Annotated in this window: 52 protein-coding genes and 2 tRNA genes; 14 read left to right on the forward strand and 40 right to left on the reverse strand. The window is 69.2% G+C overall.

Annotated features, from left to right (window positions below; genetic code table 11):
• Positions 1-151: 151 nt before the first annotated feature.
• The 7 genes from OXN85_10035 to OXN85_10065 form a co-directional block, all read right to left on the reverse strand.
• Positions 152-234 (reverse strand) — tRNA-Tyr (locus OXN85_10035).
• Between the two features lie 84 nt (positions 235-318).
• Positions 319-391: transfer RNA gene (locus OXN85_10040), tRNA-Thr, on the reverse strand.
• 102 nt (positions 392-493) lie between these two features.
• Positions 494-1,975, reverse strand: a complete 1,482-nt coding sequence (gene cysS, locus OXN85_10045) for a cysteine--tRNA ligase (protein MCY3600293.1) — start codon at positions 1,973-1,975, stop codon at positions 494-496.
• Complete coding sequence (locus tag OXN85_10050) at positions 1,972-2,643, reverse strand: hypothetical protein (protein MCY3600294.1); 672 nt, start codon at positions 2,641-2,643, stop codon at positions 1,972-1,974. Before OXN85_10050 ends, cysS begins: the two co-directional genes overlap by 4 nt.
• A 43-nt stretch (positions 2,644-2,686) precedes the next feature.
• Positions 2,687-3,160, reverse strand: coding sequence for a DUF1232 domain-containing protein (locus OXN85_10055; GenBank protein ID MCY3600295.1), 474 nt, complete (start codon positions 3,158-3,160; stop codon positions 2,687-2,689).
• Positions 3,161-3,316: 156 nt separating this feature from the next.
• Entirely contained in the window at positions 3,317-5,173 is a 1,857-nt protein-coding gene (gene glmS, locus OXN85_10060; GenBank protein MCY3600296.1) for a glutamine--fructose-6-phosphate transaminase (isomerizing), read from the reverse strand.
• A 7-nt stretch (positions 5,174-5,180) separates the two neighbouring features.
• Positions 5,181-6,557 carry a phosphoglucosamine mutase gene (locus tag OXN85_10065; protein ID MCY3600297.1) on the reverse strand — a complete coding sequence of 459 codons (1,377 nt, stop codon included), beginning with the start codon at positions 6,555-6,557 and terminating at the stop codon, positions 5,181-5,183.
• Between the two features lie 173 nt (positions 6,558-6,730).
• Here OXN85_10065 and OXN85_10070 point away from each other — a divergent pair, with 173 nt between their 5' ends.
• From OXN85_10070 to OXN85_10105, 8 genes are all read left to right on the forward strand, one after another.
• Positions 6,731-7,891: a cystathionine gamma-synthase gene (locus tag OXN85_10070; protein MCY3600298.1), complete on the forward strand. Its 1,161-nt coding sequence runs from the start codon at positions 6,731-6,733 to the stop codon at positions 7,889-7,891.
• 132 nt (positions 7,892-8,023) lie between these two features.
• Positions 8,024-9,013, forward strand: a complete 990-nt coding sequence (locus tag OXN85_10075) for a M48 family metallopeptidase (protein MCY3600299.1) — start codon at positions 8,024-8,026, stop codon at positions 9,011-9,013.
• A gap of 2 nt (positions 9,014-9,015) precedes the next feature.
• A complete protein-coding gene (gene purD / locus OXN85_10080; protein ID MCY3600300.1) occupies positions 9,016-10,344 on the forward strand; it encodes a phosphoribosylamine--glycine ligase in 1,329 nt (442 codons plus the stop codon).
• 4 nt (positions 10,345-10,348) lie between these two features.
• Positions 10,349-11,200 carry a bifunctional DNA-formamidopyrimidine glycosylase/DNA-(apurinic or apyrimidinic site) lyase gene (gene mutM, locus OXN85_10085; protein ID MCY3600301.1) on the forward strand — a complete coding sequence of 284 codons (852 nt, stop codon included), beginning with the start codon at positions 10,349-10,351 and terminating at the stop codon, positions 11,198-11,200.
• Between the two features lie 163 nt (positions 11,201-11,363).
• Positions 11,364-11,957, forward strand: coding sequence for a sigma-70 family RNA polymerase sigma factor (locus OXN85_10090; GenBank protein MCY3600302.1), 594 nt, complete (start codon positions 11,364-11,366; stop codon positions 11,955-11,957).
• A 59-nt stretch (positions 11,958-12,016) separates the two neighbouring features.
• Positions 12,017-12,802, forward strand: a complete 786-nt coding sequence (locus tag OXN85_10095) for a hypothetical protein (protein MCY3600303.1) — start codon at positions 12,017-12,019, stop codon at positions 12,800-12,802.
• Positions 12,799-14,397: a polymer-forming cytoskeletal protein gene (locus OXN85_10100; GenBank protein ID MCY3600304.1), complete on the forward strand. Its 1,599-nt coding sequence runs from the start codon at positions 12,799-12,801 to the stop codon at positions 14,395-14,397. The genes OXN85_10095 and OXN85_10100 overlap by 4 nt, the downstream gene beginning before the upstream one ends.
• Before the next feature lie 7 nt (positions 14,398-14,404).
• Positions 14,405-15,364: a hypothetical protein gene (locus OXN85_10105; GenBank protein ID MCY3600305.1), complete on the forward strand. Its 960-nt coding sequence runs from the start codon at positions 14,405-14,407 to the stop codon at positions 15,362-15,364.
• A 3-nt stretch (positions 15,365-15,367) separates the two neighbouring features.
• Here the strand turns inward: OXN85_10105 and OXN85_10110 are convergent, their stop codons facing one another.
• The 11 genes from OXN85_10110 to OXN85_10160 form a co-directional block, all read right to left on the reverse strand.
• The gene (locus OXN85_10110) at positions 15,368-16,156 is read right to left on the reverse strand and encodes an Mrp/NBP35 family ATP-binding protein (protein ID MCY3600306.1); all 789 of its coding nucleotides are present in this window, start codon (positions 16,154-16,156) and stop codon (positions 15,368-15,370) included.
• A 143-nt stretch (positions 16,157-16,299) separates the two neighbouring features.
• Positions 16,300-16,551: a NifU family protein gene (locus tag OXN85_10115; protein ID MCY3600307.1), complete on the reverse strand. Its 252-nt coding sequence runs from the start codon at positions 16,549-16,551 to the stop codon at positions 16,300-16,302.
• Between the two features lie 106 nt (positions 16,552-16,657).
• A complete protein-coding gene (locus OXN85_10120; protein MCY3600308.1) occupies positions 16,658-19,057 on the reverse strand; it encodes a penicillin acylase family protein in 2,400 nt (799 codons plus the stop codon).
• The gene (locus tag OXN85_10125; GenBank protein ID MCY3600309.1) at positions 19,054-19,629 is read right to left on the reverse strand and encodes a hypothetical protein; all 576 of its coding nucleotides are present in this window, start codon (positions 19,627-19,629) and stop codon (positions 19,054-19,056) included. The genes OXN85_10120 and OXN85_10125 overlap by 4 nt, the downstream gene beginning before the upstream one ends.
• Before the next feature lie 4 nt (positions 19,630-19,633).
• Positions 19,634-20,536: a hypothetical protein gene (locus OXN85_10130; protein ID MCY3600310.1), complete on the reverse strand. Its 903-nt coding sequence runs from the start codon at positions 20,534-20,536 to the stop codon at positions 19,634-19,636.
• The gene (locus tag OXN85_10135; GenBank protein MCY3600311.1) at positions 20,533-21,558 is read right to left on the reverse strand and encodes a carbohydrate kinase family protein; all 1,026 of its coding nucleotides are present in this window, start codon (positions 21,556-21,558) and stop codon (positions 20,533-20,535) included. The genes OXN85_10130 and OXN85_10135 overlap by 4 nt, the downstream gene beginning before the upstream one ends.
• Positions 21,559-21,565: 7 nt before the next feature.
• Complete coding sequence (locus tag OXN85_10140; protein ID MCY3600312.1) at positions 21,566-22,558, reverse strand: ROK family glucokinase; 993 nt, start codon at positions 22,556-22,558, stop codon at positions 21,566-21,568.
• 65 nt (positions 22,559-22,623) lie between these two features.
• Positions 22,624-24,438: a translation elongation factor 4 gene (gene lepA, locus OXN85_10145; GenBank protein MCY3600313.1), complete on the reverse strand. Its 1,815-nt coding sequence runs from the start codon at positions 24,436-24,438 to the stop codon at positions 22,624-22,626.
• Positions 24,435-25,208, reverse strand: a complete 774-nt coding sequence (locus OXN85_10150; GenBank protein MCY3600314.1) for an MBL fold metallo-hydrolase — start codon at positions 25,206-25,208, stop codon at positions 24,435-24,437. The genes lepA and OXN85_10150 overlap by 4 nt, the downstream gene beginning before the upstream one ends.
• Before the next feature lie 41 nt (positions 25,209-25,249).
• Positions 25,250-26,698: a pyruvate kinase gene (gene pyk / locus OXN85_10155; protein ID MCY3600315.1), complete on the reverse strand. Its 1,449-nt coding sequence runs from the start codon at positions 26,696-26,698 to the stop codon at positions 25,250-25,252.
• Positions 26,699-26,731: 33 nt separating this feature from the next.
• Positions 26,732-27,061: a hypothetical protein gene (locus OXN85_10160; GenBank protein MCY3600316.1), complete on the reverse strand. Its 330-nt coding sequence runs from the start codon at positions 27,059-27,061 to the stop codon at positions 26,732-26,734.
• 333 nt (positions 27,062-27,394) lie between these two features.
• On the opposite strand from OXN85_10160, the gene rpsU reads away from it, so the two are divergent.
• Entirely contained in the window at positions 27,395-27,595 is a 201-nt protein-coding gene (rpsU, locus tag OXN85_10165) for a 30S ribosomal protein S21 (GenBank protein ID MCY3600317.1), read from the forward strand.
• A 38-nt stretch (positions 27,596-27,633) separates the two neighbouring features.
• On the opposite strand, the gene ispG is transcribed toward rpsU, so the two are convergent.
• The 6 genes from ispG to murQ form a co-directional block, all read right to left on the reverse strand.
• The gene (gene ispG, locus OXN85_10170) at positions 27,634-28,851 is read right to left on the reverse strand and encodes a flavodoxin-dependent (E)-4-hydroxy-3-methylbut-2-enyl-diphosphate synthase (protein MCY3600318.1); all 1,218 of its coding nucleotides are present in this window, start codon (positions 28,849-28,851) and stop codon (positions 27,634-27,636) included.
• Positions 28,852-28,934: 83 nt separating this feature from the next.
• Positions 28,935-31,574 (reverse strand): vitamin B12-dependent ribonucleotide reductase, encoded by a 2,640-nt coding sequence (locus OXN85_10175; protein MCY3600319.1) that lies wholly within the window; start codon positions 31,572-31,574, stop codon positions 28,935-28,937.
• Positions 31,575-31,925: 351 nt separating this feature from the next.
• The gene (locus tag OXN85_10180; protein MCY3600320.1) at positions 31,926-33,659 is read right to left on the reverse strand and encodes a Na+:solute symporter; all 1,734 of its coding nucleotides are present in this window, start codon (positions 33,657-33,659) and stop codon (positions 31,926-31,928) included.
• On the reverse strand, positions 33,656-35,116 hold the full coding sequence (locus tag OXN85_10185) for a hypothetical protein (GenBank protein MCY3600321.1): 1,461 nt from the start codon (positions 35,114-35,116) through the stop codon (positions 33,656-33,658). The genes OXN85_10180 and OXN85_10185 overlap by 4 nt, the downstream gene beginning before the upstream one ends.
• Complete coding sequence (locus tag OXN85_10190; protein ID MCY3600322.1) at positions 35,113-36,240, reverse strand: anhydro-N-acetylmuramic acid kinase; 1,128 nt, start codon at positions 36,238-36,240, stop codon at positions 35,113-35,115. Before OXN85_10190 ends, OXN85_10185 begins: the two co-directional genes overlap by 4 nt.
• Positions 36,237-37,676, reverse strand: coding sequence for an N-acetylmuramic acid 6-phosphate etherase (gene murQ, locus OXN85_10195; protein ID MCY3600323.1), 1,440 nt, complete (start codon positions 37,674-37,676; stop codon positions 36,237-36,239). Before murQ ends, OXN85_10190 begins: the two co-directional genes overlap by 4 nt.
• A 153-nt stretch (positions 37,677-37,829) precedes the next feature.
• On the opposite strand from murQ, the gene OXN85_10200 reads away from it, so the two are divergent.
• Positions 37,830-38,552 (forward strand): endonuclease III, encoded by a 723-nt coding sequence (locus OXN85_10200; GenBank protein ID MCY3600324.1) that lies wholly within the window; start codon positions 37,830-37,832, stop codon positions 38,550-38,552.
• Positions 38,553-38,584: 32 nt separating this feature from the next.
• On the opposite strand, the gene OXN85_10205 is transcribed toward OXN85_10200, so the two are convergent.
• Positions 38,585-39,343, reverse strand: coding sequence for a hypothetical protein (locus OXN85_10205; GenBank protein MCY3600325.1), 759 nt, complete (start codon positions 39,341-39,343; stop codon positions 38,585-38,587).
• A 102-nt stretch (positions 39,344-39,445) separates the two neighbouring features.
• On the opposite strand from OXN85_10205, the gene OXN85_10210 reads away from it, so the two are divergent.
• The gene (locus tag OXN85_10210; protein MCY3600326.1) at positions 39,446-41,227 is read left to right on the forward strand and encodes an ABC transporter ATP-binding protein; all 1,782 of its coding nucleotides are present in this window, start codon (positions 39,446-39,448) and stop codon (positions 41,225-41,227) included.
• 26 nt (positions 41,228-41,253) lie between these two features.
• Here OXN85_10210 and speB read toward each other — a convergent pair whose 3' ends face one another.
• From speB to OXN85_10250, 8 genes are all read right to left on the reverse strand, one after another.
• Positions 41,254-42,117: an agmatinase gene (gene speB / locus OXN85_10215; GenBank protein MCY3600327.1), complete on the reverse strand. Its 864-nt coding sequence runs from the start codon at positions 42,115-42,117 to the stop codon at positions 41,254-41,256.
• A 77-nt stretch (positions 42,118-42,194) separates the two neighbouring features.
• A complete protein-coding gene (locus OXN85_10220) occupies positions 42,195-42,596 on the reverse strand; it encodes a transcriptional repressor (protein MCY3600328.1) in 402 nt (133 codons plus the stop codon).
• Positions 42,597-42,709: 113 nt separating this feature from the next.
• Positions 42,710-43,159: a hypothetical protein gene (locus OXN85_10225; GenBank protein MCY3600329.1), complete on the reverse strand. Its 450-nt coding sequence runs from the start codon at positions 43,157-43,159 to the stop codon at positions 42,710-42,712.
• A 136-nt stretch (positions 43,160-43,295) separates the two neighbouring features.
• On the reverse strand, positions 43,296-44,330 hold the full coding sequence (locus tag OXN85_10230) for a bifunctional oligoribonuclease/PAP phosphatase NrnA (protein MCY3600330.1): 1,035 nt from the start codon (positions 44,328-44,330) through the stop codon (positions 43,296-43,298).
• The gene (coaE, locus tag OXN85_10235) at positions 44,327-44,944 is read right to left on the reverse strand and encodes a dephospho-CoA kinase (protein MCY3600331.1); all 618 of its coding nucleotides are present in this window, start codon (positions 44,942-44,944) and stop codon (positions 44,327-44,329) included. Before coaE ends, OXN85_10230 begins: the two co-directional genes overlap by 4 nt.
• A 73-nt stretch (positions 44,945-45,017) precedes the next feature.
• A complete protein-coding gene (locus OXN85_10240) occupies positions 45,018-45,377 on the reverse strand; it encodes an iron-sulfur cluster assembly accessory protein (GenBank protein ID MCY3600332.1) in 360 nt (119 codons plus the stop codon).
• A 91-nt stretch (positions 45,378-45,468) separates the two neighbouring features.
• On the reverse strand, positions 45,469-46,380 hold the full coding sequence (locus tag OXN85_10245; protein MCY3600333.1) for a PHP domain-containing protein: 912 nt from the start codon (positions 46,378-46,380) through the stop codon (positions 45,469-45,471).
• Positions 46,377-46,625, reverse strand: a complete 249-nt coding sequence (locus tag OXN85_10250) for a hypothetical protein (protein ID MCY3600334.1) — start codon at positions 46,623-46,625, stop codon at positions 46,377-46,379. The genes OXN85_10245 and OXN85_10250 overlap by 4 nt, the downstream gene beginning before the upstream one ends.
• Positions 46,626-46,731: 106 nt before the next feature.
• On the opposite strand from OXN85_10250, the gene OXN85_10255 reads away from it, so the two are divergent.
• On the forward strand, positions 46,732-47,508 hold the full coding sequence (locus OXN85_10255) for an NAD-dependent deacylase (GenBank protein MCY3600335.1): 777 nt from the start codon (positions 46,732-46,734) through the stop codon (positions 47,506-47,508).
• Here OXN85_10255 and OXN85_10260 read toward each other — a convergent pair.
• From OXN85_10260 to OXN85_10275, 4 genes are all read right to left on the reverse strand, one after another.
• A complete protein-coding gene (locus OXN85_10260) occupies positions 47,505-48,173 on the reverse strand; it encodes a metal-dependent transcriptional regulator (GenBank protein MCY3600336.1) in 669 nt (222 codons plus the stop codon). The two genes, OXN85_10255 and OXN85_10260, sit on opposite strands and share 4 nt — an antisense overlap.
• Complete coding sequence (locus OXN85_10265) at positions 48,170-48,994, reverse strand: hypothetical protein (protein MCY3600337.1); 825 nt, start codon at positions 48,992-48,994, stop codon at positions 48,170-48,172. The genes OXN85_10260 and OXN85_10265 overlap by 4 nt, the downstream gene beginning before the upstream one ends.
• Positions 48,995-49,070: 76 nt before the next feature.
• Positions 49,071-50,876 (reverse strand): hypothetical protein, encoded by a 1,806-nt coding sequence (locus OXN85_10270; GenBank protein ID MCY3600338.1) that lies wholly within the window; start codon positions 50,874-50,876, stop codon positions 49,071-49,073.
• Positions 50,877-50,880: 4 nt separating this feature from the next.
• Positions 50,881-51,906, reverse strand: a complete 1,026-nt coding sequence (locus tag OXN85_10275) for an MBL fold metallo-hydrolase (protein ID MCY3600339.1) — start codon at positions 51,904-51,906, stop codon at positions 50,881-50,883.
• Positions 51,907-51,989: 83 nt separating this feature from the next.
• Between OXN85_10275 and OXN85_10280 the strand changes: the two genes are divergently transcribed.
• Both OXN85_10280 and OXN85_10285 read left to right on the forward strand, forming a co-directional pair.
• Positions 51,990-52,256 (forward strand): hypothetical protein, encoded by a 267-nt coding sequence (locus tag OXN85_10280; protein ID MCY3600340.1) that lies wholly within the window; start codon positions 51,990-51,992, stop codon positions 52,254-52,256.
• Complete coding sequence (locus OXN85_10285; protein MCY3600341.1) at positions 52,256-53,746, forward strand: sodium:solute symporter family protein; 1,491 nt, start codon at positions 52,256-52,258, stop codon at positions 53,744-53,746. The genes OXN85_10280 and OXN85_10285 overlap by 1 nt, the downstream gene beginning before the upstream one ends.
• Before the next feature lie 18 nt (positions 53,747-53,764).
• On the opposite strand, the gene OXN85_10290 is transcribed toward OXN85_10285, so the two are convergent.
• From OXN85_10290 to OXN85_10300, 3 genes are all read right to left on the reverse strand, one after another.
• Positions 53,765-54,982: a M20/M25/M40 family metallo-hydrolase gene (locus OXN85_10290; GenBank protein ID MCY3600342.1), complete on the reverse strand. Its 1,218-nt coding sequence runs from the start codon at positions 54,980-54,982 to the stop codon at positions 53,765-53,767.
• A gap of 93 nt (positions 54,983-55,075) precedes the next feature.
• Complete coding sequence (locus OXN85_10295; protein ID MCY3600343.1) at positions 55,076-56,485, reverse strand: amidase family protein; 1,410 nt, start codon at positions 56,483-56,485, stop codon at positions 55,076-55,078.
• A gap of 22 nt (positions 56,486-56,507) precedes the next feature.
• Complete coding sequence (locus OXN85_10300; protein MCY3600344.1) at positions 56,508-57,668, reverse strand: serine hydrolase; 1,161 nt, start codon at positions 57,666-57,668, stop codon at positions 56,508-56,510.
• Positions 57,669-57,671 lie beyond the last annotated feature (3 nt).

Below are 57,671 nucleotides of genomic sequence, written 5' to 3' on the forward strand. Positions count from 1 at the left end.
CACGTGCGGCTTCGTTCGCTCGAACTTTTCCTTCGCCATCGCCCCTCGTTCTCCTCTCGGACTGCGGGTTCGGCGGAGTGCCCCGCAACGGGTGCTCCATCCTGCTCGCGCGCGGGCTACGCCCCTTGTTTCGTCAGTGGTCTCGTGAAGGTGGTGGGGGGAGGATTCGAACCTCCGAAGGCATAAGCCAGCAGATTTACAGTCTGCCCCGTTTGGCCGCTTCGGTACCCCACCGCCGGTACCTGGCGCCCGATCGACGCCCGATCGATGAGTTCCAGGGTTCGCCGCTTCGGGGCGGCTGTTCGTCCGACTCGACCGAGCTGGCGGTGGGGCTCGAACCCACAACCTCCGGATTACAAATCCGACGCTCTACCGGTTGAGCTACGCCAGCGACCCTTCCGCACAATAGTCTTCTAACATAGGGGTAGGCACGGCCAACCGTCAAGGTGTTTTCGGGCGTTCGATTCGACCGCCGTTCGCGGGTGCCATCGCCTCATCTTGCCGTCCGAAGCGGACGCGGCACCTGGATCGTGCGCCCATCCACCCGAAGGCGGGTGAAGTCCGCCAGATCCTCCACGATCGCCCCACGGGCTTCGAGTTCGGCGCGAATCGCATCGGCGCGCGCGAAGTCCCGGCTCGCCCGGGCGCGCTCGCGTTCGCCGACGCGGGCCGTGGCCCAGGCGACCAGCTCGTCATCTCCACCGGATGACTCGCGGTCCCTCACGGCCAGTACCCCAAAGACACGGTCGAACGCGTCGATCACGGCGAGGGCGGCGTCGGTGCCCGAGGGGGCCCGGGGATGGGCAGCGTCAAGCAGGTGATTCGCTTCCCGGACGAGCCCGAACACGGCTGAAAGCGCTTCGCTCACGTTCAGGTCGTCGTCCATCGCCGCTTCGAACGCGGCGCCTGCTCGCGTCGCGGCTTCTTCGATGTCCCTCGATGCATCGGTCTCCGCATCGCCGGCCTCGCGCGCGCGGTTCCTGAACTCGTGCAGGCGGGTCACGGCCTTGGTTGCCGCCTTAAGGCCGTCGAAGGTGAAGTTCAGCTGGGTCCGATAGTGTCCGCTGAGCAGCAGGTACCGGATCGCGGAGGGCGCGTATCCGCGTTCGACGAGTTCGGGGATCGTGAAGCAGTTTCCGAGCGACTTCGACATCTTCCGGCCTTCCACCAGAAGGTGCTCGGCATGGAGCCAGAAGTTCGAGAACGTCTTCCCGGTCACCCCTTCCGACTGAGCGATCTCGTTCGTGTGATGCGGGAAGAGGTTGTCGACCCCTCCGGTATGGATATCCAGCGTTTCGCCAAGGTGGTGCATCGCCATCGCCGAGCACTCGAGATGCCAGCCGGGCCGGCCGGGCCCCCACGGAGAATCCCACACGGCTGCGGCGCCATCGGCCTCCGCGCCGCGGTCGCCGCCCTTCCAGAGGACGAAGTCTCTCGGATCATCCTTGTCGTACTCCTCATCTCCCGTGGCCCTGCCGGTCGCCGCGAGGCCACCGCAGTCGATCCCGGCCAGCCGCCCGTACCCGGGGGAACGCCCGATCGCGAAGTACACGGAACCTTCGCTCTCGTAGGTGAGTCCCCGTTCGGAGAGGGCCTCGATCAGCCGGATCATCCCCTCGACGAAGCGGGTCGCCCGCGGCCGATGCTCGGGTTCCTCGAGCCCCAGCGTGTCCCAGTCCTCGAGGAACATCTCGATCACGGGATCGGTGACCTCGGCCAGTGGCACGCCCCGGCCGGAGGCCGCCGCGATCGTCCGATCATCGACATCGGTCAGGTTCATGACCTGGCAGACTTCGTATCCCTTGAACCGGAGGTAGCGACGCAGCAGATCTTCCCACGCAAAGGCGCGGAAGTTCCCGATATGCGCGCGGTCGTACACCGTGGGCCCGCAGGTGTACATCCGCACCCGGCCCGGTTCGACGGTCTTGAACGGGCGGAGCTGTCGCGCGAGGGAGTCGTAGAGGCGGAGACTCATCGCCCGCCCGGGGGGAGGTAGCGTTCCGTTCGCCAAGCGCGATACGCGGCGATCTCTCCGGCCCGACGTTCGCGGGAAATCTGCAGACAACCACCCAGCTGGCGATCCGACCGGTCGAGGATGAGTCCCGCGAGGACGCCGGCCTCGCGCGCGAATGCGAGTTCGTCCAGCGGCTCGTACGCGGGCCCGCCGAACAGGAGTCGAGCCACGATCCAGCCGTCGATGAAGCCGTCGACGGCCTCGACTTCCCGTGAGACGAGCAACTCGCAGGCCACGTCCGGATCCTGGCGCACGGCGTGCATGCGCAGGACCGCGTAGCTCTCGTACGCCCGGCCGGCCTCCCGCAGATTCCCCGGCATCACGAGCGCAGCGCTCGAATCCGTCACGACTTCGACCGCGTTCCATGGCCACGCGTCCCGCGCCTCGGATTCGTCCAGGTCTCGTCCGAACGACCGGAAGTAGAGAACGAGAGGGTCCTCCACGAGATCGGTCACAAGGGAATCGGAACGATCCCGGAAGCGGAGGAGGAGATCGGCCTCGAACTCCACGACGCTGCCCGAAGGGGCCGTGAGGCGATACTGGGCCTCAACCGACCCCGCGCCAGCGAGCCCCGCGAGCAGGACGAGGGCCGCCGCGATCCGCGGCCGGCTGCCGGCAGCCCATGGCACAACCCCGCTGCGTTCGAGCGGCGCTGCATCTCGCCACGGGCTGCTAGGGTGCGGCCGCCGTGAGGACGAGTTGGGGGCGTTCCGCTTCAGAGTCCGACCGCCGGTCGAGGAGCCCCGCGAACTCGAGAACGTCATCACCGGCCCCGCCGAGCAGTTCCCGCTCGCGGGCGAGCAGATTGTTCGACACCTCGAGCGCCGAGCGCTCGCCGGTCCAGTGCTCCTCCACCACATCCCAGCCAAGCTCCTCTCCGATCCGGTGCGTCACGTACGCACAACAGAAAACATCATCCAGAAAACCGTACGGCCCGACTTCATCTTCCGGTATCACGTCATCCGGACTCACGAGGTAGGCGATGGCCGCATCCACCAGAATCCGCTGCTGACGGGTCAGGCGCGGATCCTTCATAAGGGTGAACATCAACAAACCGTAGACGGGCGCGAGGATGACGACGTCACGCAGCGTGCCTGCGTATCGTGCGACCTGATCCTTCATCCCCTGGAGGTAGGCGCTCGGCATCCCCTTCCAATCCCGCACCCGGTGGACCACGCGACCGGGCCGCTGGCCGGATGAGTACGGCTCGGCGGCGGACGCGACGCCCAAACATACAACCGGCTCTTTCCCCCTGTAACCCCTCCACTCCGTGCGGTGGCGGGGTCGCCGGCTTCCGGCGAACTACTCCACCGTCACGGTCTTCGCGAGGTTCCGGGGACGATCCACGTCGCAGCCCCGCAGGACGGCGATATGGTAGGCGAGAAGCTGTAGCGGAACGACGTTGACGATCGGTTGCAGCAGGGGCAGCGTCGCGGGCACCGGGATCAGGTGATCCACCTTTCGGGCGAGGTCAGTCTCGCGGCGGTTCACGAGCGCGATCACGCGGCCGCCGCGCGCTTTCACCTCCTCGATGTTCACGAGCACCTTCGAGTAGACGGCGCCGCGCGGAGCCATGAAAACGACGGGCATGTCTTCGTCGATGAGCGCGATCGGGCCGTGCTTCATCTCGGCCGCCGGGTATCCCTCGGCATGGATGTAGGAGATCTCCTTCAGCTTGAGCGCCCCCTCGAGGGCGATCGGAAAGTTCGGCCCCCGCCCCAGATAGAGGAAGTTGCGCGCGGGGGCGAACTCCTCCGCCACCCGCCGGATGTGGTCTTCCGTTGCCAGAACCTCCTCGATCAGGGCGGGAAGTCCGTCGAGGGCGCGCACGAAGACGCGGCCTTCCTCGCGGCTCATCCCGCGCCGCCTCGCAATCATGAGGCCGAGGAGCGCGAGAGAAACGACCTGCGCTACGAAAGCCTTCGTGGACGCGACGCCGATCTCCGGACCGGCGTGCGTGTAGATTCCGGCGCGCGTCTCCCGTGCGATCGTCGAGCCCACCACGTTCACGACTCCGAACGTGGGGGCCCCGAGCCGTCCGGCCTCGCGCACGGCCGCGAGCGTGTCCGCGGTCTCCCCCGACTGGGAGATGCCGCCCACCGCGGTCCCCGGAGCGAGGATCGGATTCCGGTACCGAAACTCGGAGGCGTACTCCACCTCCACGGGCAGGCGCGCCAGCGCCTCGATGAGGTATTCTCCGACCAGCGCCGCATGCCAACTCGTCCCGCACCCCGTGAGGACGATGCGCTCGGCAGCATCGATGTCCGGGCGGAATTCATCGAGCCCGCCGAGCCGTGCCGTGCCTTCCTCCGCCAGCAGCCGGCCCCGCATCGCATCGCGTACGGTGTTGGGCTGCTCGTGAATCTCGCGGAGCATGAAGTGGGGGTAACCCGCCTTTTCGATCTTCTCCAGATCCCAATCGACGCGGCGGACCTCCTTTGGGACGGGCTCCCAGCCGCTGTGGCCGCGGTCCCTCCCGAGATCGACGATCCGGTGCCCCGAAGAGGTGAGGACGGCCATTTCGTCGTCTTCCAGATACACGATGTCGCGGGTGTGTTCGAGGACCGCCGCCACATCCGAAGCCACCCAGGTCGCTTCTTCGTCCGTCTCGCCGATCCCGAGCAGCAGGGGCGCGCCGCGGCGGGCGACAACGATCCGTGCCGGGTCGTGCACGCTCATGACGGCAAGCCCCAGCGTGCCCTCCACCTGGGTCAGCGAGGCGGCGACGGCGCGCTCGAGGTTCCCGTCGAACGCTTCCTCGATCAGGTGGGCGACGACCTCGGTATCGGTCTCCGACGTGAAGCGGTGGCCGAGTTCGGAGAGCTTCGTTCGCAGTGCGTCGCAGTTCTCGATCACGCCGTTGTGGACCAGCGCCACCTCGCCTCGGTCGCCCGTCAGCGGGTGGGCATTGGCGCGGGTGGGTGCACCGTGTGTCGCCCAGCGAGTGTGAGCGATTCCGACCGTTCCCGAAAGCGGGGCCTCGGCGAGCCGGTCCGCCAGGTCGTCGACGCGGCCCGCGCACTTGAGGAGGCCGAGCCCCGAACCGGAGTGCACGGCGAGGCCCGCAGAGTCGTACCCTCGGTATTCGAGGCGGCGGAGCCCGTTCAGCAGGAGGGGGGCCGCCTCCTCCGTCCCGACGTAGCCGACGATCCCGCACATCCGTCGCTCAGACCGCGCGCCGCACGAGGACGTCGACCCAGTCCGCGCGCTCGTCCGCCAGTGCTTCGCCGGTCGCCTCCGCCATGATGCGGAAGATCGGCTCGGTCCCGGAGGGTCTGGCGTGTATCCACGACCCATCCGGCCACTCGAGCCGGACCCCGTCCTGCCGGTCCACCGCCGCTGCGGACGGTGCCGCGTCCGCGATCGCGGCGAGCGCCTCCTCGATGCTCAGGCCTTCCCGGGAGATCGTCCGCTTCACGATCCGGTACGAAGGCCGCTCGTCGACCACCGCGCCGAGGGTGGATCCGCTCTCCGCGAGAAACTGCAGGATCAGGGCTGCGGCCAGCGGGGCGTCCCGCGTGAGGTGCAGCCCCGCGTAGATCACGCCGCCGTTCCCCTCTCCCCCGATCGCACTCCCCGCCTCGAGCATGCGGGCGACGACGTTGGCCTCCGCCACCGGCGTGCGGATCAGCGGTACGCCGACGCGATCCGCCGCGTCCTGCATCAGGCGGCTCGCGGAGAGGTTCGTCACGACGGGCGCGGGCTCGCGGGCCGCGACGAGTTCGACGGCCAGCGCGAGGGTCCAGTCCTCGCCCACGGGACGCCCGTTCTCGTCCACCAGGGCAAGGCGGTCGACATCGGGGTCCACGGCGAAACCGATGTCCGCGCGCGCCTCCGTGACGCAGGCGGCGAGCCTTCCGAGGTTCTCGACCAGGGGCTCTGGAGGCCGGGGGAAACGGCCGTCGGGTTCGAGATCGAACCCGCTCACCCGGCAGCCGAGACGCTCGAGCAGCGGGAGCATGATCGGCCCTCCGGCGCCGCGCACGCAGTCGAGTGCGACGTGGAACACCTTCGACGCGATGAGTTCGCGATCGATGATCGGCAGCGACAGAATCCGCTCGACGTGGGCGCGGCCGGCGCCCTCCCGCGCGCTTCTTTCTCCCATGCGCGCGGAATCCACGTACTCGATCTCGCCCTCGAACGCTCGCTGGACGTCCCTTCCGGCAGCCGGCGAGAGGAACCGCCCTTCGCGCGCGACCAGCTTGAGACCGTTCCATGGCGCCGGGTTGTGAGAGGCGGTAACGAGAAGTCCGCCGATCGCGGCCTCGTCTTCCCCCACGGCGAGGAGACCCGTGGGCGTCGCCACGATCCCGAGGTCGCACACGTCCAGCCCGGCGGCCCGGACCCCCGCAGAGACGGCGTCGAGCAGCGCAGGCCCGGAGACGCGGCTGTCGCGGCCGATCAGCACATGCCCCCGGCCGGGAGCCGCAGCGGAGATGTGGGTGGCGAAGGCGGCACCGTAGCGGGCCGCGACGTCGGGCGTGAGCCCCCGTCCGACGATGCCACGAATGCCCGAAGCAGAAATGATGAGTGACCTTGACACGTTGTTCTCCACCGACCGTGAGATGGACGCGGGATCTTAATGGTTGGGCGTCGGCGCGGCTTGCGGCCGTCTCTCCGGTCGCCGTCCCCGCACGGCGGGAATATCTTGCGCGCTCGACCCGCGATGCGTCGTGCCACGCGTCGTTTGCCTCTACCCGAGCCGGAGATGAAGACGTGGACCCAGCCGCCCATCGGTTCGGAACCCGGGCCATCCACGCCGGGCAGCGCCCCGATCCTACGACCGGGGCGATCATGATGCCGATCTTCCAGACATCGACCTACGTACAGGACGCCGTCGGCTCGCCGCGCGGAGGTTACGACTACGCGCGGGTCAAGAACCCCACGCGCGAAGCCCTTCAGGCGAATCTGGCCGCTCTCGAGAACGGGCGGTACGGCGCGGCGTTCTCCTCGGGTCTCGCCGCCACGGAAGCGATCGTCAAAACGGTGCTCAACGCGGGCGACCACATCATCTGCGGCGCGGACGTCTATGGGGGCGTCGACCGCATGTTGCGCCACGTATGGGAGCGGTTCGGTGTCGACTTCGATTTCGTGAACACGGGAGATCTCGATCAGGTTCGCGCCGCGATCCGCCCGCAGACGCGCCTCATCCACGTCGAAACGCCGAGCAACCCGACGATGACGATCACGGATATCGCGGCCTGCGCCGCGATCGCTCGCGAGGCGGGGGCCGTGTTGTCCGTCGACAACACGTTTGCGACACCTTTTCTTCAGCGGCCGCTCGACGATGGGGCGGATGTCGTGATGCACTCGACGACCAAGTTCCTCAACGGCCACAGCGACATGATCGGTGGCGCCCTGCTCACGAACTCCGGCGAACTTGCCGAGGGGTTTCACTTCCAGCAGAAGACGAGCGGGGCCATCCCGGGCCCCTTCGACTGCTGGCTCGTGCTCCGCGGCACGAAGACGCTGCACCTCAGGATGCCGGCCCACTGCCGGAACGCGCGGCAGGTCGTCGATGTCCTCCGGGGGCACGACGACGTTGAGTCCGTTCGCTACCCCGGCCTCGAGGACCATCCGCAGCACGCTCTGGCCCGACGTCAGATGCGCGACTTCGGCTCCATGGTGAGCTTCGACCTTGGTACGGAAGACAGGGCCAACCGCTTCGCCGGGTCGACGCGGGTGTTCCAGTTGGCCGAGAGTCTCGGCGGGGTAGAGAGTCTCGTGTGCGTTCCCTTTACGATGACCCACGCCTCGGTACCCGACCGAAAGAAGCGGGAGATCGGACTGGGGCCGGGACTCGTCCGGCTGTCGGTGGGCGTGGAGGACGGTGAGGACCTTGCGGAGGACATCGAGCAGGCCCTGGCCCGTCTCTGAACGGCGGGGCGGCGGCGGCCCCGAAGGTTGAAACAGGTAATCCGGGCCGGACGTAAAGCCGGGAGCGCGGAATCCGGCCCCGCGAACCGGCCGGCTCACATGAGCGCGACTTGACGCGCAGGGGGGTGATTGATGGCGGCAGGCGACGAACACCAGAGGCGAATCCTCACGCAGATCGCCGCGGTCTCGTGGGAACACCCGGCGGACCGGGCGGCGCTGAATACGCTGCGCAAGATCCCCGGGTTCGATCTCCTCCTCCGCAAGCTCTTCGCGCTGTTCGGCGAGCGCGCGATCCGGCTCGCCTTCAAGGCCAACGCCGTGCGCACCTCCGAGCGGCAGTACGCGTGGGTTCACGCACGCCTGGCGCGTGTGTGCGAGGTACTCGACGTGGAGAAGCCCCCGGAATGCTATATCTCGCAGACGCACCTGGTGAACGCGGGAGCGGTGGGCTTCGGCGAGCCGTTCATCGTCCTCAATTCCTCGATGCTCGAGATCCTTTCCGAGGACGAGGTCGAGGCCGTCCTCGGCCACGAGGTCGGACACATCATATCCGGGCATGTGCTCTACCGGACCATGCTGATCCTGGTGCTCAACCTGGTCGTTCTCCGCTATTCGTTCGCCGGCCTCGCACTTCTGCCGATCTACATGGGCCTCATGGAGTGGTACCGGAAGAGCGAACTCTCATCGGACCGCGCCGGGCTCCTCGCGGTCCAGAATCCCGAGGTCGCGATGTCCGCGCTGATGCAGCTTGCGGGCGGCGGGCGGGGCGTCTCTCTCGACCTCGACGAGTTCATCGCGCAGTCCGACGAGTACCGGGCCGGCGGCGATCTCCTCGACGCCGTCTACAAGGTGCTCAACGTGCTCGGCCAGACCCATCCGTTCGCCGTCATCCGGGTAGCGGAACTGCGCGACTGGATCGAGAGCGGCGCGTACGACCGTGTCCTGGCGGGCGAATACCAGCACCGGCACGAGGAGGACGACCGCCCGTACCGCGAGGATCTTCGCGAGGCAGCGAAGGGTTATCAGGAGGGCGCGCGCGAACTCTTCGACGAGGTCGACGCGGCGGTGGATCGATTGCGGGACCGGCTGACCGGTGCCTTCAGAGGCCGCACGGACGACTAGTTGTGAACCTCCTCATCATCGGAAGCGGCGGTCGTGAGCACGCCTTTGCGGACTGCCTCCGCCGCGACGCGCCGGACGCTGCCATCTACGCGGCCCCCGGCAACCCGGGCATGCTCGGCACCGCGGAACTCGTCGACATCCGCGCCGAGGACACGGGAGGCCTGCTCGACTTTGCCGCGGCGCGGCGCATCGACCTCACGGTGGTCGGTCCGGAAGCGCCTCTCGCGGCGGGCATCGCCGACCGCTTCGCCGAGGCCGGTCTGCCCGTTTTCGGGCCCGACCGGGCGGGAGCCCGTCTCGAAGCCTCGAAGGCGTTCGCCAAACGACTGATGCGCGACCGCGGCGTGCCCACGGCGGATCACGAGACGTTCGACGACGCCGCGGCTGCGCTGGACTATGTCGCGGGCCACGAAGAGCCGCTCGTCGTAAAGGCTTCCGGGCTGGCGGCCGGCAAGGGAGCCATCGTCTGCGAAACGCGTGGGGAAGCCCGGACGGCGATCCAGGGGATGATGGTCGACCGCCAGTTCGGGGACGCGGGCGGGCGCGTCGTGATCGAGGAGTTCATGCGCGGCGTGGAGTTGTCCGTGTTCTTCGTGGCGGACGGCGAGCGCGCCGTCCCGCTGCTTACATCCCGGGACTACAAGCGCGTCGGGGAGGGAGATCGCGGCCTGAACACGGGCGGCATGGGGGCGTACTCCCCCGCGGCTCCGGCGGATCCGGACTTCATCGACCAGGTGCGGCGCGAGATCGCTCAACCCGTGCTCGACGCGATGGCGGAGTCCGGCGCCCCCTACCGCGGTTTTCTGTACGCGGGACTCATGCTGACCGCCACGGGGCCGCGCGTCGTCGAGTTCAACTGTCGAATGGGAGATCCGGAGACGCAGGTCGTGCTCCCGCTCACGAGCTCGAACCTGCTCGAACCGATGCTGCGGGTCGCGCACGGCGACTCGCTGGCCGGCTGGCGCCCCGAGGCCGCTCCCGGTTACGCGCTCGTCACCGTCATGGCGAGCGCCGGATACCCGGAAAGCTCGGACTCCGGGCGGCCGATCGAGATCCCGGCCCTCGACCCCGGTCAGGTGAGGGTGTTTCACGCCGGGACCGCGATGAAGGAGGGGCGGCTGGTCACGGCCGGAGGGCGGGTGCTCGGGGTCACCGGGTTCGGCGGGACGCTTGAAGAAGCGGCGCGGCGCAGCCGTACTGCCGCGGCACGGATCCGCTTCGATGGCGCCCATTCGCGATCGGATATCGGCTGGCACGAACTGGATCCCGGCCGGCTCCGGCTGGACGAGCGGGCGCGAATCCATCCCTCTGGCACGAGCCCGGGCGGCTAGTGTCGTGCCGGAACTGCCCGAGGTCGAGACAATGCGCCGGGACCTCGCCCCGCTCCTCCGAGGCCGACGGATCCGACGCACCCGGGTCCATCACGACGACCTGATCCTCGGAGGGCCTTCGGCGCGATCGTTTTCCCGCGCCGTGCTCGGGCGCACCTTCGGAGACGCGGATCGCCGGGCCAAGTACCTGCTCTTCCCGCTCCACGCGGCGGACGGCATCGACGGTCCCGTGGAGCGGTTGATGCGCGTGCAGGTCCGCATGACCGGCCGGTTCGCACTCGCCCCGCAACGACCGGACTCGGCGGAGTTCAGGCATCCGGGCGTCGACTTCGAACTCGACGACGGCCGGACGCTCTTCTACGACGATGTCCGCCGCCTCGGCGGCTTCGACCTGCTGACGCCCGAGGCGTGGAAGATCCGGGAGGCCGCGCTCGGACCGGAGCCCCTCGGCCGAAGGTTCACCGCCGCCCGTCTGGCTCACATCTTCGCGCCGCTGCGGGCGCCGATCAAGAATGCGCTGCTGGATCAGCGGCGCGTCGCGGGTGTGGGGAACATCTACGCCAGCGAGGCGTTGTACCGCGCGAGGATCGACCCGCGGCGACCGGCGGGCTCGCTCGACGCGGAGGAGGTGCGCCGACTGCATCGGGCGGTGCGGGCGGTCCTGCGCGAGGCGCTCGAGAGCGCGGGAACGACGCTGCGGGATTACCGGGCCGTCAACGGCCGCTCGGGCTCCTTTCAGACACGGCTGGACGTTTACCAGCGCGAAGGCGTCGCGTGCCCGGCCTGCGCCCGACCGATCCGCCGGATCGTGCAGGCCGGACGGAGTTCGTTCTTCTGTGCCGGCTGCCAGAGCTAGCGCCGCTCGTCCCCGGACGAGGCGGGTGCATGCCGGCGAGGGCCTTCGGCGCGCATATTGGTCGCGGAGCCGTGTAGGGTGGGCCGGAACCCGGCGTGCCGCGTCGGCGGCGGCGAACCGGCCGCCTCCGGCCCGCCGCCGCGACCCGGAGGGGCAGGATCGAGTGAGCTACTCGGATCACAGCGAGCAGACGCTGGTGGAGATGTGCCTCCGCGGCGATGAACGCGCCGCACGGGAGATCGTGCTCCGCTTCGAACGTCCGGTCTTCTCCCTCATCTTCCGGATGGTGCGGGACCGTGAACTGGCGGAGGACCTGGCCCAGGAAACGTTCGTCCGCACGCTGAACAATCTCCGCCGGTACGATCCCTCCTACAAGTTCTCCTCCTGGCTCTTCAAGATCGGCTACAACCTGACGATAGATCACCTGCGCAAGAAGGAACTCGATGTCGTTTCCATGCACGGGGCGCCGGACGCCGTGACCCCGGATCGCCAGGCCGCGACGGAGATCACGCTGGTCTCGGGTGACGAACGACCCGATGAACTCCTCGAGGCCCGCGAACTCGGATCCGAGATCGAAGCGGCCATCGGACAACTCCGACCCGAATACCGAACCGCGATCCTCCTGCGGCACATCGAGGGTTACGCGTACGATGAAATCGCGCAGGTGATGGAGATCCCGCTCGGGACGGTGAAAACCTATATCCACCGGGCGAGAAACGAATTGAAGGCCGCTCTCGTACATCTGACAGAGCCGTAGGAGTCCGCAGCCGCTCTTCGCAGGGTTGCCGACGCCTTCACGGGAGAACAGGAGTGAACTTGCCGCACCTTACACCTGAGGAAATCGAGCGAATCGCCAGACGGATGTCGGCGCCCCCCGCGCGCGGGAGGACGGCCGACCACCTGGCCGGGTGCGCCCGTTGCCGGAAGGAAGTGGATGCGCTGCGGGACGTCATCGCCTTTCTCGAGGGTCTCGCCCCGCATCGGCCGTCCGACGGATTTGCGGAGGGCGTCGCACAGCGGGTCGATGTCGCGGGTGCCGCGCTCGATCACAGGTTGGCAGAGTTGCCCGGGTGGTCCCCCGCGCCTTCCTTCGCGAATGATGTCCTGGCGCAGGTCGACCTGCCTCACCCCGCGCTCGACCGCGCTCTCTCGAGGCTCCGCACCTGGTCTCCCGCCCCGGCGTTCGCTTCGGCCGTGATGGCGCGCGTGCGATTGCCGGTCCCGTGGCCCGAGCGCCTCCTCCGCTTCGCGCGGCGGCGCCGGGCGGCGCTGGCCACGGCGGGCGCAGCCATGCTGACCGTGTCGGGAGGCGCCGCGGCCTGGCTGTTCGGCGCTCAGGGCCTGGCGCCCGGTCAGCTTCTCGCCGTTGCGTTCAGCGGCGCGCGAACCGTTCTGGTCGACACCATGCTCGCGGCGGGCCGCCTGGCGTACCGTATCGGACTCGTGGACGCGGGCGGATCGATCGTCGAGCGGATCAGTCCCGCCGCCGCTCTCGGCAGCCTGGCGCTGTCGAGTCTCGTCGGGCTCGCCTCTCTCTGGTTCATGGCCAGGCTGTTCCGGCAGCCGCTCCCGCAACGCGTTCGCATCGAGAGGGCCGCATGACCCGGGCACTGGCATTCCTCGCCTGTCTCGCCGCCGCGGTTCCCGTCGGCGCGCAGGAGGTCGGCATCGTCGACGCCGCAATCACGCTCTCCGCCGGCGGGCGCGCGGAGTTGTGGTTTGAACTGGAGGGCGGGACCGAGCATCGGCTTCGTTTCGAGGGCGAGGCCGTCGAGGTGGACGGAATCGGGATTGGATCCTACGCCGAGCGGGGAGGCCTGGAGAGCGCCTGGCGCGATTTCCTCCGCGAACACGCGGGAGAGGATGCTTCCGCGGTGCGGGGCGGTCTGGTCGGATTCCGTCGGTTCCTGCAGGAGTGGAACGCATCGGGGGAGAGCGCCGACCGGGATGCGGCCCGGGCCCTTGCCGGTCGGATCGACGTGATTCTCGGGCTCGCCATGCCGTCGCCGGTCGACGCGGCGGCCATCCCGGCGGGCGAACCGGCGCCGGCGATCTCCGGTCAGCCGCGACCCATGCAGATCGTCCCCGGCGGACTCGGCTTCGATGTCACCGGCGAACTGGATCGGCTGCGCGACGCGCTCGGCCGGCTCGGCGACTCCGGCGACTTCATCGAGGATCGGCTGGCGATGATCGTCCACGGCGACTACGAGGTCCTCGCCGAGGCCACGGTCCCGGGAGATGTCGCCATTCTCGACGGTACGCTGAGACTCGCCGGGGACGTCGATGGCAACATCCTCGTGCTGGACGGTGCGCTCGTACTGGACGGCGGCGCGCGGGTGCGAGGAGATGTGCTTCAGGTAGGAGGCGAGGTCGACTTCGGTGATGATGCGCCGGGGGTCGAAGGGGAAGTCCTCTCCGACATCCGGCTGGCGCCTTCGGAATCCTCCGCGCGGACGGCGACGGACGCTCCCTCCGTTCAGCGGGTCGAGTCGTTCGAAGCCCCGATGCGGATGCGGTCCGCACAGCCGAGCCTCGGGTCGCGTCTCGCGCGCAACTTCGGGCGGGCTGCCGAGGGCGTGATCGCCGCGGGTTGCGCGTTCACGGTCCTCGCCGCCCTCGGCTTGCTGCTCGTGTATTTTGGCCGCCGCCGGCTGGAAACCGTCTCGGATACGGTTCGGCTGGAGTTCGCCCGCTCGTTTGCGATGGGCGTTGCCGGGGAGGTGCTGTTCCTTCCGGTGCTTCTCGTCCTCGCCGTGCTGGTCATCACGTGGCTGGTCATACCCTTCTTTCTGCTCGCCGCAGGGCTCGCCGGAGTCTTCGGATATCTCGCGGCGGCGCACGCTGCCGGCGAGATCTTTGCCCGCCGCCGCTTCCGCTCCGAATGGCTGGAGAGACTCCGTCGCTCCAACTCCTACTACTACGTCGTCAGCGGACTCGCGATTCTGATGCTCCCCTTCGCCGCCGGTGCCGCCCTGTGGGTGTTCGGTGGCGCGGCGGATTTCGTACGCGGCCTGATCCTCTTCGTGGCCGGAGTCGGCACATGGGTCATCGTCACGGCCGGCTTCGGGGGCGTCCTGCTCACGCGGGCCGGCGGACGGAGCGTCGTGATCGACTGGTCCGCCGACAACGCCGCCGGCGAGGGCGCGTCGCCGGGAGCCGGAACCGATCCGCCCTCGGCGCCCTCGGACGATGCCTGATGCCCGAATGGCCCCGGCAGCCCGTGGCAAGGCTCTGCTGAGTTCGAGCGGCCGTGCGTTTCGCCTTAAATACCTCCGCGCTGCGTTGCTCCTTTCCCTGTTGCTCGGCGTCGGGCCGGCGCCGGCCGCGGCACAGGAGTGGCGGGACTTCCGCACGGCGCGGCAACTCGGCGACCTGGAAGCGCTTGAAATCGAACTGATGTACGCGGGCGGGCGGCTCGACGTATCCGCCTCGGAGACGCAACTGCTCTACGACGTGCGGCTCCGTTACGATGCCGAACGTTCCCTGCCCCTCCGCGAATGGCGCCGGACCGGCCGAACGGGACACCTCCGGCTGACCACCTCTTCGTCTCCGGAGGACGGGCGCGATGCCGACGATGCGACGCGGTTTGGCGACCCGGTACTCGAGCTCGAGGATCTTCCTCGCGATGCGGACGCGGCCGGGAGGCTGGATCTGTCCCTGAATTCCTCGGTGCCCACGAATCTGCGGCTGGGGATCGGCGCTGGACGAGCGCGTCTCGACCTCGGCGGCGCCCACCTTACAGCGCTTGAACTCATCACCGGCGCCGGCGACGTGGAGGTCGGTTTCGCCCGCGAGAACCGCGCGGCGCTGGAGCTGTTGTCCATCAAGTCAGGCGCCGCGGCCTTCATGGCCGAGAATCTCGGCAATGCGCGCTTCCGCCGCCTTGAGTTCTACGGCTTCGTAGGCGACGTCGTCCTGGACTTCTCTGGATCCTGGCGATCGAGCGCCGAGGCCGAGATCAGGATGGGGCTGGGCGAACTCCTGATGCGGGTGCCTGCGCACATCGGCGTCCGTGTTCGGCGCAGCGGACTTGCCTCCCTGAGCGCGGCGAACTTCGAGAAGGTGGGAGACTACTGGTTGAGCCCGAACTGGGAGACGGCACGCGTGCGGCTGGAGGTCACGCTGGTCGCCGGGCTCGGTTCCGTCATCGTGGAGCACGGCTAGCTGCTAGCCGCCCGCAGCCTCCTCGCGTGCGGCTTCCACCGCCGCGAGTCGGGTGACGGCCGCGGACGCGATGCGTGCGAAAGCCCGGGCTTCGGGAGCGGCCGGTCTTCCGATCGAGGTCGGGACCCCTCGATCGCTCTCCTCGCGAACGGCCACGCCGAGCGGCACGGCGCCCAGGAAGGGCAGGTCGATCGAGCCGGCGAGCCGTTCGCCGCCCCCAGCGCCGAAGATGTCGTGCGTCTCGCCACACCCGGGACATGCGAAGCCGCGCATGTTCTCGACGATGCCGAGGACCGGCACCTCGAGCTTCTCGAACATCCGGATCCCGCGCAGCACGCCGCCGACCGCCACGTCCTGGGGCGTGGTCACCATGACCGCTCCGTCCACCCGTACGAGCTGACACAGCGACAACTGCGCGTCGCCCGTGCCCGGCGGCAGGTCGATGACGAGGTAGTCGAGTTCCCCCCATGCGACCTGCTGCAGGAACTGGCGGATGACTCCCATGATGATCGGCCCGCGCCAGATCGCAGGGGCGTCCTCCTCGATGAGAAAACCGATGCTCATGAGCTTCACGCCGTGCGCTACCAGGGGCACGACCTCTTCGCGGTCGATCCGGGGCTTCTCCTGGATGCCGAACATCGTCGGAATATCCGGGCCGTAGATGTCGGCGTCGAGCAGTCCGACGCGATGGCCCTCGCGGGTCCAGGTTGCGGCGAGGTTGGTCGAGATTGTGGACTTTCCGACGCCGCCCTTACCTGAACTCACCGCGACGACGCGACCCACCCCCGGCATGGGCGGCGCCTTCGAGGGATGGCGTCTCGCCGCCTCCCTGTCGTCCCCCCTGGGTGGCGGGCCGGGACGCTTGGGCGCGGGGTCCATGATCGGAAGCGGCCGGGGGCCGGGGGTCGGTGTATCGGACACGGGTTTGCGCTCGACTACGCGACGGCCTCGACGGAATGGACCGTGGGGAGCGCATGACACAGGTGCTGTTCGATCCCGGCGCGAAGCGTGGCGGTCGACATGGGACAGTCGTAGCAGGCGCCTACGAGCCGGACAGCAACGCGTCCACTCTCCGGATCGAACGAAACGAGTTGAATGTCCCCTCCATCCGAGCGCACCGCGGGACGGATGTCGTCGAGGACTCTCTCGATCTCATCGAGCGTATTCGCAACCGTGGCGGTGCTCAAGTCGTCTGGATCCTGGCGCGGGTCGGGAGCGCTTCCGTGCACTTCGGACGCCTCGAAGTCGGCGTTCCGGAGTGGTTGAGAAAGGTAGGATTCGACCGTCCGGCGGTCAACGAGAGCCGGGCGAAAAAAGGAGCTCGCTCTCCACCGATTCGGACGGACGGCCCGGGCGGAGTTCGATGAGCGGGCTCCCGGTCCACACGGCACCCATGTCTCGATAGTGCGGATCGAGCGGGTTCCCGGCCTGGCCCGTGGGCAGCAGGAAGTAGCCCGCCATGTCGGAGGGCGCGGCGCGAGCGACGAATCTCGCGCTGGGGCCGTATTCGCTCACGACCGGAAACTTCCACGCGGTGGAGTCGAAGCTCGATCTCAGCGACGGAGCATCCGGACGAACCGTGTAGGGTCCGCCACGCGACGGATACGGACCGACATGGAGACCGAACAGGCGGTCGAGCCACGCCACGGTTCCGAGCAGGTGGGCCGACCGCTCGCGATGGACTTCTCCCCACGGGCTTCCGGACACGACGGCCGCCGTGCGAGCCGCCTCCTCTTCCAGCGTCTCGAGACGCTCGACCTCCGGCGTGCGCGCATCGTCGATCCAGGCGCTATCCGCGGTTTCGACGATCTCCATGAACGCGAGATCGGGGAACCACCCGTCGCCATCATCGAACTCGTCGGCGACGATGAGGTCGCGCAGGCGGTAGAGCCAGGTGAAGAAGGGCGCGGCGCCCCGGGACTCCGTTTCGGTTCGCAGATCCCAGCGCTCGAGCAGGAGCGCGAGTGAATCGAGGCCCGCCCGGCGAGCGGCCCGGACTGCGCGCGGCCGATAGCGCTCGGCCCACAGGCTGTGGCTGTCCAGCTGCGCTTCGCGCATATCCTCCACCGTCCAGTCCGACGCGCGAGACACGAGGTCATCGATGCGCCGGGCCCGGAACGGCGGCCGATAGTAGACGCCCACACGTCCGAACAGGGGCCACGCCTGGAGGTTGTTCGCGCTGACGAGATACCCGCGCTCCGGATCTCGCAGTGCCGGCATCGCTTCCGGCGCCCAGAAGCCCGGCCAGCCCGCGGGCAGGCGCTCGAACGAGATCGGAGAGGCGCCCTCTCCGGGCGGACGCTGGGGCACGGACCCCGCCAGGCGATAGCCGATCTCTCCGCTCGACGCCGCATAGACCACGTTCTGGTGAGGCGAACGAAAGTGTGCCACCGCCGCCACGAAGGCGTCCGCGTCGGAGGCCCGGTTCATCTTGAGCAGAGCCGCAACGGGACCCCCGGGTTCGAGTCCCGTCCATAGCAGCGACAGCGTAAGTCCCCCGGCCGGCACGACGTCCGTGATCACCGGGCCGCGCACCGTCGAACGTACGACCCAGGTCTCCGGCTCGCTGCGCCCCCGTACAAGAATCTCCTCTGCCCGGGTGTCGAAGGGTCTCCACTCATCGGAGTCGCGATACATCGACCCGTCGAGGTTGATGCCTTCGACGACGAAGTCCGCGTCATCCACCTCCGCGTTCGTGAATGACCATGCAACGCCCCGGTTGAGTCCGACGATGACGCCGGGGGTTCCCGGGATCGAGAGGCCCGCGACGGCCAGGTCCGAATCCTCGGCCGCGATGGAGTTCAGGTACCAGGTCGAAGGCGCCCGGAGCGCGAGATGCATGTCGTTCGCGAGCAGCGGAGCGCCATCCGCGGTGCGCGAGCCCGCCAGCGCCCACGAGTTCGAGGCGTGGAAGCCGAAGCGGGAGAGATAGATCAGTGGGTCGGGGGAAGACGCCGGAATCCTCGGACCTGCGGGAATCGGAGTCTCCGCGGAGGCGAGGCGAGGCGGCGGAGTGCCGGAGGGGAGTGTGTCCTGGAGGATGGTGGGCCCCCAGGCGGGGTATCCGGCCCCCAGCGCCCGTCGGTGATCCGCGTCGAGCGTCGCGAGCGCGGTCATTCGATCCATTTCCCCGCGCCAGTTGGAGAGATCCAGCGACATTATGCGGCCGATCGAGACGGACGCGCGCGGGCTCCACGGCTGCGGCTCGATGCCGAGGATGAGGAATTCGATGGGCCAGGGTCCCCGCCAGCTTGCGATGCGGGCGTTGACACCCTCCGCATATGCCTCGAGTAGAGCCCGGTCCGTCTCCGACACATCGTCGAGTTCGCGGCCCGCCGCCGACCAGAGGTCCAGCGTGCGCATGAGGCGATCCGCGTCGAGGGCGGCCGGACCGAATAGTTCGGCCAGGCGCCCGCGCGCGACTCGCTGGAAGAGCTCCATCTGCCACAACCGGTCGGAGGCGTGCATGAACCCCTGGACGCGCGCGACGTCGAGTTCGGTCTCGGCGGAGATCGAGGGAATCGCCCACCTGTCGAACGTCACCGCGACGGGCGCTGCCAGGCCCGGGAGGACATGCCGGCCGGATCTCGGCCGCACGGATCGTTGCAGGTGGAACCACGCAAACGTGGTGAGAAGCCCCACGATCACCAGGCCCGCCGCCAGTACGATCCCCGCGCGGCGCCGCAGGCTCATGGGTCCGGGCCGTCCGCGGGAGCGGCAGATGGCGGTCCCGCATCGAGCAGGGCGTGGCGAAGCGAGACGTAGCGCTCGCCGTCACGAATCACGAGCGCTCTGGCGACAAGGTCATCGAGCAGCCCGCGTACCCGGTCGAGAGGGAGTTCGAGCCGGTCGGCGAGCGGAGAGGCTCCCGTGCGGCCGAGGGTCCAGACCTCGCGCCACACCGCGGTGGCGCCGGGATCGAGCGCGCCCATCAGCAGCGGTTCCCCATCGGCACTCTCGGCGGCGGCCGCGAGCCCCCGGTTCCGGAGGACCGAGTCGATGGGTCCGACGTGGTGCTCCGCGATCCCGCGAAAGAGGATGAAGGACTGGCGCTTGGAGGCATCGGATGCGAGCAGGACGAGCTTCGCGACGATCTCGTCCGCGCAGGAAAAATCGATCACGGGGACGTGGCGCAGGTCGAGTACGGCGAGGACCGTGCGGCCCGCGTCGGCGATCTGGCGTTCGACCGTCGCCCGCACCGTTCGCCCGGTGGGACGCGTCACGAGGTAGCTGAACAGCGTCGTATGAGCAACCGCCGGTCTCACGCGATCACGTCCCTTCCCGCTCGTCCCGCTCGGGCAGGACGATCAGCACCTGAGCGCCCGGAAAACGGGGCAGATCCGTGCTGAGCGGCTCGCCTTCGTCCCAGTCCGGCACCCGCGCGATACTCGCATCGCCGCTTCGGATGCGGATGGCGCCGTTCCACTTGATGATCTGGCTTCGGATCGCCTGCAGACCCTGGCCGCGACCGGGATCCGGGAAGCGCGACTCGCCGTGCAGAAAAGCCGCCTTCAGCGCCGCGGCCGCCGACCACCGCTCCCCATACCGGCGCGCATGCTCGGCGCCGAGGGAGCCCTCGAAGCCGACGCCCACATCCATCACGGCGAGCACGACGACGTCGCGGCCGAGGCGCCGTCGCCACCGGTACCGCTGCGCGCACACCCAGCCGATCGAATCGGCGTGTTCGAGGATGTTCTGGCACACTTCGGACAGCATCACGGAGAAGTGGATCACGGCCGGCCGGGGATAGCCGAGCCGGTCGTGCAGGATGCGCTGGGCACGGTCCCGCACACCCTCCACGACCGAATGGACATCCTCGTGCGACCGGATCGTCGTGACTTCGATGAGAGCGTCGGAGATCTCGAGAGACGGCTTCGGCAGCCGCGGCAGGTCGAACACCTGGGCAGCCGCGGGCCAGAAGCGCATGCGGTTGATATAGGAGCGGACCTCGGAATCGCGTGGAGGCTCGATCAGCGGAGGCAGCCCCGTACGCAGGCGCGCTTCCTGACCGATCGCCAGCAGGCCGATGAGCCCGTACGGCGAAACCCAGCCGATCGAGCGGGCATCGAGCAGGAGGCGCGCCTGCGGATTGCCCTCCGAGCGGACCCGCCGGACCAGTGTCTCGAAGGAGGACTCGTCCAGGCGTTCAGGGACGCGGACGACCCGGCTCACGCGGAACCTCGCGCGCGACTCCCCGGCCTGCCGGTCAGAACGCCGGTCTCGGAGCGCAGGTATTCTCCGAGCCCGGATGCGCCGCGGAATCCGGCGTTCCGTTGCGCCGCCCGCGTCGCCGCCCTGATGGATGACTCAAGATCCTCGCCGCTCAGCATCGTCACGAAGCAGGTCGCCCCCCACACGTCGCCGCAGCCGGTCGGGTCGCCCCCCGAAACCGGGACTTCGGGCTCCACCTTCCCGCTCACGAGCGCTTCCGCGGGCGCCACGGCGCCGGACGGCGGGCGCGGCTCGGTGGGCGCCTTCCAGAAACTGCGGGTCGTGACCCAGGCGGCGCCCCGCTCCCCGAGCGTGACGAGGAGGCCGCGCGTGACCGGACCCACGACGTCGGCCGCGAGCGCCCAGGGGTCTTCCCAGCCCGCCGCCAGCGTGCCGAGTTCCTCCTCGTTCAGCTGCACGACATCGAAACAGGAAAGCCATGAGCGCCAGTCTTCGAGCGGACGTGGGGAGCGCACGCCGTCCGTCCCCACACCGAGCATCAACGAGTGCAGATCCGCATAGACCGGACCCTCTGCCACCGTCCGGAGGGCCGCCGCTGCGGGGAGATCCACCTCCCAGCCCGCGATAAAATTCACGTAGATCGCGTCGCACGAGCGTGCGAGGGGCACGAGTTCGTCGCGGGTCCAGCCCGGCACTCCGCCGGTGAGCTTCTCGGAGCGCCGCGCGTCGTCGAGGTAAACGAGTTCGACCCGGTTGTTCGGTTCCGTCACGGTCCACACGCCATCGAAGGAATCGACTCGCTCGAGCCCCCCGAGGAAGAGATCCGCCGCCTCGCGCATGTCCTTTCCGACCTTGAGAATCGGAAACAGGGTCCAGTCTCCTCCCGACGCCTCCGCGGCGGCGTCGGCCGCAGCCAGCGCATAGGCGATCCCACCCCATTCCTCCACCGGCTCCTCCCGGCCAATGTCCCGTGCGCGAATCGTATCCCACACCATCGTCCCCACGACTCCGAGCCGCGGCATCGGTGACTCAGAGGGGTCCGAGCCGCGCGACGCGGAACACGGCGGCGGCACCGATCACTCCCGCGAGGCCACCGAGTTCGGTGCGCACGATCCGGCACGCCTCGGCCGCCGGCTGCAACGCCCGCTTCCTGACCTCACGCCGCAGGGGATCGAAGAGGTGCTTGCCTGCGCGCGTCACGCCCCCGGAAACCACAATCATCTCCGGGTTGAGAATATTGATGAGGTTCGCGAGGCCGGTCCCGAGATACCCCGCCGTCTCGCGCATCACGTCGGCGGCATATTGGTCGCCCGCCACGATGGCATCGGATACGGCTTCGGCCGTAACCGCGCGCAGGTCGCCGTCCACGAGATCCAGAAGCATGCTCTCGGCGCCCGCCTTCAGTCCTTCCACCGCGCGGGCCGCGATCGCGGGCCCGGAGGCGTAGGCTTCGAGGCAACCGTAGCTGCCGCACGCACACTTCCGGCCCGTGGAGTCGATCGTCATGTGTCCGATCTCCGCGGCCGCGTCCGAGGCCCCGTGGTAGAGTTCGCCGTCGAGTACGATGCCGCCTCCGATCCCCGTCCCCAGGGTGATGCCCACGAGGTTGTCGACCCCGCGCCCCGCGCCCCGCCACCACTCGCCGAGCGTGGCGGCGTTCGCGTCGTTGTCGAGTTCAGCCTCGAGTCCGGTTCCCTTCGCGATCAGGTCGCGGAGCGGAAAGTTGCGCCACCCGAGATTCGGCGTCTCGATCACGGTCCCCGTCTCGCGGTCCAGCGGCCCGGGCGCCCCCATCCCGACCCCGACGATCGCGTCCTCCCCGAATCCGCCCTCGCGCGCGGCATCGCGCGCGACCTCGCGGATCATCGACACGATCCGGTCCACGACGAATTTCGCGCCGATGTGGGCGTCCGTGGGCAGGGTACGCACGCCGAGCACGGTGCCGCCGTCCACCGGGACGGCGCCGACGTTGATCGTGGTCCCACCCAGATCGACACCGATGATGTGCTTTCGTCCGCTCACATTCCCTGCCCGCTCCGAGCTGGTGGCACTACCCACCGCCGACCGCGCCCAGGAGAATCATAGCACTAGTCGCTTTCGACCTGCAGGACGGCGAGAAAGGCCTCCTGGGGGATCTCGACGCTCCCCACCTGCTTCATGCGCCGCTTCCCCTCCCTCTGTTTCTCGAGGAGCTTCCGCTTTCGCGTGATGTCGCCTCCGTAGCACTTGGCGGTCACGTTCTTGCGCAGCGCCTTCACCGTAGTCCTCGCGATCACGTCCCGCCCGATCGCGGCCTGGATCGCCACGTCAAAGAGTTGCCGCGGGATGAGTTCCTTGAGCTTGCGGGCCATTTTCTGCCCGAAGTCGTAGGCCCGGCTCCGGTGCACGATGACGCTCAGCGCGTCCACCGGCGCCCCGTTGAGGAGGATATCCAGCTTCACCAGGTCCGAGCGCTCGTGGCCCGTCACTTCGTAGTCGAGCGAAGCGTATCCGCGAGAGACGGACTTCAGCTTGTCGTAGAAATCGAGCACGATCTCGCCCAGGGGCATCGAGTACGAGATCTCGACCCGGGTGGGATCCAGGTACTGAAGGTCGACGTACCGCCCGCGCCGGTCGTGGCAGATCTTCTGGATCGCGCCGATGTAGTCCGCCGGCGACACGACGCGAACCCGGACGAAGGGCTCCCGCACCTCGCTGATGTGGACGCGGTCCGGCATCTTCGACGGGTTTTCGAGCTGGATCTCGTCGTCGTTCGTGAGCGTCACCTGGTACTCCACGCTGGGCAGCGTCGTGATGAGGTCGACGCCGAACTCGCGGTCCAGCCGCTCCTGGACGATCTCCAGGTGGAGGAGGCCCAGGAAGCCGCACCGGAACCCGAAGCCGAGCGCGCCCGATGTCTCCGGCTCGTAGTGAAGGCTGGCGTCGTTCAACTGGAGCTTTTCGAGCGCCTCGCGAAGTTCCTCGAACTGGTCGGAGTCCGTCGGATAGAGGCCGGCGAAGACCATCGGCTTCGCTTCCCGGTAGCCGGGGAGGACCTCGGCGGCGCGGTCTCCGGCGTCCAGCACCGTGTCGCCGACGCGCGTATGGCCCACGTTCTTGATCTGGGCGGTAAGGTACCCGACCTCCCCGCAACGGAGGGCGCCGGTGCGCTCGAACCCGAGACGCATGAAACCGACCTCGTCGACCTCGTAGACCGCTTCGTGGCGTCCGAACCCGATGCGCATGCCTTCGCGCAGTTCGCCGTCCATTACGCGCAGCATGGGCATCGCGCCACGGTAGCGGTCGTACTGGGAGTCGAAGATCAGCGCCCGCAGCGGCGCCCCGGGGTCTCCGCGCGGGGGCGGGACGCGCTCGATGATGGCGTCGAGAACCGCGTCGACCCCCGCCCCCTCCTTCGCGGAGGTATGGATCGTCGAGGCCGGGTCCACGCCGAGCAACTCCGATATCTCCACCGCCACGCGCTCCGGGTCGGCCGCCGGGAGGTCGATCTTGTTGATGACGGGGACGACCTCGAGGTCCGCCTCCAGCGCGAGGTAGAGGTTCGCAAGGGTCTGCGCCTCGATGCCCTGAGTGGCGTCGACGACGAGGAGGGCGCCCTCGCAGGCGGCAAGACTGCGGCTCACCTCGTAGGCGAAATCGACGTGACCCGGAGTGTCGATGAGGTTGAGCTGATACTCGACGCCGTCCCGGTAGCCGTAGGCCATGCGAATCGCGTTGAGCTTGATCGTGATCCCACGCTCCCGCTCGAGTTCCATCGAGTCGAGGACCTGCTTCCGCATCCGGCGCGCGTCCACCGCGCCGGTACGCTCGAGCAGCCGGTCGGCAAGCGTCGACTTCCCGTGGTCGATGTGCGCGATGATGGAGAAGTTCCGGATGCGCTCCGTGCTCGGGGGCGGGGTCACAGCTCCACCACCAGTCCGTCGTACGCGGGCGCCACGCCGGCCGGGAGGCGCCGCTCGATCTCCTCGTGTCTCGTCCTGTGGGCGATGTGCGTGATGTACGTGCGGCCCGCCCCGAGTCGACGTGCCGTCGCCACCGCTTCCTCCATGGAGAAGTGTCCGGGGTGCGGGTCGCCGAACCAGAGCGCGTTCGTGACGAGAACGTCGACGCCGGCGAATACCTCCATCGCGTCCTCGGGCACGGACTTCGCGTCGATCAGGACCCCGAGCCCGCCGAGGCGGAACCCGTAGCTGCGGTACGCGCCGTGCGGAAGTGCAACGACCTGGAGCGGGAGCCCGCCGGGCTCGATGACGTCGCGGTCGTCGAAGAGCGTCAGATCGAGTCGGGGCACCGCGGACCCGGGCTGGGGACGGGCGTCGCCCCAGATATAGGAGAAGCGACTCCGGATCCCGGCGTCGAACTCGCGCGCCACGTACAACGGGATGGGTCGGCGCTGCCGCAGCGAAAAGATCCGCAGATCGTCGATGCCGTGCGTATGGTCCGCGTGCTCGTGCGACAGGAAGACGGCGTCCAGCCGCTCGACACCCGCCCGCAGCAGCTGAAGCCGGAGTTCAGGCGGCGTGTCCACGAGGAGACGGGTCCCGCCCGTCTCGATGAGGAGTCCGTGGCGCGTGCGTCGGTCCCTGGGGTCCGGCGAGCGGCAGGTCTCACAGTCGCAGCCGATTACCGGAACCCCGAAGGAAGTGCCGGTGCCGAGAAAACGGACTCTCACGGGCCGGGCGTCAGTGGCGGATCAGTGGCGGAAGCGCCGGATCACAACTCTTCGACGCGCATCATGTTGGTCGTGCCGGGGACGTGGAAGGGGACTCCAGCCGTCACCACGAAACGCTGCCCCTCCTCGCCCATGCCCAGTTCGAGTGCCACATCCCGGGCCTTGTCGAGCATGCTCGAATAGCTGATGCCGCCGTGGAAGAGGATCGGCTGCACACCCCACACGAGCGCCAACTGGCTGTACGTCCTCCACTGGTCCGTGATCGCCAGGATCGGTACGGAGGGACGCTGCGCCGACACGATGCGGGCCGTATAGCCGCTCTGCGTGAACGTCACGATGAACGGCGCGCCCACGCGCTCGACCGCGATGAGCGACGACGCCGCGATCGCTCCCGACGTGGTCTGCTGGATCTTCGAGAAGCCCTCCACCTGCTTGCCCGCCCGCCCGGTCCGTCCCAGCCTCTCGTGCTCGATACGACGGATGATCCGGTCCATCGTGCGGACGGCCTGCACCGGATACCCGCCCGCGGCGGTCTCGGCCGAGAGCATCACCGCGTCGGTGCCGTCGAGCAATGCGTTCGCGACGTCCGACACCTCCGCCCGCGTCGGCTGCGGGCTCTCGATCATCGACTCGAGCATCTGCGTGGCCGTGATCACCGGACGCGCCCGTTCCTGCGCCAGGCCAATGATCCGCTTCTGGATCATCGGCACTTCCTCGTAGGGCAGCTCCACGCCGAGGTCGCCCCGCGCAACCATGACGGCGTCGCTCAGAGGCAGGATCTCCCCCAGGTTCTCCAGCGCCTGCGATTTCTCGATCTTCGCGATGAGCAGGCACCCTCGGTCCATCTTCTGGCGGGTCGTCTCGAGGTCGGAAGGCTGCCGCACGAAGCTCAGCGCGAGGTAGTCGATGACCTGTTCGACGGAGAACTCGATGTCCGCGATGTCCTTCTCGGTCAGCGCCGGCGCCCCGACCCGCACGCCCGGGAGGTTGATCCCCTTCTGCGACCTGAGTACCCCGGCACTGAAAGCCACGGCCGAGACCCAGGGCGGGTCATCGGAGACTTCCCGGACCGCGAACTCGAAGTGGCCATCGTCCAGCAGGATCCGGTTGCCGGGCGCGACCTCCTCGGCCAGCTCCGGGTAGGTGGTCGGAATCTGTCGGCGCGGGGAGCTGCCGGCGGGGGCGTCGTCGCCTTCGGGGAAGAACCAGTATGTCCCTTCGGGCTCGATCTCGAGCTGGTCGCCGGGCAGATCGCCGACCCGGATCTTCGGTCCCCCGAGATCTCCGATGATCGCCACCGGCCGGCCGACATCCCGGGCCACATCCGAGATCCTCCGTACCAGGCCGGCGGCGCGGTCGGTCGGGGTATGCGTGAAGTTGATGCGGGCTGCGTCGGTGCCGGCTTCAATCAAGTCGTGGAGCACGTCCGGATCCCAGGAGGCGGGTCCGATCGTACTGACGATCTTCGCTCTGCGGAAACCTGCGCTCATCCGTGGCCCAAACGGCGTGGGAGGCCACGGTTCCTATCCAGGCAGCCGGCCGGCCTCCGAGAGATCGGGTCGGTGGGCTACGATCCACTCGTGCATGTGCTGCAGCTGGCCGAGCGGGAGCCCCTCGAGGGATTTCACCTGCAAGCCCGGGATGATACAGGCGGCGGCACGGCGGAGAAAGTAAGCGCGCTGGCGGCGGCGCTGTTCCGGGTTGAGGCTCGTTCCGCCGGGGATGTCCGGTATCGGCTCCATGAGGCGGCGGTAACTGTAGACTTCGCGGGCGGAGAACTCGGCGGGGATCAGATAGGCGTGACCTTCGAGTTCGAGGGTGCCGTCGGATGAGATGGCGACGGGACCTGCCATGTTCAGCCTCCTTACGTCTTACGTAGCAGCCAGAGACGCAAAAGACCGTGCCGCCGGAAGGTCGGACAATCTCCACGATTCCCCTTCATCCCAGCCGCACGGTCCTCGGGCTTCCAGAACCTACTATAGGCTTGAACGTGCCTTCGATGCAAACACTCCGCCCCGGTCTCCGCGTCCGTTGCGACCCCCTGACGCCACCCGGGAGAGGACCGGGCCCCCGACCGGGCGCGGGCGGGACAGGCGGGATATTTGACGCGCCGCCGCGAGAGCCGCTAAACTTCGGCCCCGTTGTGTCTACGGGCCGTCAGAGTTGCCCTGTCAGGAGGCTTACACTTGCAGTACACGCTACGCGACAACGAGGAACTCGATCGCGCGCTACGGAAATTCCGCCGCAAGGTTCAGCGAGCCGGGATCTTCCGTGATATCAAGAAGCACCGGTTCTACGAGAAGCCGAGCGAGGCGCGTCGTCGCAAGATGAAGGCGGCGGAACGCCGTCGGCGTCGGCGCCGGCGTCGCCAGAAGGCCCGCCGCTAGCCCGACGCACGCCGCCGGTCGCCGGTCCTCCCGCGGTCTCAGGAAAAGCGGCGTTCGACGTACCCGTCGAGAATCTGCAGGAACTCCTCCACAATCCCATCGCCGCGCAGCGTCGAATGGTGCTTGCCATCGACGTAGACGGGCGCCGTCGGCGCCTCGGCCACCCCCGGCAGCGAAATGCCTAGGTCCGCGTGCTTCGACTCGCCGGGCCCGTTGACCACGCACCCCATCACGGCCACCGAAAGGTCCTCGACGCCGGGGTAGCGCTCCCGCCAGGCCGCAAGACGATCCGCAATGTGGCCTTCGACATCGAGCGCCAACTGCTGGAAGAAGGTGCTCGTCGTCCGTCCGCAGCCGGGACAGGCCGTCACCTGAGGCTTGAAGCTCCTCAACTCGAGCGACTGCAGAAGCTGCTGCGCGATCCGAACCTCTTCGGTCCGGTCGGCGCCGGGTTCGGGCGTCAGCGACACGCGGATCGTATCGCCGATCCCCTCGGAGAGCAGGATGGCGAGGGCGGCCGACGACGCGACCGTGCCCTTCCGCCCCATCCCCGCCTCCGTGAGTCCGAGGTGCAGCGGATAGAGACACTGGGATGCGAGGTCGCGGTACACGGTCACGAGATCCGGCACGCGCGACACCTTCGCGCTGAGCACGATCCGGTCGGGCGCGAGACCGAGGCTTTCCGCGGCTTCGGCGGACGCCAGCGCGCTCTCCACGATCGCGTCGAGCATCACCTGGTGCGCATCCAGCGGTTCCGTGCGGCGCGCGTTCTCATCCATGAGCCGGGTCAGGAGTATCTGGTCCAGCGAGCCCCAGTTGACCCCGATGCGGACCGGCTTGTCGTGCTCGATCGCGCAGCGGACGATCGTCGCGAACTGCTCATCGCGCCGCTTTCGGCCGACGTTTCCCGGGTTGATGCGAAACTTGGCCAGGGCGGCGGCACAGTCGGGATGGCCGGACAGGAGAATGTGGCCGTTGAAGTGGAAGTCTCCGACGAGCGGGACTTCGATGCCCTGGCCGGAAAGCTGTTCCGCGATCCGCGGCACCGCCCGGGCGGCACGCGGCGTATTCACCGTGATGCGGACGATTTCCGAACCGGCCTCGTGGAGTGCCCGAACCTGATCCGCGGTGGCCGCCACATCCGCCGTATCGGTGTTCGTCATCGACTGGACGACGATGGGATGGGCACTGCCCACCCGGACGCCTCCGATATCGACGGATTTCGTCCAGCGACGCGAAGAAGACGGAGTGTTCAAGGGCTTCCCCCGGCGGTTCGGTGCGCGGGCGGCCAAGCGCCGATCCAACCCCCGAATCTACTGCCGCGGGCGAACCTGTGGCGTCAGCCGCACTCGCTGTAGCCGCAAGCGTAGCACTTTGCACAGCCTTCCTCAAAAGCGAGACTGCTGCCGCACTCCGAGCACGTTCCGAGGAAGAGCCGGGCCGCCGACTCCTGGTAACGCTCGATCACCGGGCGTTGCGCCGACCGCGCGCCCCCGTTCGTGTTCTTTTTCCGGGCGGTCTCGACGTCCTCGATGGGGAGCGTCTGCTGAATCCCTTCCTTCTCCTCGAGGTAGCGTTCGATGACCTGAGCGATCGCGTCGGGGCCGGAGAGCACCTTGCTCGCCCCGAGTCCGACGGCCCGGTCGGAGGAGATCCCGCGCAACTGCTTGTGCACATCGCGTAATGAAATCCCCGAGCGCAGGGCGAGCGAACACAGCCGTCCGATGGCTTCCGCATCCGCCATCGCCGCCCCTCCCGTCTTGCCGAGGGCGACGAAGACCTCGAACGGGCGCCCCTGATCGTCCTCGTTGATCGTCACGTACATCGTACCCAGCGGCGATTCGATCTGCCGGGTGTGACCCCGCAGGACGGCAGGCCGTTGCCGCCTCTCGACGCGGCGCATTCTCGAACCTTCGAGTTCGGTGATCCGCCGCTCCTTCTGCTCGACCGCATTCTCAAGCTTCCGGTTGTGCGCCTGCAGTTCGCTGTTCTGCGCCTCCGCGGCGGCGAGCCGGGTCAGCGTGTTCGCGAGATCTCCGGCCAACTCGGGCTCCACATCGACGGCTTCGAGCTGGACTCCGTCCGCCGCGATCGCCGAACCGCTCTCACTCGTCTGACGCTGGACATCCTTCGCCGTGCTGCCCGTCGACAGCACCTGCTCGTCACGCGACCCATCGCGGTAGACGGTGACCCCCTTGCACCGCAACTCGTACGCCATCTCGTAGATCTTGCGCACGTCCTCCTCCGTGGCGGTCGTCGCAAAATTGCACGTCTTCGAGATGGCGGAGTCGCAGTGCGCCTGAAATGCCGCCTGCATGCGAATGTGCTGCTCGGGCGGAACATCGTGCGCCGTGACGAAGATCCCCTGGACATCCCCCGGCACTTCATCGAAGTGGATGTGGCCCTCGTCGGCGATGCGCTGCATCAGCTCCTCCGAGTACCAACCCCCTTCCTTCGCACGGCGCACGAAGTCCGGATTCACATCCGGCATCAGCACGCCTGCCTGATTCCTCATGAATGCGACCGCGAACAGAGGTTCGATACCGCTTGAACACCCCGCAATGATCGAGATGGTCCCCGTGGGGGCGACCGTTGTCAGATTGCAGTTGCGGAGCCGGCGCTCGGGGCGGATCCGCTGGCCGTCGGCGTCACGGGCGCATGTCTCGTCGGGACCCCAGATCGATCGCTCCCACTCGGGGAAGACGCCGCGCTCGGCGGCGAGCCGTTCGGATTCGACCTTGGATTCCTCGTCGACGAACTCCATCAACTCGCGCGCGAGTTCCACGGCGCGCTCGGAACCGTAAGGTTCGCCGATCCTCACGAGCATGTCGGCCCATCCCATGATCCCGAGACCGACGCGGCGGATCCGCTGGGACAGATCTTCGATCTTCGGGAGCGGGTAGCGGTTGGCATCGATGACGTTGTCGAGAAAGTGGGTCGATTCGTGGACGGCGCTGCCGAGCCCGTCCCAGTCGATCCGACCCTGATCGTCGACGAAGTATCCGACGTTGATCGAGCCGAGATTGCATACGTCGTAGGCGAGCAGCGGCTGTTCGCCGCAGGGGTTCGTGGCTTCGTAGTCGCCGAGGTGCGGGACCGGGTTGTAGCGGTTCGCCTCGTCGATGAAGAAGACCCCGGGCTCGCCGTTCCGCCACGCGCTGGAGATGATGCTCGAGAACACCTCCCCGGCATTCAGCTGACCTACGATATCGCCGGTTCGTGGGCTGATGAGATCGTAGTCCGAGCCCGCCCGGACCGCCGCAATGAAGGCGTCGGTGACGCCGACCGAGATGTTGAAGTTCGTAATCCGGGTCTTGTCCGCCTTGCACTCGATGAAATGGCGGATGTCCGGATGATCGACGCGCAGGATGCCCATGTTCGCGCCCCGCCGCGTGCCGCCCTGCTTCACGGCCTCGGTCGAGGCGTCGTAGACCTCCATGAAACTGACCGGGCCGCTCGCCACGCCCATCGTCGACTTGACGACGTCACCGGACGGACGCAGGCGACTGAAGCCGAACCCGGTGCCGCCGCCGCTCTGATGGATAAGGGCCATGTCCCGCAGCGTCTCGTAGATGCCGTCGAGGCTGTCCGGCACGGGAAGCACGAAGCACGCGGAGAGTTGCCCGAGCGGACGCCCGGCGTTCATGAGCGTGGGGCTGTTCGGCTCGAAGATGCCGTCGGCCATCAGGCGATAGAAGCGCTCCGTGCGTTCGAGGACCGCCTCGTCCGTCGCCCCGTAGCAGCCATCCTGCGACGCGACGACATCGGCCACGCGCCAGAAGAGGTCGCGCGGTCCCTCGATGGGCTCGCCATGGTCGTTCTTCTTCAGATACCTGCGCGCCAGCACCGTCCGCGCGTTCTCGGCAAGTTTCGGCTCGGCGAGGTCGGCCGGCCTGGCATTGGATCCCACCCGCATCTCATCCCGTACCCGGGCGCTCGTCGACGCGCCTTCCCGCACCGCCACATCCGGTGGATTCATTGCCGCCCCCGCCTTCCTGTTCTCGACCGTCCACAACTTATCCGCGGAAAAAACCGGCTTCGGCCGGGACCCGACGACCGCGCGAGTCGAATGCCGGCCTAGGCCGGGAAGCTTGACGGGCGCGGAGATCGACATGTGTCCCGCGCCCATCGTTCTGGTTCCTTCGTATCCGGTCGCTGTGGATCGTCGGGCGGTTTTCCACGACTCCACAGCTTTTCCACACAAAATCCGTGTTTTTCCACACGCACCGCTATATGTGGTGGCCTTCAGATGATAACTACACCATATGTTGTGGTCAAGCCGGGAAACGTCGGCGAAGGGGACTGCCGGCAGTCCGTGGCCAACCCCGCGTCAGAGCTGGGCGGGCCGTCGGATACGCAGGATCCAGAGCCCTGCACCGCCCAGAGCGGCGACACCGGCGGAAAGGGCGGCAGTCCGCGGCTCGAGCAGCAGCATGGCTCCGAGGGCGAACATCGCTCCGAACAGGAGAAGCGTCGCCCCGGCCGTCCGCAGGAGCGCTTCGCGGAGCGGAAAGTCGGGAGAAACGCCCGCGCGCTCGCGGATCGCGCGCCAGCCCGGCCCTGTGGGCCGCACTCGTCGATAGAACTCCAGCAGGGTCGCCTCGTCCTCCGCGCGCGTGAACCACATCACCGGCAGCCAGACCGCCGCCGAGCCGAAGGCGGTCAGTGCGAGCCGCGTCCCGAACTCCATCGCACCGAACGCCGGAAGATAGGAGCACAGCGCGATGGCGAAGCCGGCAAGCATGGAGGCGAGTTCGGCCCACGCGTTCACCCGCCACCAGAACCAGCGCAGGATGAGCACCGCACCGGGCCCCGTGCCGATGGCGATCATGAAACGAAAGAGCGCCCCGATGTCATCGGCGAAGAACGCCGCCGCCGTCGCGACCGCGACGATGCAGACGGAAGCGAGCCGGCCCAGCAGAACGAGTCGCGCAGCCGAGGCGTCCGGGTCGACGAAGCGGGCGTAGAGGTCGTTCACAAGGTAGCTCGCGCCCCAGTTGATCTGCGTCGAGACGGTCGACATGAAGGCGGCGAAGAACGACGCGACGACGAGCCCCAGGAGGCCGGCGGGAAGGTAGCGCAGCATGAGCATCGGGTATCCCAGATCGGGATCGGCCAGATCCGGAAAGACGACGACGGCCACGAGTCCGACGAGCACCCAGGGCCACGCGCGGACCACGTAGTGAAGCCACACGAACCACCATGCGGCGCGCTCGGCGTCCGCTTCGGTGCGGCAGGCGAGGAGACGCTGCACGAACTCGCCCCCGCCATCGGAGCGGCGGAAGGCCCACCACTGTATGCCGAGGTAGGCGAGGAAGGTCCCGAACGGGAGAGCCTCCGACCCCGGCCGGGGGACCATCCGCAGCGCATCGCTCCGCCCCGCCGCCGCGAGTTGAGCCTTGAGTTCCGCGATCCCCCCGATCTCCGCCAGGGCGAAGGCGGCCACGAGAATGGCTCCGAAGAGCGCGAGAAAGAACTGAAAGAAGTCCGTCGCGACGACACCCCACAGCCCGGCGATGCTCGCGTAGGCGAGCACGAAGATGGAGAGCGCCACGACGGCCCACAGGCGCTCGTCTCCCGGCATCCAGCCGGACAGGTCCGGGAGGAGGCCGAGAGCCTCGACGACCTTGCGCATGGCCAGCATCACAAAGCCGATCGAGATGCAATTGATCGGCACCGCGAACAGAAAGGCGCGCGTGGCCCGCAGGACGGCAGCGGGGCGGCCGCCATAGCGGAGTTCCGTCAGTTCCACGTCCGTGACGATCCCGGCGCGGCGCCACAGACGCGCGAAGAGGTAGATGAGCAGGAGGTGGGAGAGGCCGAAGGACCACCATTCCCAGTTGCCGGCGATGCCCCGCCGCGCGATGAGGGCCGAGACATAGAGCGGCGTATCCACGGAGAAGGTGGTCGCGGCCATTGACGTGCCTGCGAGCCACCACGGCAGCGCGCGGCCCCCTACGAAGAAGTCGACGATACTCCCGCGGGCCCGGCGCGAGAGCCACAGGCCGACGCCGAACGTGAGCGCAAGGTAGATCGCGACGATCCACCAGTCGGCCGGACTCAACGATCCGCCCCGCCGGGCCGCGGGCGCGCCGCCGCGCCGACCGCGAAGCGCAGCCAGTCCGCGGCGGCCCGTTCCATCACCGTCTCGGTGGACCACGCGCAGATGCCGGGGACGCCGAGCACATCGAGCCAGCGGCGGTGGCCGAGCAGCACGACGAGGCCGCGGCGGGCCGAGCGGACGAGGGCGCGCGTCCGCCCAACGACTTCGGGCGCGGGCGCGCCCCGGCCCTTCCAGCCGCGCGGCGTCGCGGCGAGCACGACGATGCACTGTCCGGCATCGGAGCTGTCCGTGACCCGCCAGCCGGCCGCGCGCAGGCCGTCGGCGATGATCGTACCCAACGCTCCGGCGCGGCCGGCCGGCGGCCCGACGTCCGGGTCGTCCGACACGCCCACGACCCGCGTCGGCAGCTGCGGCGTCCAACCGCGCAGGACCTCCACATCCCCCGCGATCGTACCCCGGGCGAACGCGACCGGCTCGAACTCCGGCCGCGACGCCGGGGCGGAGGGCGGGCAGTTGCGGGCCGAACGGTTCGAGGCCTCCGCCAGCCGGGCGGCAAAGAGCGGGTCGTCGGCGGCCCGCGCCAGCGACGCGACCGTCGCCTCGACATCCGTCGGATAGCAGATGAGATCGCACCCCGCGGCGACCGCCTCGACGGCGGCGCTCGCATCGTCGGGGCCGGCGCCGCCCATGATCATGGCGTCCGTGGTCACCACCCCTTCGAAGCCCAGCCGTTCACGAAGGAGTCCCGAGACGATGTTCGGCTCCACCGTCGCCGCGCGCCGGCCGCCGAGCGCCGGATACGCGACGTGCGCCACCATCACGCTGGCGACCCGGTCCGCCGCGGCCTGGAAGGGCGCGAGGTCTTCCTCGAGCAGCTCGGCGGGGGCATCGATGGAGGGGAGTCCGATATGCGAATCCTCAGTCGTCCTGCCGTGACCCGGAAAGTGTTTCGCGCACGCCGCGGCTCCGGCGGATTGGCAGGCGTCGATCCAGCGGACACCGAGATCTCCGACGTGCTGCGGGTCCGCGCCGAAGCTGCGCGTGGCGATGATCGGGTTGTCGGGTTCCGCATCCAGATCGAGCACCGGCGCGATCACCCAGTTGATCCCGACGGACCGCGCTTCCCGGGCCGTGACACGACCCGCCACCGCGACGGCGTCTCCCGGATTCGGCCGCGCCGCGAGCGCGGCGGGAGGCGGCAACTCGATCAGCCCCCGGATCTGCTGACCCGCGCCCCGTTCGAGGTCCGCGCCGATCCACAGCGGCCGCGCCGCATCGTCGCGGATCCGTTCGACCAGGCGGCCGACGCGGTCCGCTTCGCCGCCGAACAGGATGAACCCGCCCACGCCGAGGGCGAGCGCCCGGTCCGCACGCCGCTCCACTTCACCCGGCGACCAGCGATCAAGCCGCAGCGCCTCGATGACGACCCGGGCGGGGTCCACGTCGGACCGGGTCACGCGGCGGTACGTACTCCGAGGAGGCGGGGACCGCGCGCACCCGTGGCCCACGGCGCGTTGGCGGGATACCCGAGCACATGCTGTCTCGCCAGGAGCGCGAAGGCCACGGCCTCGCGGGCGTCCGCGTCGAGGCCGAGGGCGGAGAGATCCCGGACGGGCACCGGATCCAGCAGTTGGTCCAGTCGCGATGCGAGGACCGGGTTCCGGGCTCCGCCGCCGCCGAGATAGCACGCCGCGGGCGGCTCCTCGATCCATCGGTAGGCGTCCGCGATCGTGCGCGCGGTGAGCTCCGTCAGGGTGGCGATCGTGTCTTCGGGCGAAAGCGCGGCGTGTCTCCGCAGCCATTCCAGCAGCCGGTCACGCGAGAAGCGCTCGCGCCCCGTCGACCGGGGCGGAGGCCGGCTGAAGAAGGGGTCGCTCAGCCAATCGGAGAGCGCGGCTTCGCTCGCGACGCCGCGCCGCGCCATCTCTCCGTCGAGATCGAAGCGGGATCGCCCTTCCGTAAGGAGCTCGACCGCCCCGTCGATGAGCACGACCCCTGGGCCGGTGTCGTAGGCCTGCGGCGTCGCCCCGCTGGATTCGGCCGGGAGCGCCGTCACGTTGCCAATTCCGCCGATGTTCTGAATCGCGCGCGATTCCGGTGCGCGGAAGAGGAGCCAGTCGGTGTAGGCCGTGAGCGGCGCGCCTTCCCCGCCCGCCGCCACGTCCCGCACGCGGAAGTCCGACACTACCGAACACGAGGTGCGCTCGGCGATGACCGCAGCCTGGCCGAGTTGCAGCGTCGACCCTCCCCGGGCGCCCTCGGGAGGCTCGTGCCACACGGTCTGGCCGTGGCTGCCGATGGCTTCGACATCGGCCGGCCCGACCGAGGCGGAAGCCAACGTTCGGTTCACGGCCGCGCCGATTCGCTCGCCCAGCTCGAAGTCGAGCGCGCAGATCGCCGCAGCGCTCCCCGATGTGATGGCCCTGGCGATCCGTCCGCGCGCGGCGCGGTCGTAGCTCTCCGTCTCGAAGGCGACGACGCGCCAGTCCGCCGGCCGCTCGCCGTCACCCGCCGTCTCGACGACGGCGACGTCGATGCCATCCAGCGAAGTGCCCGACATCACACCGATCCAGAGCGTCACGCGTCCGCCTCGGCCAGCAGCGCCGGGTGCACGCGCTCGCGCAGCCTCGTTTCGTGCGCGGCGTCGTGTTGCGAGACGCCCCGCAGAAACTGATACAGCGTCAATGTCTCGGGGCCGACGCGGGCGCGACGAGCGAGGGCCGCCGCGAGCGGCTCCGGACCATCGGCCACCGCGGCCACCGTGACGGCCCTTTCCGCCAAGAAACCGGCGATCCCGGTCTCGAAGCCGTGTTCGCGCGGGTGGGCGCCCGCCGTCCAGTCCCCGAATACCGGGAGGGTCCCTCCCGGATCGCCGGCGAGCCACCGCTCGACTCGCGGGCGCACGGCGCTCCGCTCGAACTCCGCCAGGTGCGCGGCGTGCTGTCCCGGCGTCCACGCGGTTCGACGCGCGGCGATGCGCTGCCCCTTCGCTTCGGCCGCCACTCCCGCGGCGCGCGCGGCGGCGAGACGAGCCGGCGCGGCGCTCAGCCGCGCGAGCAGCGCCGCGCCGTCGGGTCGGCCCGGCGCCGCCGGGTAGCCGCCGTAGCAGGGACGCTCCGGGCCGCCGAAGCGCTCGACCGCGACACCCAGGAAGCCGTCCGCGCAGTCGAGGTATCGCTCGGCCAGCGCGCGGTCGACGCCCAGCGCATGCATCGCAAGCGCCGTCTTCACCGAGCCGTCCGTACGGATCAGCGCGCGGCGCGCTTCGCCGCGCGACGCCCCCGTGAGCGTAACGAAAATGCGGAGCCCGCGGTCGACGAGTTTCGCGGATCGCGCGCGCAGGTCGACCATGAGATTCTCGAACACGCGGCCGCTCCGGATCATCGCCCCGGTGGTGATCGTGTTGAGCACCAGCTTCGTCGCCGTTCCCGCCTTCATGCGGGTCGAGCCGGCGATGACTTCGGGCCCGACGAGCGGCAGAATGAGGTGGTCCGCGAGTTCCGCGATCTCCGCCGGCGGCGCGGTGCAGCCGAGAAACGCGGTCCCCGCTCCACGCGACGCGGCCTCCGCCAGCGCCCCAAGGACGTACGGCGTGGTCCCCGATGTCGCGATCCCGAGCACGAGATCCGCGGGCAAGACGCCGAACGCCCGGACCGCCTCGGCCCCTCCGCTCCGGGAATCCTCCGCCCCCTCGGCGCTCCGCACGAGCGCGCTGGAGCCCCCCGCAATGATCGCCTGCACGAGGCCCGGGTCCACGCCGAACGTAGGCGGACACTCCGCCGCATCGAGCACGCCGAGTCGGCCACTCGTCCCGGCCCCGACGTAAACGAGACGCCCGCCGCGACGGAAGCGTTCCACCACCTCATCGATGACGCGTGCGAGCGCATTCGCCTGCGAGGCGACGGCCTCCGGCACCGCGCGATCCTCCGCCTGTATCGTACGGACGATCGTCGCGCTGTCCGCACGATCGATGGCGCGGGTACGCGGGTTGCGGCCTTCGGTCAGGCGGGGATCCAAGCGTCAGGTCCTCACGAGCCATGCGGTTCGTTGCTGGAGTTCGCGGTGTTCGGGCGCGTATTCTGTTTCTGCAGGCGCCAACGTAGAGGGTTCGCCCGGGGGGCGGGAGTCGCACCGGTTCTGGCAGTCCGCGGCAAGGGAGAGACGACACACGTGAGTTCAAACCCTCAGACGACGCGGAGCCCCGGGACCGACCTCGTCCTCAGGCGCCTTTCCGAGCGCTTCGCCGTCCCCGACAAGCCTCGCCTCGCCCCTCTGGACGAACTCGTCCTCACGATCCTCAGCCAGTCGACGACCGACGAGAACCGGGATCGCGCCTGGCGAACGCTCGCGGCGCGGTATCCGGCCGAAGACGTTGGAGAGACGGCGGGCGGTGCGTCTCCCGCCGGGCCGATCTCGTGGGAATCCGTGCTTCGAGCCAGGCCGGCCGAGCTCCACGACGCCGTGCGCGTCGCCGGCCTCGCGAACCAGAAAGCGCCGGCCATCCACGCCGCTCTCGAGCGACTCCGGGACGAGGTGGGGCGGATCACGCTCGACCACCTCGAGGGAATGGACGATGAGGAGGCGATCGCCTATCTCACGACCTTCCGGGGTGTCGGAGTGAAGACTGCCGCGTGCGTGCTCTGCTTCTCGCTTCGCCGGCCCGTGCTCCCGGTCGATACGCACGTCCTCCGGATCGCTCGGCGTCTCGCATGGGTCCCGCCGCGGGCTTCGGCAGACCTGACCCATACCGCCCTGTCGCGGACCGTCGCGCCCGCCGAGCGCTTCCGCATGCACATGCTGCTCATCACGTTCGGCCGTTCGCTCTGCCGCGCCAGATCCCCGCGCTGCGGGGAATGCCCTCTCGAGCCCGAGTGTCCCAGAATCGGTGTCTGACGGGGCGCGCTCGCCGCCGTCGGCTTCCGTCCTCAGATGTTCGGAAGTCCGAACACCAGGGGCTCGTCCAGCCTCAGCCTGAGGATCGTCCCGACCGGGAGCGCCAGCCCTGTTCCATCGACCGCGAGCAGGATGGCGGAACCCTTTACGGCTCCTGCCGCAGCGCCCGCGACGGCGCTCCGACGGCCGCCCGCGAGGACGCGGCCCAGATTCAGCCGGGCTGCTCCTCCAGCCGCCGCAGTGCCTCCCAACCTCGGCATGACCTCCACCACCGACGCCGATATGGGCCAGGATTGTCCGTTGAAGAAGACATCGACGAAGTGGACTTTCACCATCACGCGTCCGACGTCCCCACCGCCTTCATCGCCTTCCCCGTCGTCGGCTGCGGTCTCGACCGCGGTGATCTCGCCATTGATCAGCGAGTTCAGCGGCACCTGGACCATGTCGTTCTCGATCAGTGGCCGCGTCACCCCAAACTTCAGGACGTCCCCGGACCGAAGGTCGCCCGTCCGGATCGGATCGATGAGTTCGACCTCGAGTTCCGCGCCGGCCTGCACCGTCACCATCGTGTAGGTCATCTCCGGCGCGCCGCCCGGCTCGGACACCGCCCCCGCGGCCACAGGCGCAGCCGGCGCTCGCCGCACAGGTGACGCGGGCGGCGCGTGCTCCGCGGAGGCGTCGTTCGCATCCGCGCCCCCCTCCGCCCCCGGGCCGATTTCCGGCGCGCAGCCCGTGACCATCGCGGTCATCCCGCCGAGCGCAACGAGAATCGCTGACGTTGTCCGTTCCATCCTGTTCCTTCCCTCGTGTCGTTGTACGGCCCGCAACCCGCACATACGTTCGAACGGTGCGCCCCGCAGAATAAACGCCCGGCCGGCTCCCGCGGAGACATCTTGAGATCGCTCAGAGCGCTGCTACCCTACTTCCGCCCGTACCGCCTGGGCATCGCGGCCGGGCTTACGCTCGTGATCGTGAGCAACCTGTTCACGGTCGCTGGCCCATGGGTGCTCAAGATGGCGGTCGACGCGCTTGAAAGGGAACTGCGCTCCGACCTCATCCTGCGCTACGCTCTCGTGCTCACGGCGATTTCCGTTGTCGCCGGCGCGACGAGATTCTGGATGCGCAAGCTCCTCAACGGGCTGAGCCGCCGCATGGAGACGGATATCCGGAGCGCCCTCTTCGCGCACCTCCTCAGCCTCCCGCCGCAGTTCTTCGACGCCTGGCGGACCGGCGATCTCGTGAGCCGTGCGACGAACGACGTGCAGGCGGTCCGCATGGTCGCGGGGCCCGCGATCATGTACGCGGTGAACACCGCCACCGTCGCGACGCTGGCGCTCGGGCTCATGATCTGGATCGATCCCATGCTCACGCTCTGGGCGATGATCCCGATGGTCGTCCTCCCCCCCATCGTGTTCATCTTCGGGCGACAGATTCATGAGCGCTTCGAGAGGATCCAGGCCCAGTTCTCGGAGATCTCCAACTTCGCCCAGGAAAACCTGTCGGGGACCCGCATCGTGAAGGCGTACGTGCGCGAGGAGGCTCAAGCCAAACGTTTCGAAACCCTCAACCGCGACTACAAGTCGCGCAATCTCTCCCTCGCCCGCGTGTGGGGGCTGTTTCATCCGTCGCTCATGTTCTTCACCGGCGTCGGCGCGGTCGTCGTACTGTGGTTCGGAGGCGGACAGGTCGTCCGCGGCGCCATCACCCTCGGCGATTTCGTCGCCTTCTCCTTCTACCTCACGATGCTGATGTGGCCCATGATCGCCCTCGGCTGGGTCACGAACCTGTTCCAGCGCGGCGCCGCCTCGATGGGCCGCCTCAACGCACTGTTCGACATCGTTCCCGAGGTCCGCGACCCGGAGTCGCCGGTGTCGCTCACGTCGGTGCGGGGCGCGCTGGAGTTCGACGACGTTACCTTCCGCTATCCGGGGACGGAGCGCGATGTGCTGCGGGACATCTCCTTCCGTATCGAACCCGGGCAGACGGTCGCCATCGTTGGCGCGACCGCGAGCGGAAAATCCACGTTGGCTGCGCTCATCCCCCGTCTCTACGACGTGACCGCGGGGACGATTCGTCTGGACGGCGTGGATATCCGGGAACTCGACCTGGGTTCGCTGCGCGACTCGATGGCCTTCGTGCCGCAGGAGCCGTTCCTGTTCAGCATGCGGCTGAGAACGAACATCGAACTCCTGCGCGGAGAGAAGGATGGGGGGGAGCCGGTCTCGGACGAACTCCGCAGCGCGCTCGCCGTGTCGCAGCTGGCGAAGACGCTGGCCGTCCTTCCCGACGGGATCGACACGCGCCTGGGCGAACGCGGCATCAACCTCTCCGGCGGACAGAAGCAGAGGGCCACGCTGGCCCGGGCGGTCCACCGCGACGCGCCGGTGCTCATCCTGGACGACGCCCTGTCGGCGGTGGATTCGGAGACGGAAACCGCGATCCTGGAGGCGCTGCGGGAATACATGTCCGGGCGCACATCCATCATCGTATCCCACCGCGTGTCGGCGGTGCGCACGGCCGACACGATCCTGGTTCTGGACGATGGACACCTCGTCGAACGCGGCAGGCATGAAGATCTGATCGCGGCCGACGGCGCCTACGCGCGCCTGCTTCGCCGCCAACTCGTGGCGGAGGAACTCGAGCGTATCGAGCAACGGCGGGTCGCAAGCGCCTGACCGTCACGGCGGGGGCCCGGCCGGGGTTACCGGTGCTCCGACCAGAACCCGATCATCTTGTAGGCAAGCTTCGCGGCGGTGAAGGCCGAGGCCTCCTCGCCCCGCCGCGGGGCGAGTTCCACGATGTCCGCGCCCACGACGTTGCGCTCGCCGAAAACGCGGGAGAGCAGATCCAGCGCGTCCCACCAGCTTCCGCCCCCGGGCTCCGGCGTGCCGGTGGCCGGCATCAGCGACGGATCGAAGAAGTCGACGTCGAAGGTGATGTAGACGTTCTCTCCCAGCGCCTTCACCGCCCGCTCGACCCAGCCCGCCCGGCGCATCTCGTGCGCGTACACGACCTCGACCCGGTGTTCGCGGATGATGTCCCGCTCCTCCCGCGTGAGCGCGCGGATCCCGACCGCCACGATATCCGCCGCATCCGCCCGGTTCCCGCCGTCCGGCCTGTGCTCGAGTACGCGGCGCATGACGCAGGCATGATTCCACGGAGAGTCGTGGTGGCGATCCCTCAGGTCGGTGTGCGCATCGAACTGGAGAATCGTGAGGTCGCCGCCGAGCCGGTCCGCCCACGCGACGGCCGGAGCGCTGGAAATCGAATGTTCCCCGCCCAATCCGATGATGAACCGGTCCCCGGCGGCTTCGAGCAGGTCGTCGTACAGGGCCCGCAGCCTCGCGATCGCGGGCTCCGGGCCCACCGTGCCGAGGTCGATGGACGGGAGCGTGCACACGCCGATTTCGTACGGCTCGCGGTCCAACTCCTCGTCATACCACTCGATGTAGCGGGACGCCTCGATGATCGCGGCCGGACCGTCGCGCGTGCCCGTCCCCCAGCTCGTCGTCGCTTCGTAGGGGATGGGGAGGATGACGGCGCGCGCCGCCTCCCAGCGGCACAGCTCAGGCGAGAGATCAAGAAAGTTGTGGCGGTCCGTCCAGGCGTGCTCCGCGAGACTGCGGGGCAGATCTGCCCCGTTCAGTGCAGGCAGTCGGGGCAGTAGCCCTCCAGCTCGAGCCGGTAGCCGACGACGTTGAACGGCGTCATCTCGGCCAGACCCTCCATCCAGTCGCGCGGCCGCAAGCCTTCGATGTCCTGAACGCGGTCGCAGGAGAGGCAGCGGATATGTTCGTGATCATCCGTTCGGCCATCGTAGCGCGCCGGTCCCACGCCGAGCGAGAGCTTGCGCGCGACCCCACAGGTCACGAACGCCTCGAGCGCCTTGTAGACCGTGGCGAGGCTGATGTCGGGAATCCGCTCGCGCACCGAGGTGAACACGTCGTCCGCCGTGGGATGCGAGGACGTGCCGGAGAGCACGCGGTACACGGCCGCGCGCTGGATGGTAAACCGGTGTCCACCGGCTTCCAGAGCACGACGCAACTCTTCTCGGGACACGCCTCGGCGTGGAGCTTCGGGAGGGCTCACTTAACCACTACACCGTCGGAAACAGGCCATCTTTCGGCCTTCGCGGCCGATGCTCACGTCCGCGGAAGCTAACGACCCTGTCCGTCGGGATCAACGGAGGCATCCGCTTCCCGCGACTGCTCCAGGAGAGCTTCCCAACGCGCGCCGTCGCCCTCGATCGGTATGTGACGGACGGCCGCGGGCTGTCCAAGACGCCGCTGCAATCCGGCCACCAGGCCAGGCACGCGGTTCGCCGGCGCCCGTCCGTGCTCCACGACGACCTGGTGGGAGGGCGTGCCGTTGGCGGGGATCATGCGGGCGCTGTAGAGGGCGCGCCCGCCGCCCTCGAGGATGCTCGTGAAGAGGAAGAACTCGGAAGACTCCTCGACCTGGGGGAGCGGCGGAAACAGCCACACATCTGCGATGCGGGGAGGAGGGATGCGCCGACTGAGGTCGCCGAGCCGAGCCGCGCGAGAACCCGGATCATCGATGACCCCGTTCCCTGTGTGCGGCATGTCCTTCGTGACTTTCGCGTCCATCGCACCCTCCCCGCCGAATCCCCACCCCGAGCCCCGTCACGGGCAGCCCCGAACGCACGGCACCTCCGCAACATACGCCGAACTCCCGGATCGAGGCAATCCGAAAGAGCCCGTCCACACGCCCGGCCGGTCGCTGCTACCGGTCGTTGCTCGAGGCGACGGCCGCCTCCACGAGCGGGCGCAACGCGTCGAGGACGACCCGTACCGCCTCGTCGAGATCGAGTTCGATGAGGACGCCGGAAGCCTTCGCGTGTCCGCCGCCGCCGAGGAGTTGCGCGACGCCGGAAACGTCCACCTCCCCGTTCGAACGCAGCGACACCTTCGTCCGACCGCGCGCGAGGCCGCGGAAGAGGAGTCCGACCTCCATTCCCGCGAGCCGGCGCGGGAATTCGACCAGACCTTCCATGTCCTCGCTTCGCGCACCCGTCCTCGAGAGGGCCCGGCGATCCAGCGCGATCCAGGCGATGGGGGCGCGAGGATCAACTTCCAGACCCTCGAGAGCCAGCCGCATGAGGGCCAGCCGCCCCCGGCTGTACACGCCGTACAATTCACGAAACAGCGCACCCGTATCCACCCCCGCCGCCAGCAGTTCGCTCGCGATCGCGTGCGCGCGCGGTGACGTGTTCGAGAAACGGAATGAGCCGGTATCCGTCGAAATCGCCGTGTAAAGGGCTTCCGCCTCCGTCCGCGTCAATCCCACGTCGTCGAGGGAAAGCAGGTCATAGACCAGTTCGCCCGTTGCGCAGGCGGAGGAGTCGCGGATCGCCGGTCTCACGAGCGGAGACCCCACGGGCGGGTGATGATCGATCAGGACGCCTCCCGTCCGCTTCGCATGCTCGGGGAGGCCGCCGAGACGTTTCGGTTCGGCGGTGTCGAGGATGGCGATCGTGTCGGCTCCGTTCAGCGGGTCGGCGGCCGCCGGGTCCTCCTCGACGAGCGCCGGAATGTCCCTGAGGAGGAACCGGAGCGAGGGCGGCGGCCGGCTCGGGGTGACGATCGTGGCTTCAGCTCCGTGTCGCAGCAGCCGGGATGCGAGCGCAACCATGCTGCCGATGCCGTCGCCATCGGGGTTCACGTGGGTTGTGAGCACGACGGACGAGGCGCCGCGCAGGCGGCGCCGGATCGCGTCGAGCGCCTCCGCGCGAGCCGGCGACATCGGGGAGGCGGTCAAGACCCGCCCCCGCCGGCCGCCCGCAGGATCTCCCGCCAGAGTCGGCGCGCGGCGACTTCCAGTGCTTCGGCATCGCCCCGATTGTCGAGCACGCGGTCGGCCCGACGCCGTTTCTCCGAAGCCGCAAGCTGCGCGGCATCTATGGCGGCGAATTCCGCCGCGGTCCAGCCCCGGGACCCCAACGCTCGCGCCTCGCGCACCGCTCGCGGCGCATCCACGACGACGATCATGTCGTAGTCATCTTCCAGGCCGACCTCGAACAGGAGGGGGATTTCCTCGACGATCACGCGCGCGCCAGCCGCCGCCGCTTCGGCGATTCGGCGGGCCCGGAGTTCGCGGATTCCGGCGTGCGAGATCTCCTCGAGGCGTTCGCGGGCCTGTTCGTCGGCGAAGGCCGCATCCCGGAGCGCGGATCTGTCGATGGCTCCGTCGGGGCCGATGACCCCGCTACCGAACGTTTCGCGGATGCGGGCGTGTGCGGGGGAACCCGGATGCACGACCTCGCGCGCAAGTTCGTCGGAGTCGATCACGGTGGCGCCCCGGTCCGCCAGGTTGCACGCCAGCGTGCTCTTGCCGGCGGCCACCGTCCCGGTCAGTCCCACGCGAAACGGCATCGCGCCGTTCATCCGCTTGCCCGCGCTTTCGGGCGACAACTCGAGGGGCACGGTCGGCGAGCGCCGGGTCGCGCTAGACGGCGAAGGAGGTCCCGCAGCCGCAGCTCCCGGTCGCGTTCGGATTCTCGAACGTGAACCCCGTGCCCTTGAACGAACTGTGGTATCCGATGGAGAGGCCCGCCAGGTACTGCGCGCTGAACGGATCGATGACGACGGACACCCCCTCGGACTCGAAGGTGAAATCGTCCTCACGCACCGAGGTGTCCATGTCCAGCCCGTATTCGAAACCGGAGCACCCGCCCGGAATCACGCTCACCCTCAGCACCGTCTCGGCGTCCGTCCCGGCCTGGAACTCCCTGACCTTGTCGGCCGCCTCAGGCGTCAGCGTGACGATCGGTTCGGCCGACCGCGTGGCCTCTGCTATTTCGCTCATACCGCCCTTGCCTGCATGGCTTCGGTACTCAGCGCGTCGGATTCCCGGCGCTGTCCGTCCCCTTCAAGATAACCGACTCCGTCACTTCTCCCTAGCGAGGCCCGGCCGCAGCCCCTCGGGCGGGCCGCCGATCCGCCTGTCGGCACGACCGCCGGCCGATCTCTTCCATCCACCGCATGGGTACATGCGCCCACCCGGGAACCCCCCTTCGGCCGGCGTCGGGTCCGTGCCAGTCCGAGCCGCCGCAGCGGAGCAGGCCGAGTTCGCCGGCCAGGGCGTCCATGCGGCTCTGCACGGCGGGAGGATTCGCGGGGTGGACGACCTCGACGCCATCCAGACCCTCGCTCGCCCAGCGGCGGACGTCGTCCTCGCCGTGCATCCTGCCCGGGTGGGCGAGGCAAACGACACCGCCCGCCGCGTGCACGCAATCGATTACAACTTTCGGGGGCGTCGGTTCCTTGCCGATGTAGGCGGGACGACCACGCGAGAGGTAACGCCGGAACGCCTCGTTGATATCGGCGGCCGCACCGCAGGCCACGACGGCCCGGCCGACGTGGGCCCGGGTCGGAGCCGCGGCGCCCGTCTGGAGTTCGACGTCTCTCCAGGTCACGTGCGCGCCCGCTGCCTGCAGCTTCTCGACGATCTCGCGCGCGCGCCGCAGCCGATCCTCGCGGTAGCGGGAGAGGAAAGCCTGCAGGCCGGGATCGGCCGCCTCGAACCCGTATGCCAGGAGGTGCACGGATCGGCCGGGTTCGTTCGCCGACAGCTCCGCCCCCGGCAGGAAGCGGAGCCCGAGTGCCCGCGCCGCCGTCTCCGCCTCGGCAAGTCCCTGCGTCGTGTCATGGTCCGTCAGCGAGAACCCGTCGAGACCGGCCTCCGCCACCGCCCGGGCCACGCCGGCGGGCGCGACCGTTCCATCGCTGGCGGTCGAGTGCATGTGCAGGTCGACGCACGGGCCTGTTCCGGGCCCGGGGACCGTCCGTCCGGCGATGGGAACGTTCACCGACTGTAGGTCGGATAGTCCCGGGGAATCCCCATCGAACGGGAGGCTTCGAACAGGCTCCGGAGTTCCTCCTCCGGTATCTCCGCCGGGGTTTCGCTCTCACCGTACCGATCCGGGTCCAGGCGAACCACGCGGTAGGGGCGCTGGTCGGTGCTCTGGCAGAAGAACACGACGACGCGCGCTCCATCCTCCTCGGCGAGTTCCGCCCGCCACACGTCTCCCTCGGCCTTGATTCTCATGCTCACGCGTTCATCGTCCGTTATCCGGTTCGTCGTCCTTCGGGGCGGCGCTGCGGGCTCGGGCGCGGCATGCGGGCCCGGGTTGAGGTCGGGGTCACAAGATCGGGAGACGATGGAACAGGGTCAATGGCGACACGCGCGTCGACTCGTGCGGGAAGCCCGCCACGTGGTCGCGCTCACGGGGGCGGGGATTTCGGCCGAGTCGGGGGTGCCGACGTTCCGAGACGCCGGCGGGCTGTGGAAGAGCTACCGCCCGGAGGAACTCGCCACGCCCGAAGCGCTGGCGCGCGATCCGCGGACGGTGCTCGAGTGGTACGCCTGGCGGCGCTCGGCGCTCGCCGGCTGCCGGCCAAACGAGGGGCATCGGGCGCTGGCGCGTTTCTTCCTGCGGCGCGGGGAGGCAGGACTCGTGACCCAGAACGTCGATGGCCTCCACACGCGCGCCGCGCTCGAAGAGGCGGGCGAGGAGCCCGCGGAGGCGGCGCTGCCGCTCGAGCTGCACGGCGCCGTGGGGCGCGACCGCTGTCAGTCCTGCGCGGCGCGCTGGCCCGCCGAGCCGCTCGGCGAGACGCTCCCCCGGTGTTCCGGCTGCGGGGGTCTCCGGCGACCCGATGTCGTCCTCTTCGGCGAGACGCTCGATCCCGACCTGCTGGACCGTGCGCGCCGGCTGGCGGAGCGGGCAGATCTGTGTCTCGTCGTCGGCACGAGCGCCGTCGTCTACCCCGCCGCCGCGCTTCCCCTCGCGACGCGCGAGGCCGGCGGGCTCATCGTTGAGGTCAACGTGCGGCGGACCGCGCTCACGGAGGTTGCGGCGGCGGCGCTGCGCGGCGAGGCCGGAACGATCCTCCCCGCCCTGCTGGACCCACAGGCCATGGGAAAAGCCGGCTAGGATTCGCGCTCGACGAAGACGGCGCGCGCGAGGACGGGCTCGACATCGAAGGAGCGGTCGTCCACTTCGAGGCGGGCGACGCCATCCGCCCGCTCGCCCAGACACCGTATGCGCGTGCCCGGGAAGAGCCCGAGCGCGGCGAGTTCCCGCAGCGTCCGCGGACTCCGGTCGGAGACCTCGCGCACGACGCCGCGCCCTCCCTTCAACTCCGCGAGGGGGATCCACTCGGTGTGCGCGAGTTCGCCGTCGCGCGTCGGGATCGGACTGCCGTGGGGGTCGATCGACGGTTCTCCGAGCGCCTGCGCCATCCGGTCGATGAGCGCTTCCGAGGCGGCGTGCTCGAGCCGCTCGGCCTCGGCGTGCACATCCTCCCACGAGAAGCCGAGCCTCTCGATCAGATACAGTTCGATCACCCGGTGCCTGCGGATGATCCGCAGCGCCGCCGCCTTTCCCGTGGCTGTGAGGAGCACCCCGCGGTACGGGGTGTGCCGGAGGAGCCCCTGCACCGCCAGGCTCTTGACCATGTTCGTGACGGACGCCGCGGAGCGGTCCAGTTCCTCGGCCAGCGCCGTCGTGGACACGGGGTCGCCGGCCTGCTGGAGCTTGTAGACGGCCTTCAGATAGTCTTCGACCGCCCGGCTCGGGTCCGCGGGACCCGACTTCACGAACCCGGCCGCCGGAAGATCGAGTCCGACAGCACCGGGTTCAGTTCGACGTCATCATGGCGGAGTTCGCGGGTCGGGTTCATCTCCGTGTCCCGGTAGAGCCGCGAGATGACGTACGTGAAGTCGCCGACCGTCCGGTAACCGTCCCAGTACATGCGCGCACGGCTCTCTTCTCCCCTCCCCTGCGAGATGTAGTGGACCTGCTCGGGCCAGGGATCGTCGTCGAGGAAGTAGTAGAAGTAGCGGTCGCCGGACTGGAGACCGACGCCGTCACCGAAGGTGATGCGCACCTCGTATCCACCTTCGTCGCGGGGTCCGGCCCGCCGGTTCACGCCGGGGTCGTAGAGCTTGTACGGGAGCCCAAACCAGTAGACCACGTCCCGGCCCACGTACTCGGACTCGTCCCAGGCCCGGATGCCAGGCTCCAGAAGCCGCTCGTTGAGCGTGGCCCACATCTCGGAGCCCGTGAAGGTCTGGACGTAGAGACCCTCGGCCTCGGGGCGCTCGATCCGCGTCTGCTCGACGCCGTCCACCTTGCGGTATTCCACGCGGCGCGGGCGCATCCGGCGGATTTCGCCGATGGAATCGTACCACACAGTGGTGATCGTGTAGCGGGCCGACTCGATCTCGTGCCAGGCTTCCATGCCACCCGCGGCCTCGACCCAGGCGCCGATGAGCGAATCGGCGAGAACCTGGTCGGGCTCCAGCGCGGCCGTCGAAGCCGCCGGAGACGAACCGTCCCGCTGGCAGCCCGCGGCTGCGGCGAGGGCAAGGGCCAGGACGGGGCCGAGGCGTCGCGGGAGTTGGGCGCGGTGGTTCATGGGGGCCTCCGGTGTCGGCTGCGAGTCGATTCGGTCGTCGCGCGGGGGCGAAATATGCACGTTGGGGGCGGGCGCGTCACGGCGCTTCCGCCGCACCGCCGACGCCCTTGAACGGCGCAGCGGTGGTCGTGGCGGGGGGCGGCGGCGCGACGACGATTTCGATTTCGCTGCTGGACTCGGCCGTCCCGTCCGTCGGGGAAACGACCTGGAGCGTGAGGCGATACCGCCCCTCATCGAGCATGGGGAGGCGGAGTTCGACGGTGCGGCCCTCAGCCGCGGGATTCGTCGTCGCCTCGAGCCAGCGGATGCCGGCCTGTTCCGTGTCGCCGCGGGCGAGGCCGCTCCATTCGAGCGCCCGGCGCCAGAATCCCTTCCCCTCCCGCGCCAGCGAAAGTGTCACCTGGAGCGCGCTGGCGGGGGCGGGGGAGCCGTACCACTCCCAGTACACGGCCAGGGTCTCGCCTGCGGCGGCGGTGCGGTCGCCTCGCGCGCGGGCGAGCGCCTCCGAGAGCGTCGCAGGGGAGGCCCCGCCGGCGTCGAGCAACAGGATGTCGGACAGCAGAGGCTGGCCAACGGCAAGGGGCAGCCGCGCGCGTGCGGCGCCGGGTCCCTCTTCGCAACGCGCTTCGACGCCGACGAGCGTGGCCGGAGCGAGTCCCCGGGGCTCCGCGACGGCCAGCGGCTCGCTGTCCCGGCCGGCGCGCGAGGCGGTCACGCCATGGGCGTCGGCGAGAAAGAGACCGCTCTCCAGGTCGCAGGACGGCAGCGAGTCGGGCCATGTAAACGCCGCGACCACCCGCCGGCGGCCGTCTCGTCGAAAGCTGGCCGCCTGGTGAGGAAGGTCCGCGATTTCGCCGAAGGCCGGCGCCCAGCTCGTGCGGCCCTCCGGCTCATCCAGGTCCCAGATCGGCCTGTCGTCGGCAGGCCCGAGCTGCAGCACGGTGAACCGCTGCGCCCCCGGAAGACGGTGCGACCAGATGATCTCGTCGGTGCGCGAGCCGACGAACCGGCGGCGCGCCCGCTCCCAGCCGGCGGGCCAGCCGAAACGCAGCGTGATCTCGGTGAGATCGTCGCCCCACCGCATCCCCCAGGGGCTGGCGGCGTCGGCCTGGAGCGCGGCGCGGACGCGGCGCGCGAGGTGCTCGGAGCGCCGCTCCAGTCCCGGCTCGAGCCACAAGGGGTCGGAGAGGTGCCAGAACGAGCGCTCCACGGCGCGCCGCGGCGGGCTTCCGCAGACGAAGCGCTCGTAGCGGCCGCGCGTCCGGCGGTCGAGCACCGGCCCGAGTTCGGTCCAGCCGCAGCGTTCTTCTTCGGTCATCCGGCCGAGCGCGCGGTCGAAGGCCTCCTCCGCCTCCGCATAGCGGCCGCTCTCCTGGAGCACGAATCCGGTGAGCCCGGCGCACCACGCACTCTCCGCGCGGCAGGCGTCCAGCAGCGTGAGCGCCTCCTGCTCGCGACCGGCCTCCAGTCGGTAGGCGACGCGCTGCCCCGTGAGCCACTCGTCGCCGGGGATCATCCGGGCGGCGCTGTCGAGGACCGCGATCAGGGCGTGCCGCTCCTCCACGACCTCCGGCTCCTCCGGGACCGGCTCCCAATCGTCGTCGTCCCACCCTTCGACGAGGCAGAAGCGCCCGATCCCCTCGCCGCATCTCGGGTTGACCAGCGGGCCGCGCGGGAAGTTGCGGCGCCGGACGTGCTCGAATGCGCGCTGCGCGTCGCGCGCCGTCTTCAGCGCCGAGGCGGCATCGGGGGATGGGGGAGGCTCGCGGGATTGGGCCGGGGCCGTGGCGACCGCCGGCGCCGGGAGCGCGATGAGCGCGAGAGCCGAGGCAAGCGCCGCGCGGGAGGCGTGGGTCCGGAGGGTCCAGCCCGGTGGCGACACTACACTAGTACACGTCCAGGTCCCGGCCGTATGCGAGCGGTCCGTCGTAGCCGGCGGCGCGAATCTCCGCGACCATCTCCTCGGGTGTCGCTCCCCAAGCCAACTGGTGATGCAGGACGAGGATCCCCGGGCGCGCCCGCACGGCGAGTTCCGCCAGTTCGACGGTCGAGGTGTGGGCCTGGGCGTGATACACCTGCCATTCCGGCGGACGGTCACGGAATGTCGTGGCCGAGTATACCTCGTGCACGAGTACGTCGCAGCCCGCGCACATCTCGACGATCGCCTCGGTCGGAGCGGTATCGCCGGAGAGAACCACCGAGCGCCCCGCAGCGTCGAACCGAAAGCCGTAGGCCTCCGGCCAGCCCGTATGCACCACCGCGAAGGCGGTCACGCGGACGCGGTCGTCCTCGTAGATGACCCCCGGGTCGATCTCGACCGTCTCCACGCGCCACCCGTCCGGTGTCGACGGCTGGTGGCCGCCGAGCCGGTTCTCGATGTCCGCCTCCCACGCGGCCGTCAGGTGCGCGGCCATCGCAGCCGTCCCGCCGGGGCCGAACAGCTTCAGCGGCGCCTCCCGCTCGGCCACCCACGGCGTGTGGATCAGGTCCGGCAGCCCCAGGGTGTGGTCGCTGTGCAGGTGAGTGAGGAAGGCGATGTCCAGGCGCGCCGCCGTGAGGCCCTCGGCTCCGTAGCGGTCGGCCGCTTCCGCCGCGCGGCGCACGAGGCCCACGCCGGCGTCCACGATGTAGGCCCGCCCGTCCACCAGTATTGCGGTGGCGGGGCCCGATGCCTCCGGTTCGGGATTGGGCGTCCCCGTCCCCAGCAGGACCACGTGCGTCCCGGTGGAGAGGTCGGCGCCCCCGGCCGCAACGCCCGCGGCGGACGGCGACATCTCGGCATCGCCGGGGGTTTCGGCGGCGCTGGATGAATCCCCTCCGGGGCGGCACGCCGAAAACGCCAGCGCGTGGCTGATGACGAGCAGGCCGGGGGCGACGGCAGCGCGCATGCGGCTTCGCTTGATGCGGGACATGCGGCAAGATCGTTCGATCGAGCCCGCCGTTCAACCGTTCGGCCAGTCTTGACCGGATCCGGCGGAGCCGGCCTTTTGCGGCGATGGACGAACCACGCCGAGCCGCGCCTCCCGACCGCCACCCCATCGCCATCGCCGTCGCGGTCTTCTACGTGCTGCTCTTCGCGGCGCTCGTATGGCCGATCTATCCGCGGTTCGCCACCATCGAGCCCCGCGTACTCGCGATGCCGTTCTCGCTCTTCTATGTCGTGGTCGGGCTCCTCTTCTCCTTCTTCGTTCTCTTCGGGTACTACCTGTGGGAACGGAAGCGGGAGACCGGCGACGGCGATCCGAACGGCGGGAGCGGCTGATGCCGGCCTGGCTGATCGTCTTCCTCGTCACGATCGGGTATCTGCTCGCTTCGCTCGCGATCGGGCTCGCCTCCGGCCGCCACGCCTCGGACAGCACGGAGGGTTACGTCGCGGGCGACCGCTCGCTGAACTTCCTCGTCCTCTACTTCATCATGGGGGCCTCGGTGTTCAGCGCGTTCGCCTTCCTGGGCGGGCCCGGCTGGGCCTATTCGCGCGGGGCGGCGGCCTTCTACATCCTCGCCTACGCGTCCGTCGGCCTCGTCCCCTGGTACTTTTTCGGCCCCCGCGTCGCCGCGCTGGGCCGGCGCTTCGGTTACGTCACGCAGGCCGAACTCTTCGCGCACCGCTTCGACAGCCGCGCGATCCCGGCCATCCTCGCGGTCCTCTCCATCTTCGCCTTCGTCCCCTACCTGGTGATCCAGATGAAGGGGGCGGGATACGTCTTCAACGTGGTGACGGAGGGGCGCGTCCCGCAGTGGGCCGGGTCCGCGATCGCGTACGGGGTCGTCCTCGTCTACGTCTTCCGGAGCGGCGTCCTGGGAGTCGGCTGGACGAACACCTTCCAGGGGATGTTCATGATGGTGCTCGCGTGGGGGCTCGGCCTCTACCTGCCGGCGAAGCTGCACGGCGGCGTGGGACCCATGTTCGACGCGATCGCCGCCGGGCTCCCGGACATGCTGCGGGGGCCGGGACTCGGCGCGGACGGACAGCCATGGAGCTGGGGCGCCTACTCGAGTTCGGTCGCCATCTCCGCCTTCGGGTTCAGCGTGTGGCCGCACTACTTCATGAAGATCTACACGGCCCGCGACGTGGACACCCTCAAGCGGACGGTCGTCTACTATCCGACCTTCGCGCTCTTCCTCGTCCCCATCCTCTTCATTGGGTTCTCGGGCGTGCTCGCCTTCCCCGGCGTCGAGCCGGCGGACGCCATCCTGCCCACGATCGTGACGTCGGCGCTGATCGGCTTGCCGCCGGTGATCGTAGGCCTCTTCTGCGCGGGAGCGCTCGCGGCCTCGATGTCCACCGGAGACGCTCTCCTGCACGCGGCGGGATCCGTGGCGGTCCGCGACTTCTGGGGGAACCTGCGGCCGGGCGCGCTCGACGACGCGGCGCAGCGGCACTGGATCCGCCTCATGGTGATCCTCGTGGGCGCCGCCAGCTACGGGCTCGCGCTGATCCCCGGACTCAGCCTCGTCGAGCTGTTGCTCCTCAGCTACGGGTTCATCGCGCAGCTCTTCCCGCTGACGGTCGTGACCTTCCTGTGGCGGGGCGTCACGCGCGCGGGGGCGCTGTGGGGCCTCGTGACGGGCGGCGGCATCGCGTTCTGCCTCGATCTGGCCCTGCGGCTGGATCTCGTCTCAGCCGCCGCGACCGCCGGCGTCCACCCGGGGATCTACGGGATGGTCGGGAACGTGATCGTCATGATCGCGGTCTCCCGCCACACCACACGCCTCGCCCCCGCGCACGTCGCCGAGTTCATCGACAACTAGCGATCGTTCGGCGGTGCGTCAGCTCGCTCGGGCGTAGCGAGCCGGCCAGAGGAACGCGAGGGCTGCGTTGCCGCGGATTCCCGTCGCCAGTTCGTCGATCACGATGTGCTCGTGGACGGTGTGGGCCAAGCGGTCGTCTCCGGGCCCGAACCCGACCACGGTCATGCCCGCGAGCCCGAAGTGTCCGCCGTCGGTCGCGAAGTCCCAGATGTCGACCGGCGGCTCGGCCCCGAGCGGGCCGGCCAGGACCTCGACCGCCGTGCGGATCGCTTCGTGGTCGGCGGGTAGCGAGAGCGCCGGGTTGTCGGCCGGATACGTCATCTCGTACCCCGCATAGCTGGCGCGTTCGTGCTGCGGGATCAGGATGTCGCTGCTCGATCCCTCGATCTCGCACGCGCGGAGCACCGGAAGGAGTTGCTCCCGCAGCGAAGCCGCGTCCTGCCCGGTGACGGTGCGGCAGTCGAGCGTGACTTCCGCCAAGCCCGGGATGACGTTGCCGCTGGTCTGGTCCGTTCCGATGAGCGTCGGGGCGATCGAGCAGGTGCCCAGGTCGGGATCGTGTGGGAGGTCGACGTTTTCCAGCGCCGCGAGGAAGCGTCCGAGCACGGTCAGCGGGTTGCGGCCGATGTCGGTCATCGAGGCGTGAGCCATCTTCCCCCGCACCTGGACGCGGAGTTCGATCCGGCCCCGGTGTCCGCGACGGATCTCGTTCCGGCTGGGCTCGCCGATCAGGACCAGGTCGGGCTGCAGCGTGTCCGCCATGTAGCGGGCGCCGAGTCCCCCGACTTCCTCCTGTACCGTCGCCGTTACGTAGACATCGCCGGGCGGGCGCTTCTCCGCGGCGATGAGGCGGGCGACGCCGTGTACCTGCGCCGCGAGCGGCCCCTTGATGTCGATCGCGCCGCGCCCCCACAGCAGGCCGTCGTGTATCTCGCCGCCGTAGGGGTCGTGGGGCCAGTCAGCCGGATCCCCGGCGTCCACGTGGTCGAGGTGGGTATTGAACATCACCGACGGAGCGTCGCCGAGCCCCCGGAGGAGACCGATGACGTTGCCCGCCGCGTCATATTCCACCTCGTCGTAGCCGAGCGCGCGCATCTCCTCGGTGACGAGCATGGCCAGCTCGCCTTCTTCGCCGGGCATCGACTGCGTGCGGATGAGCCGCTGGAGGAACCGGACGCAGGCGTCGAGGCCCTCGCCGGACAACTCCGAAACGGCGTGGTCGTTTGACATGATCATGATCGGCTCTCGGGGTTCGGGGGTTGGTCGGTGGCCGCCGCGCGCGGGGAATCTAGCGCGGAACGTTCCCGCGGGAACGTCGCGCCGCCCGCTTCAGTCGTCGGCGACCATGGGCGGGAGACCGATGGGCCGCGACGCCTGGATGGCCGACGCCACGGCGAGCGTCTGCCCCTCCCCGCTCGCGGGCCCGACGACCTGCAGCCCGACCGGCAACCCCGCGGCATCCAACCCGGCCGGGACGCAGGCCACGGGCAGGCCGGGCATCGAGAGCAGAAAGGTGGGGGCGATCCAGTCCACGTACGTCTTCATCGGCCGCCCCCCGACCGTCTCCGGGTAGTTCTGCTTCGCCGGGAAGGGCGGGATCGCCATGCACGGCGTCAGGAGCGCGTCGTACCGTTCGAGGAGTGCGAGAAGCGCTTCCCTCACCCGGCGGCGCGCGTTCTCCGCCGCCCCGATCTCGGCCGGGGTCAGGGCCAGTCCGGAGCGTAGGTTGGCCGACACGTTGGGGCCGAAGGCGTCGACCCGGTGGAGTTCGGCCTCGAAATGCGACACGAACCAGTGTCCGCGGAGAACGAGGAACGCGTCCCACGCCCAGGAGAGGTCGAGATCGACCTCGTCGACCCGCGCGCCCTCCGACCGTAGCGACGCCAGCGCCCCGCGGCATGCCGCCTCCACGCCGCCGTCGATTCCGATGCGCGCGATGTCGCCGCAGTAGGCCCAGCGGCCTCCGGCGAGATCCGCGGCGCCGGGTTCCGGCCAGCGCGGCTCGGGTGCGCACACGGGCGAGGCCGGATCGGGTCCCGAGATCGCGCGGAGCCCGAAAGCGACGTCCGCCGGATCCCGGGCCATCAGGCCGGTCGACTGCAGATCGTCCCACAGGTAGGCGGCCGGCACCGTCGGGACGAGCCCCGGGGTGGGGCGAAGCCCGGCGATTCCGCAGAACGAGGCCGGGATCCGCAGCGAGCCGCCGAGGTCGGTGCCCTGCGCGAGCGAGATCATCCCCGTCGCGAGGGCGACCGCGCCGCCTCCGGTGGACCCTCCCGCGCTGAGGGCGGGATTCCACGGGTTCCGCGTCACGCCGAACACTTCGTTCCACGTGTTTCCGCCCGCCGCGAACTCCGGCGTATTCGTCTTACCGAGGATCACCGCGCCGGCCTCGCGCAGGCGACGCACGACGAGCGCATCCTCTTCGGGCACGTGGTCGGCGAACAGCGGCGAGCCGTACGTCGTGCGGAGGTCGGCCGTCTCGGTCACGTCCTTGATGCCGACGACGAGCCCGGCGAGGGGTCCCGGATCCTCGTCTGCCGCGAGGGAGGCGTCGACCGCGGCCGCCTCCGCCTCCGCTGCCGGGTTCAGGGTGACGACGGCGTTGAGCTCGGCGTTGTGACGTTCGACGCGGACCAGGCAGGCCCGGAGCAGGTCGGCCGCGCTCAGCGCGCCCGCGCGGATGCGCCGGGCCTGCTCGCGCGCCGGGAACAGCGCCGGATCGCGGCGTTCGAGCACGGCGGGCGAGTCTCTCCGGTCCCTACGGCAGAAACATCTGGGCAATCGCCTCGCCGTACCTCGCCGAGTCGAAGGGGAGCGCGTTCGTCTGGAGCGCCACCGCCACGCCGTAGTCGTCGAAGTTCGCGAGGAAGGATCGCGTACCCTTCACCGTGCCCGTATGGCTCGGATAGCTACGTCCCTTCGGGTCCGTTCGTATGAACCACGCCAGCGCCTGCTCGTGCGCGATCGGATCGCCGAGTCCATCCGGTGACGACGGATCGATCTCCCGAATCCCCGGCTCCAGCTGCGGCCGGTGCATCTCCGCCACCGTCTCCGGAGCGAGCAGGCGCCCGTCGTTGATCGCGATCGCGAAGCGGACGAGGTCTTCCACGTTGGAGATGATGCCGCCGCCGGCGTACTTGTAGCTCGGGTCCTCCGGCGGGGCGTTGATGAAGCGGCCGGATTCGCCCCGGACGTAGCCGCGGCCGCGGTTCTGCACGACCCGCGACGGGACGTCGAACTGGGTGGCGAACATCCCCGCCGGCTCCCACACGTAGCGCTTGAGGTATTCCTCGTAGTCCACTCCCGACGCCGCCTCGACGATCCCGTGCTGGAGGTTGTGCGCGTGCGAGGAGTACAGCCACCCGGAGTCCGTGTCGTAGGCGAGGGGGTCGTCGCGCCACAGCTCCGTCGCCTCCTCGAAGGTGTCGTAGTGCCGCAAGCGGAGCAGGTCGTGGGGGCCGAATTCGACCCCGTCGTAGTGCCGGATTCCGGAGGTGTGCGTGAGGATGTGGCGCACCGTGATCGGGAACTCCCGCTCGGGATACCAGGGCATGTACGTCTGGAGCGTCGCGTCGAGATCCACCTTCCCCTGCTCGACGAGCTGCATGAGGCCGACCACGGCCAGCACCTTCGACACGGAGCCCACGTTGTGGACCGTCCGGCCGGTGGCGGGCGTGCGGTTGTCCAGTTCGGCGACGCCCACGCCCTCGGAGAAGACGATCTCCCCGTCCACCGCCACCGCGACGGACAGCCCGGGAAGGTCGTTGTCGTTGCGGATCTGCTCCATGTAGTCGAGCAGTCCCTCCCGCGAGAAGCTCTGCGCCTCCAGCGGGGCCGCGGCCTCCGACAGGAAACCGAACGACAGAAGGAGCGACAGCAGCGGCAATCCGTTTCTTCGCGCACGGCTGGCGATCGTCATGTT

Source organism: Candidatus Palauibacter australiensis, assembly GCA_026705295.1.
Taxonomy (GTDB): domain Bacteria; phylum Gemmatimonadota; class Gemmatimonadetes; order Palauibacterales; family Palauibacteraceae; genus Palauibacter; species Palauibacter australiensis.

Excerpts from the sequence above, each read along its gene's own strand:
- glmS (MCY3600296.1), bottom strand. The coding sequence starts at position 5,173 with ATGTGCGGGATCGTCGGCTACGTCGGGACGGAGGAGGCGGCCCCCCTC.
- OXN85_10105 (MCY3600305.1), top strand. The coding sequence starts at position 14,405 with ATGGCCCCGGCAGCCCGTGGCAAGGCTCTGCTGAGTTCGAGCGGCCGT.
- OXN85_10225 (MCY3600329.1), bottom strand. The coding sequence starts at position 43,159 with ATGGACGCGAAAGTCACGAAGGACATGCCGCACACAGGGAACGGGGTC.
- OXN85_10290 (MCY3600342.1), bottom strand. The coding sequence starts at position 54,982 with ATGATCATGTCAAACGACCACGCCGTTTCGGAGTTGTCCGGCGAGGGC.
- OXN85_10110 (MCY3600306.1), bottom strand. The coding sequence starts at position 16,156 with ATGCCGGGGGTGGGTCGCGTCGTCGCGGTGAGTTCAGGTAAGGGCGGC.
- OXN85_10100 (MCY3600304.1), top strand. The coding sequence starts at position 12,799 with ATGACCCGGGCACTGGCATTCCTCGCCTGTCTCGCCGCCGCGGTTCCC.
- pyk (MCY3600315.1), bottom strand. The coding sequence starts at position 26,698 with ATGAGCGCAGGTTTCCGCAGAGCGAAGATCGTCAGTACGATCGGACCC.
- OXN85_10255 (MCY3600335.1), top strand. The coding sequence starts at position 46,732 with ATGGAACAGGGTCAATGGCGACACGCGCGTCGACTCGTGCGGGAAGCC.
- OXN85_10135 (MCY3600311.1), bottom strand. The coding sequence starts at position 21,558 with ATGCCGCGGCTCGGAGTCGTGGGGACGATGGTGTGGGATACGATTCGC.
- OXN85_10205 (MCY3600325.1), bottom strand. The coding sequence starts at position 39,343 with ATGGAACGGACAACGTCAGCGATTCTCGTTGCGCTCGGCGGGATGACC.
- OXN85_10120 (MCY3600308.1), bottom strand. The coding sequence starts at position 19,057 with ATGAGCCTGCGGCGCCGCGCGGGGATCGTACTGGCGGCGGGCCTGGTG.
- OXN85_10300 (MCY3600344.1), bottom strand. The coding sequence starts at position 57,668 with ATGACGATCGCCAGCCGTGCGCGAAGAAACGGATTGCCGCTGCTGTCG.
- OXN85_10175 (MCY3600319.1), bottom strand. The coding sequence starts at position 31,574 with ATGAATCCACCGGATGTGGCGGTGCGGGAAGGCGCGTCGACGAGCGCC.
- OXN85_10265 (MCY3600337.1), bottom strand. The coding sequence starts at position 48,994 with ATGAACCACCGCGCCCAACTCCCGCGACGCCTCGGCCCCGTCCTGGCC.
- OXN85_10160 (MCY3600316.1), bottom strand. The coding sequence starts at position 27,061 with ATGGCAGGTCCCGTCGCCATCTCATCCGACGGCACCCTCGAACTCGAA.
- coaE (MCY3600331.1), bottom strand. The coding sequence starts at position 44,944 with ATGCCGTTTCGCGTGGGACTGACCGGGACGGTGGCCGCCGGCAAGAGC.
- OXN85_10055 (MCY3600295.1), bottom strand. The coding sequence starts at position 3,160 with ATGCCGAGCGCCTACCTCCAGGGGATGAAGGATCAGGTCGCACGATAC.
- OXN85_10280 (MCY3600340.1), top strand. The coding sequence starts at position 51,990 with ATGGACGAACCACGCCGAGCCGCGCCTCCCGACCGCCACCCCATCGCC.
- OXN85_10075 (MCY3600299.1), top strand. The coding sequence starts at position 8,024 with ATGGCGGCAGGCGACGAACACCAGAGGCGAATCCTCACGCAGATCGCC.
- cysS (MCY3600293.1), bottom strand. The coding sequence starts at position 1,975 with ATGAGTCTCCGCCTCTACGACTCCCTCGCGCGACAGCTCCGCCCGTTC.
- OXN85_10240 (MCY3600332.1), bottom strand. The coding sequence starts at position 45,377 with ATGAGCGAAATAGCAGAGGCCACGCGGTCGGCCGAACCGATCGTCACG.
- OXN85_10275 (MCY3600339.1), bottom strand. The coding sequence starts at position 51,906 with ATGTCCCGCATCAAGCGAAGCCGCATGCGCGCTGCCGTCGCCCCCGGC.
- OXN85_10285 (MCY3600341.1), top strand. The coding sequence starts at position 52,256 with ATGCCGGCCTGGCTGATCGTCTTCCTCGTCACGATCGGGTATCTGCTC.